The following is a 55,319-nucleotide window of genomic DNA, read 5'->3' as shown; positions in this document are numbered from 1 at the left end:
GCGAGCCTGCTCGCGAAAGCGTTCCTTCAGGCGCTGAAGAGTTGACTGGTCCACCTCATTCGCGAGCAGGCTCGCTCCCACATTGATCGAATAGTGAAGGTTGTTTTTGTATACAATCCGTCACCGCTATTGATCAAAATGGAGCCGCCCCCGTCATGACCGACCCCGCCAGCGCCGATTTCAGCCGCGTCGACCGCACCGCCCGTGCGGACAAACTGCCCTACGCCGCGTTACTGGCGTTCGCCATGACCGGGTTCATTGCCATCCTCACCGAAACCCTGCCCGCCGGGCTGCTGCCGCAGATCGGTGCCGGGCTCAACGTCAGCGAGGTGCTCGCCGGGCAACTGGTGACGCTCTACGCGCTGGGTTCGATTGTCGCGGCGATTCCGCTGACCGTCGCCACGCGTGGCTGGCCTCGGCGCCGGGTGTTATTGATGACGGTTGGCGGGTTTCTGCTATTCAACACGGTCACCACGTTTTCCAGCCATTACGGTTTGACCCTGGCTTCGCGTTTTCTCGCCGGGATGGCGGCGGGGTTGTCGTGGGGGATCATGGCCGGTTATGCGCGCGGCATCGTGCCGGTGCATCAACAAGGGCGGGCGCTGGCGATTGCCATGCTCGGCACGCCGGTGGCGTTGTCACTGGGCACGCCGGCGGGGACGTGGCTGGGCAATCTGATTGGCTGGCGCGCGTCGTTCGGGATCATGTCGGCGCTGGCTCTGGTGCTGGCCGCGTGGATTGTTATCGCGGTGCCGGATCGTACGGGGCAGGCCAGTGACGAGCGTCTGCCGCTGCTCGAATCGCTGCGCCTGCCGGGCGTGCGGCCGGTGCTGTTCGTGGTGCTGACGTGGATGCTCGGGCACAACATTCTCTACACCTACATTGCGCCATTTCTGATGCAGGCCGGGCTGGCTGATCGGGTCGATCTGGTGCTGCTGGTGTTTGGCCTGTGTTCGCTGGTGGGGATCTGGATCATCGGTATGCTGGTCGATCGCTGGTTGCGTTGGCTGACGTTGATCAGCCTCGCGGTGTTTGCGCTGACGGCATTGGTTCTGGCATTGGCAGCGCCGTCGCCTCTGATCATTTATGCCTGCATGGCGGTGTGGGGCTTGTCGTTTGGCGGCTCGGCCACTTTGCTGCTGACCTCGGCGGCGGACTCGGCTGGTGATCACGTCGACGTGGTGCAAGCAATGCTCACCACCTCTTGGAACGTGGCGATCGCCGGGGGCGGGTTGTTTGGCGGGTTGTTGCTGGATCGGGCGGGGGCGATGTCGTTTCCGTGGGCGTTGCTGATTCTGTCGCTGATCGCGCTGGCCACGGTGTGGATCAACAAAAACCACAGCTTCAAACCTGGCCGAAGGGTGCACTGAATCTGCATCCACCACCTGACCCTGTAGGAGTGAGCCTGCTCGCGATAGCGGTCTATCTGTGACGGATTCAGTGACTGACCCTCCGCTATCGCGAGCAGGCTCACTCCTACAGTAAAGCGATGGTGAATTCGATATGGCATAACGATAGACCGCATCGATATATGTGGTTATAAGAAAAATCGCTATGCTGCGGGCCAGATTTTTCCTGTCGTTTTTCTGGACGGTTTAATGGAATTGGCAAATTTCGGCTTGGTGATTGCCGGGCTGGTAGTGGGGTTTATCGTCGGCATGACCGGTGTCGGCGGTGGTTCGTTGATGACGCCGATCCTGCTGTGGTTCGGCATCAACCCGGCAACGGCGGTGGGCACTGACCTGCTGTACGCCGCCATTACCAAATCCAGTGGCGTCCTCGTTCACCGCAAGAACAAGAACATCGACTGGGCCATCACCGGTTGGCTGACCCTCGGCAGCGTGCCGGCGGTAGCGATGACCTTGTGGTTCCTCAGCACCCTGCACACCGCGCCGGACGCGATGAACGCCATCATCAAACAGGCGCTGGGCTTCGTCCTGTTCGCCACGGCGCTGGCGATCTTCTTCAAGAAGCGCTTGCTCGAATTCGCCCACAAACGCGCCGGTGGCAACTACAACCCGAGCGGTTCGCGGTTGAACGTGATGACCGTGATCACTGGTCTGATCCTCGGCACCATGGTTGCCCTGACCTCGATCGGTGCGGGCGCCCTCGGCACCGTTGCGCTGTTTATCCTCTATCCGCTGCTGCCGACCCGCCGTCTGGTCGGCACCGAAATCGCTCACGCCGTACCACTGACGCTGGTTGCAGGCCTGGGCCACGCGAGCATGGGCAATATGGATTGGGGCGTGCTGGGCTTCTTGCTGGTCGGCTCGCTGCCAGGCATCTGGCTCGGCAGCCACCTGACCGGTCGCATTTCCGATGAAGTGCTGCGCCCGTGCCTGGCGACCATGCTGGTGCTGATCGGTTACAAACTGGCGTTCTGATCCGGCCATGAGTGAAACCACTGTCCATTGCGAGGGCCGTCTCGCCATCACCGTCGAACCGCGTGAGATGCGCATGAGCCATTGGCTGTATGCGCCGCAGGTAGTCGATCTGCAGCAGCAAACAGTGCTGCTCGATCTAAGTGAAAGTCTGTGGGATTTGCTCGGTACTGCCAACGAGACGGCCAATGGCATCGAGCTGGTGCTGCGCAAGTACCCGGGTGATCGAGCGTCGGTGAGGTTGAGTGTTGAACTCGACAGCGGTGAGCTCAAGTTCGGTGGACAACCTGTCGATCCTTCGCAATTGCTCTCCGTGCTCGATTCAGCGCTGGAGTGAGGCGGCACAGCCTGCCGCGAGCCGCCTCACCACGGGCTAGCGCTGAATGACGTATTTCATCACCGTCACCGGCAACTCTTCGTAGACCAGCTCTTCAACCACTTCCCAACCCAGTCGCGCATACAGCGATTGCGATGTGTCGGTGTAAAGATACAACTCCCGCACATCCAACGCTTTCGCTTCTGCAACCACTCGAATGACCAGTTGCGAAGCAATCCCGCGACCGCGTTCCTCAGCCTTCACATAAACCCCGGCCAGCCATGGCGTCAGATTCGGGCGCAGCTTCAGATCATTTTCGATCAGCAGCGCACCGCCCAGCAAACGAGGCCCCTCAAGCGCTACCACCACGCTCGGCACCGCTTCTTTGCCACAGGACGCACGCATATGTTCGATGCGATGTTCGACGGTTTGTCCGGGACGAAACTCGCCCCATTCCTCGAAGTTGAGCGTGGCCAGTTCTTCGATCAATTCGGGGTGATCGCACAGGTAATCGATGTGCATGCGGGTGAACTCCATTTCATGGGCAGAACTGCCACCCTAATGCGGTCATAAAAGGTAATCAAATCCGCGTTGCGATCACCTCGGATATGTTGCGCAATGTCGCGCCTGTCCTAAGCTTCTGACTAGGCGGAAGATATTTGCCGGGTTGTCCCGGAACAATCGCCACGATGCGCAATCATTAGAGCGTGGATATCAAAAGGAGATGCGCATGCTCATCAGGTCATTGACCCTGACACTCTTGCTGGCGATTGCCGGCCCCTTGTTCGCCGCTGACAACGATTCGCCCATCGCCGGGGACATGGGCCGCGCCCGACCGCTGATCGTGATCGCACAAAGCACCGTCGACCCCGTGTGGGTCGCCCTGAAAAAGTCGCTGGAGGATCCCGCCAACAAAAAGGGCGTCACCGACCGCAACATTAAGGTCTACACCATCCTCAACATGTCCGGTCAACTCGACGGCAAGGACATGGGCCAGCAAGACACCATGGCGCTGCTGCGCTCGCTGAAACTGGGCGCTGGGGCCTATCCGAAAGTGTTCCTGGTGGGTAAGGACGGCGAGACCAAACTCTCGGCTTCTGGGGATGAGGCGAAAGCGGTGGATTTGAAGAAGATCTTCGACACCATCGATGCCATGCCAATGGCTGAGAAGGAGGCGGCCGCTGCGGCTCAGGCGCCGGTTGCTGCTACGCCGGAACCAGCCAAAGGCGCGAAGAACGCCAAACCGACCAAGCCTGCGAAACCAGCCAAGCCGCCGGAAATGCCGGATGATTGATCGCAGAGTCACTGAATAAAACACGTCCGCTGTAGGAGTGAGCCTGCTCGCGATAGCGGTGTATCAGTCACCATCCGCGTTGACTGATACACCGCTATCGCGAGCAGGCTCACTCCTACAATGTTTATTCCGTTACCTGCAAATTTGCGGGCACTGACGCCCTCACAGCAACTTGTCTATTCATTGCTATCCCCATCATCAAGCAGGTAAACCAGCACATCTTTGGTATCACCAATGACCAGTGGTGAATGCGTGGTCAACACGAACTGGCAATTGGGAAAGGTTGTAGTTAACTGTGCAATCAGATCAAGCTGCCATTGCGGATCCATACGCAATTCCACCTCGTCGATCAGAACAATGCCGTCACCGTGCAGCGTGTTGTCCATCGATGGATTCATCATCGCCAGACGCCTGGCGATGTCACCCACCAACGCAATCATCGACTTTTCGCCAAGCGAGAGCTGAGTGACATTGAATGTCGCGCCATGCTTGTCGATTGCCATATGCAGATGGGGCTTGCGTTGTACGCGCAGGTTAGTGAAATCCGGCATGAACGCGGTGAGGGCCGAACGAACGGCAGTCAATTGGCGATCGCGAGTGGAGGCTTTCACATTGGCCAGGGTTTTCCATACGTCGCTGTCAGTACCGAATTTTTCCGCCATTTCGGCCAGTGCGGTATCGGAAATCCCGCCTTCGTTTTCGCTGTCCTCACGTTCACGAAACCATTCGAAAAAACCGCGAAAGTCGGCGCCACCGTTGAAGCTGGTGTCGTAGCCGTCGAGTTGATCAGAGGCTTGTTTGCTGGTGATTTTAAGCGTGATGTCGAGAACGCAACGTTCGGCTGGGTAATAAGCGATCAGCGGGAGTGAGGCGCTATCGTCGGCGGTGAGTTGAGTGCGGTAGTGGTCTGCAAGCAGTCTGACTTCGTTTAAATATCCACGGTCCGAGACTGCACCTTCCTGGCGACTTCGGGCTGCGCCCCATACGAATAATTCGTTTTCGGAACCCGCATCACTGTCAGTTGCGCGCGGGTGTGAAAGGTCGGTGATGCCAATCGAAAGGACGGCGCCTGAGGCGCCATTGCGAATGTCTTCATCGACAAGGTATTTGCCATTGCCTTTATTGGAGCGAATTTTTGCGATCAGCCAGCTCAGACAAATATTCAGGGATTTCAGAATGGTGGTTTTTCCGCTGCCGTTGTTTCCCACCAGCACCGTGATGTTCGAGCGGTGTGTCAGGGTAGGGGCAAACTGAATATCCATGTCTCCAAAGTGTCCGACATCCGTAAGCTTCAAACTTTTGATTTCCATCACTGCGCCCTTCGAATGACTGTTTCTTTGCTCGACGCCATCCTCGTCCAAAGATTGACTCGATGCAGTGTAGATACAACAAGTTCATTCGCTAACCCAAAGTCGTTGCAGCATGTGCCTGCCGAAATGTCTGACACAAAGCTCCTTCAACCCCCGCGGATTTTTCCTGCAAGTCGCGGCGGCGGTGGTGAACTGGTGGGCTTGGGTGAGGAGGGATAGTCTTCTTTGGCCGCTGCAAAACACAGTGGTCGGGTGTGGAAGTCCGGTGATTCCCGAGAGCGCATTGCGCCTGTAAACACATGTTGGTGGTTTTTATGCCAACATTGTTTGTTTATGGCAGCGATGCGCAGGAGCACTCTCGAGTGCACCGGGTTCCTCGGGTTTCCCCGGACTTCCACCCCTGCGCAAAGCTGCCACCCTCTCGTGGAAGTGAGTTCGGCAGTTTTTTCTTTGAATGTCCCGAGGATTTACTAATGAAAAAACATACTCCAAGTCCCCCCGAATCCCCCATGGATTCAGGATCCTTCGACGCCAACAACCCCCGCTTGCGCAACCCGCATCACCCCGATCCCATCAGCCATCTCTTCACCATCCTCCCCGATATCGATACGCCCACGCTGCTCTGCCACGCTTGCGAAACCCTCGCCTCACTGAACGTCCTGACCACTGACCTCGCCGCAGAACTGCAAGGTTCACCGCGCAGTCTCGCCTTGTCGATTCAGCAGTTGGCCGTACTCGGCGAGTTGCTGGTCAACCGTGCGCTGGACAATCTCGATCCGCCGGCGGCGACGCAACATTGAACAGGGAGGTGCAGCATGACGCGATACATTCCGCTGACCGGGATTGACTGCAAGATTCCCGCTCTGCTGATCGACCGCGAGGCGCCCGTGGATGTGCTGCATGGCACGGCGGCTTACCGTTTGCGTTGTGTGACGCAGTTGATGGAAACCCTGGCGCTGGGTGACGGCAAGGGACATGATGCCTTGCTGCTGCAGGATTTCGCCCGGGTGATGGCGATCCCGTTGCGCGATAGCTGCGACTTGATGGATGTCATCGGCTGGAAGTTGCAGGCTCAGCTTTAAAGACAAAAGATCGCAGCCTGCGGTAGCTCCTACATTGACCGAGTGAAGACCCGATCCTGTAGGAGCTGCCGCAGGCTGCGATCTTTTGATTTTCAGTCAGTGACAGCGCTGAGGATTTTGTGGGCGATCTTCACCCGCTCAGGAATCGGAAAGTTCTTGTTGGCCATGATCACGATGCCAACGTCTTTGCTCGGCACAAACGCCACGTAAGTCCCGAAGCCCCCCGTCGAGCCGGTCTTGTTGATCAGCACGTCATGCAGCTGCGGTTGCGGAGGGTTAAGCCACTGCACCTTGTGCGCCTGCATGGCCATTTCCGTCGAGTTGCCCGCCAGCAAACGCTCGAGGCTGAGCGGGTAGCGATACATTTCCCAACCCAGGCCTTGGGTCATGTCGCCGACGGTGTAGTAACCAGTGTGGGTATTGGCGATGGTTTTTTGCAGTACCGCTTCCAGCGTTTCAGGTTTCAGGTTGGCCTGAACGTAACGCAGCATGTCCACCGCGCTGGTTTTCACGCCATAGGCCTGCGAGTCAAGCGCACCGGGCGTGACGCGCACCGGTTTGCCGTTCTTGTCATAGCCTTGCGCATACAGTTCCATTTGCGCGGCAGGCACGCTGAGGTAGGTGTGCTGCAAACCGAGTTTCGGCAGCAGGGTTTGCGTCATTGCCTGATCAAAAGGCTGGCCGAGGCTTTTCGCCGCCAGATAGCCGAACAGTCCCAGGCTCGGGTTGGAATACTGGCGATGGCTGCCTGCCGGATAAACCGGTTTCCACTGTTGGAAATAGCCGAGCATCTTGTCAGACGAATCCGCGTTGTCCGGGAATTGCAGCGGCAAACCACCGGCGCTGTAGGTGCCCAGTTGCAGCACGCTGATAGTGTCGAAGGCGCTGCCTTTCAATTCGGGCCAGAGCTGACTGGCCTTGGTCGACAGGTCGAGTTTGCCAGTCGCTTGGGCGTAACCGGCGAGGGTGGCGGTGAAGGTTTTGCTCACCGAGCCGATTTCGAACAGGGTGTTTTCGCTGACTTTTTGCCCGGTGTCTTTGCTGGCGTCGCCGTAGTTAAAGTAATGCGCCTTGCCGTTGATGGTCAGCGCTACGGTGAGGCCGGGAATGTTCTGCTGCTGCATCACGGGCGTTACCGCGTCGTTGACCAATGCTTGCAACTGCACAGCATCGGGCGCGGCGGCGAGGCAGGATGTGGCGCCGAATAACAGGCCGAAAGCGGCGCAGGAAATGACTTTGCTCGATTGAATGGATGACATGGGTGAACCACTCTCCATGAGTGTTGATGACGTTATCCCGCTACACTGCGGGCGATTTCTTCGTTGGGCGACCGATCAGCGCCGCCAATTTAGTTAGCGCGACGCCAATCGACAAACGATGAAAACTCGCACGAGCCATTAGAAAAATTTGGGACTGGGCATGATTCGACCGCAATTGCCGCTGAATGCACTGCGCGCCTTTGAAGCCTCCGCGCGTCATTTGAGCTTCACTCGCGCGGCCGTGGAGCTGTGCGTCACCCAGGCTGCCGTCAGCCATCAGGTGAAAAGCCTTGAGGCACAACTCAACGTTACCTTGTTCAAACGCCTGCCCCGTGGGCTGATGCTGACCAGCGAAGGCGAAACTTTGTTGCCGGTGCTGAGCACTTCGTTCGATCACATCGCGCAGATTCTCGAACGCCTGGCCGGTGGACAATATCGCGAAGTGCTGACCGTCGGCGCGGTCGGCACCTTCGCTGTCGGTTGGCTGTTGCCGAGGCTGGCGGACTTCCGGGCGAAACATCCGCTCATAGATTTGCGGCTGTCGACCAACAACAACCGCGTGGATGTCGCGGCAGAAGGGCTGGATTACGCGATCCGTTTTGGCGCCGGGGCGTGGCATGGCATCGAAGCGACGCGTTTGCTTGAGGCGCCGCTGTCGGTGTTGTGCGTGCCGGAGATCGCCCGGCAATTGCATTCGCCGGGGGATTTGTTGCAGCAGACGCTGCTGCGTTCCTATCGCACCGATGAATGGCCGGAGTGGTTTCAGGCGGCAGGGTTGGCGACGCAGGCGGCACCGCCGCAGAGCATTGTGTTTGATTCGTCGTTGGCGATGATGGAAGCGGCTTTGCAGGGTAGCGGGGTGGCGTTGGCGCCGCCGCTGATGTTCGCCCGGCAACTGGCGGCGGAGGCGATTTGTCAGCCGTTTGCGATTGAGATTACGACGGGGAGTTACTGGTTGACGCGGTTGCAGTCGCGGCCGGAAACGGCGGCGATGATGGCTTTCAAAACCTGGCTGCTGCAAATCTCTACATGACTCACATCATCCCCTGTGGGAGCTGGCTTGCCAGCGATAGGGCCGGCACGGCCAACATCGATGTTGGCTGACCCACCGCTATCGCTGGCAAGCCAGCTCCCACAGGTTCATTTGTTGAACCAGCTACTCGGATTCAACCCCTATTCCCAGTAGAAGTGAGCCTGTGGGGATATCGGTTTGGGTTGATGATCAGCGCACCAGACACGGCCGCTTGTTATCGAACTTCCACCCCGGAATCAAAAACTGCATCGCCACGCTGTCATCCCGCGCGCCGAGGCCCATGCCTTTATATAGCTCATGAGCCTTGGCCACTTGGTCCATGTCCAGTTCGACACCCAGCCCCGGTTTCTTCGGCACTTGCACCAGACCGTCGACGATTTGCAGCGGCGCCTTGGTCAGGCGCTGGCCGTCCTGCCAGATCCAGTGGGTGTCGATCGCGGTGATCTCGCCCGGCGCAGCAGCGGCGACATGGGTGAACATCGCCAGCGAAATGTCGAAGTGGTTGTTGGAATGCGAACCCCAGGTCAGGCCCCATTCATGGCACATCTGCGCCACGCGCACCGAACCCTGCATGGTCCAGAAGTGCGGGTCGGCCAGCGGGATGTCCACCGACTGCAACTGGATCGCGTGGCCCATTTCGCGCCAGTCAGTGGCGATCATGTTAGTGGCGGTTTTCAGCCCTGTAGCGCGGCGAAATTCGGCCATCACTTCACGGCCCGAATAACCGTTTTCCGCACCGCACGGGTCTTCGGCGTAGGCGAGCACTTGATGCTGATCGCGGCACAAACGAATAGCTTCTTTGAGTGACCACGCACCGTTCGGATCAAGGGTGATGCGCGCCTCGGGAAAGCGTTCGGCCAGCGCTGTCACCGCTTCGATTTCGGCATCACCGCTGAGCACGCCGCCCTTGAGTTTGAAGTCCTTGAAACCGTACTTGGCATGGGCCGCTTCGGCGAGGCGCACCACGGCCTCGGCAGTCATGGCCTTCTCGTGACGTACGCGGAACCAGTCATTGTCGGCGTCCGGTTCGCTGCGATAGGCGAGATCGGTTTCGCGCTGATCACCAACGTAGAACAGATAACCGAGCATCTTCACTTCATCGCGTTGCTGACCTTCGCCGAGCAATGCCGCCACCGGTACGTCGAGATGCTGACCGAGCAAATCGAGCAGCGCGGCTTCGAGACCGGTGACCGCGTGAATGGTGATGCGCAGGTCAAAAGTCTGCAGGCCACGGCCGCCGGCATCGCGGTCGGCGAAGGTCTGGCGCACTTGATTGAGAATCTTCTGCCAGGTGCCGATCGGGCTGCCGATCACCAGGCTGCGCGCATCTTCCAGGGTCTGGCGAATACGCTCGCCACCGGGCACTTCACCGACGCCGGTGTGGCCGGCGTTGTCTTTGAGAATGACGATATTGCGGGTGAAAAACGGCCCGTGGGCGCCGCTCAGATTGAGCAGCATGCCGTCGTGGCCGGCCACGGGGATGACTTGCATTTCGGTGATGATCGGGGCTTTGGCGGTGTCGTGTGCAGTCATGTTTTTATCCTTTTAATAAAGAATTCAGGCGTGTTTCGGCGCAGCATCGGCCACGGCGATATCAGCAGCAGGTTTCGGCGTGGTGCGTGCGAAGAAGACAATGATCGCGGCAATGATCGAGGTCGCGGCCAGGCCATAGAGGCCGCCCTGAATCGAGCCGGTGTGTTCTTCGAGCAGGCCGAACGTGGTCGGCGCGACGAAGCCGCCAAGGTTGCCCACCGAGTTGATCAACGCGATCACCGCTGCGGCGATGCGTGCATCCAGATAGGCCTGCGGAATCGGCCAGAACAGCGACGACGCGGATTTGAAGCCCAGTGCGGCAAAGCAGATCGCAACGAAGGCGAAGATCGGCCCGCCGGTGGTGGACATGAACATCCCCGCTGCGGCGATCAACAGGGCGGTGGCGACCCACGCCTGCTGGTGTTTCCACTTGGCCGAGAACGAAGCGAAGGCGTACATGCCGATGATCGACAACAACCACGGAATCGAGTTGAACAGGCCAACCTGGAAGTCGCTCATCTCGCCCATTTTCTTGATGATGCTCGGCAGCCAGAAGGTTGCCGCGTAGATGGTCAACTGAATGAAGAAGTAGATCAGGCAGAACAGGATGATCTGGCGGTCCTTGAGCAGCTTGCCCATGGATGGCCGGATCGGTGTCGCAGCTTCGCGGGCCTTCTGTTCAGCGTCGATGGCGTTGACCAGTGCGTCCTGTTCGGCGCGGCTCAGCCATTTCGCGTCGTGGGGTTTGGCGTCGAGCCAGAACCAGACGAAGACGCACAGGCACACCGAGAACATCCCTTCAATGAAGTACATCCATTGCCAGCCGTGCATGCCCAGCCCGTTGATCTGCAGGAGCAGGCCGGATAACGGGCCGGAGATCAGCGAGGCCACGGCCGAGCCGCTGAGGAAGATCGCAATCGCCTTGCCGCGTTCGGCGCCGGGCAGCCAACGGGTGAAGTAGTAGATCACCCCGGGAAAGAACCCGGCCTCGGCCACGCCGAGCAAAAAGCGCAATACGTAGAAGTGGGTTTCGTTCTGGATAAACGCCATGCCGGCGGCAACCAGGCCCCAGGTGAACATGATGCGGGTCAGCCAGATGCGTGCGCCAACTTTCTGCAAAAGCATGTTGGAGGGGACTTCAAACAGCGCGTAACCGATGAAGAACAACCCGGCGCCGAAGCCGTAAGCGGCGGCACCAATACCGAGGTCGTGTTCCATGTGGGTGCGGACGAAACCGATGTTCACCCGATCAATGTAATTGACGATGAACATGATCACGAAGAGCGGCAGGACGTGGCGTTTCACTTTCGAGATGGCCGACGCGAGTGTCGAATCGACGCCCTCGTTCATCCCGGAGACGGAGGTTTTCACTTGGTTTTCTCCCACTGATTATTTTTATGCGGGGTAGGGCAGGTGCTGCGTTGTTGCTAGACATCATACAACTGAGAATTTTTGTCCTACAAGTGGGGAAGGCCGATTAATTTTCTCTGGAAAGCCGGTTTTTTATGCTTTTTTACACGGACGCTCAATGATTGCTGGGTGTTATGGCTTTTGAGAAGTGAAGGCTTCCTACGGTTGTGCGGCTCTGTTCGTCTGGGAAGTATCAAATCATTTCGATTAATTTGAGTGTTGTCATACAAGTTGGTCCGCTAAAATCAATCTTGTAAGCCTCGCGCGCGATGCTACGATCGGCAAGCCCCGATCACCGGAACCAACCATGCAAGAAGACTTCGACGCTCCCGCTCGCAAACGTGCGCACAACCTCGCCCATGATCTGGTGGAGAAACTCACCCAGAGCATCCTGCTCGGCCAGCTGTCACCCGGCGACAAGCTGCCCTCGGAGAACGCCATCGTTCAGGAACATGGCGTCAGCCGCACCGTGGTGCGCGAGGCGATTTCCAAATTGCAGGCTTCGGGGCTGGTCGAGACGCGCCACGGCATCGGCACGTTTGTCATCGAGCGCGCGGCGGAGCAGGGCTTGCGCCTTAACGTCGACACGGCGCTCGGCGTGCGCAGCATTCTTGAATTGCGTCTGGGCCTGGAAACACAAGCGGCGGCGCTCGCGGCGCAACGCCGTACCGAGCAGCAATTGCTGCAAATGCGTCAGGCGCTGGATGACTATCAACGGCTGCTCGACAACAACGACAGCTGCGTCGAGGCCGATCGGCGCTTTCATCTGCTGATCGCGGAGGCCACCGGCAACGTCTGCTTCAGCGAGATCATGCAACACCTGGGCAGTGCGATGATTCCGCGTAACCGGCTCAATGCTGCTGAACGTGGCGCGGCGGATTTGAGCAAACTCGGGCAACTGGCCCATCTGGAGCATGAGGCGATTCTGAATGCGATCAAACGTCAGGATGCGGATGCCGCGCGGGCAGCCATGTGGTTGCACCTGACCAACAGCCGCGACCGTTTTTCCGCGCAAGGTTGAACGCCGTCGGTCTGTTCGATAGCGCGCCGTCCACAGGCCTGATTCCAAGTTGTACGGCCCGGGTATTCCGGACCTCCTTGGTGAGGTGTGTCATGGCTAATGATTTGCTGTTTCAGGGTGGTGTGCTGCCAACCGATCCAACCCGGCCGATGCCGGGTACCGATGAACCGACCCTGGCCGATCACGATTCACCGATGGGCATGCCCCCAGGGCGTGATCCGTTGAGCGATGCTGATCGGCCCGAAGACTGGAAGGATCCGGCGGCGGATGACGATGTACCGCCGGCGGATGAGCCGACGCCGTTGTCGGATGATCGGCGCTGATCGGCGATTGCCTTGATTAATGTGTTGTCTGGGCTGGCCTCATCGCTGGCAAGCCAGCTCCCACAGGTTATGCGGATGTACCTGAAAACTATGTTCACCATAGAACCCTGTGGGAGCTGGCTTGCCAGCGATGTCGGCATTTGCCTCAACAACAATCATTGATCAGATCGCTGCCCGAACACCCCCAACCCGCCGCTCCAGATTCAACGCCAACACACTGATCAACACCACCACCGACCCCACCAGCACCAGCAACGTCGGCCGCTCCGCCAACCCGACCGACGCAATCCCCATCGCCGTTGGCGGAATCAGATACAACGTCATCGTCGCCCGGCTCAAATCCACATGCTGGAGCACAAACCCCCACGCCAGATAGGCCAGCGCACTGGGAAACACGCCCAATGCCAACACCGCCCACTGCACCCGCAGCGGCGCATTCAGCACGGCTTGACCCAGCCCGGGCAGATAAATCAGCAGCATCAACGTCCCCGACCACACCGCGTAACACGCCAGACTGAAGCCGTCGTAACGCCGCGCATGATGCTTTTGCAGGGCGAAGTAAACGCTCCATGAAACGGCCGCCAGCAGGATCAGCAGGGCATGCGCATCGATATCGCCCAGACCCTTATCGCCGCTGACCACAATCACCACACCGACAAAGCCGAGCAACACACAACCCCAGCGCCAGGCGCTGACCTGATCTTTGAACACGAATCGCGCCAGCAACGTGCTGAACAACGGGCTCGATTGCGCCAACACGCTGGAAGCGCCGGCACTGACACTTTGCTGGCCGATGTTCAGTGCGACGTGATGCAGGCTGACGGCGAAAAAACCCAGGGCGAACAACAGCGGCACATCGCGCCAGTGCGGCAGGCGCATGCCTTTGAAAACGGCGATCAACGCCATGAACAACGACGCCAACAGAAAGCGCAGCAATGCCAGATGCCCGGGGTCGTAGGCTTGCAGACCGATGTGAATGCCGGTCGGCGAATACGCCCAGCAGCCAACGACAAAGGCCATCGCCAAGAGGATTTTCCACGGGGAAGGGTGCGGCATGATCGGGCGCTCGGTGGTGTCGATGCGCCGAGTATCCGGGCCGCCAATCATTCGCCACAACTGACTTATACTGCGTCAAATGTTCACTCAGAGTGATGAATATGGAGCTGGCGCAAATCCGTATGTTCAAGACCGTGGCCGAGGTCGGCAGCATCGCGCGGGCAGCGGAAAAGCTGTTTTGCGTGCCCTCGAACATCACCGCGCGGATCAAGGCGCTCGAGGCCGAGTTGGGCGTTGCGTTGTTTCTGCGTGAGGGGCGCGGGTTGCGCATCAGCCCGGCGGGGCAGACGTTTCTCGCCTATGCGGAGAAGATTCTGGCGCTGACCGTTGAAGCCAAACGTGCAGTGGACCCCTCGGCCGAGCCGTCCGGGCCGTTGCGCATCGGTGCGATCGAGTCCTCGGCGACCGGGCGCTTGCCGCGCTTGTTGGCGAAGTTTCACCAGCGCTATCCGCAGGTCGCGCTGGAACTCACCACCGGCACGTGGGGGCAGTTGCTCGATGACACCGTCAGCCATCGTCTCGACGGGGCGATTGTCGCGGTGGATGTCGAACGTTCACAGCTCAGGCGCACGCCGATGTATCGCGAAGAATTGCTGTTGATCGCGTCGACCTCGTTCGGACCAGTGCGCGGCATCGAAGACCTGCAGGACAAAACCGTGTTCATGTGGCCGCAGGGTTGTCCGTATCGAGCGGCGCTGGAGCATTGGTTGTTGCGTCAGGGGTTGTCGCTGCCGATCGTCAGTCTCGCCAGTTATGGCGCGATTGTCGGTTGTGTGAGTGCCGGGGCGGGCGTGGCGCTGGTGCCCAAGGGCGTGTTTGAGCAGTACGCGAAAGGGGCCGGGTGTGTGGGGTATGAGTTTGCTGAGTTGACGGCTGTCGATAACTTGTTTTACTGGCATGAAAACGCCGGGGTGCATCCGGCGCGGGAGGCGTTTGTAGCGATGTTGCGGGAGGAGTTTAGTGTGTAGGAAACGCCGACCCTCACCCCAGCCCTCTCCCAAAGGGAGAGGGGGCCGACCGAGTTGTCATGCGCTATACGCCGACCTGAAACACCGTGTTGAATATAGATTCAACCGAGTCCAGTGTGCTTGATCAGAAAAGTCGATTATGGATTCGGCGCAGCACGTTCAGGTCGATGAACCTCTCCAACATCCCCCAATCAGTCCCCTCTCCCTCTGGGAGAGGGCTAGGGTGAGGGGCCTTTTCAGGCAACACCGATATCCCGCATCAACAACCCAAACCGCAAATCCACCGCCTCCGGAATCGGCACAAAAACCGTGTGCCCATCCCCCGGCGCCACCTCGATCGCCTCACCCTTAACACTCTGCAACTCACGCAGATCAAAATGAAAATTGCCCGTGGGCGTCATCAATTCCAGATGATCACCAAGACCAAAACGGTTCTTCACCTTGACCTCGGCCAGCCCCTCACGCCGCTCCCCTGTCAGCTCACCCACAAACTGCTGACGCTCCGATACCGAGCTGCCATTTTGATAATTCTGGTACTCGTCATGCACATGCCGACGCAGAAAACCCTCGGTGTAGCCACGCTGCGCCAGCGACTCCAAGTCCGTCATCAGGCTGCGATCAAACTCACGCCCGGCCACCGCATCATCAATCGCCCGGCGATACACCTGCGTGGTGCGTGCGCAATAGAAGTGCGATTTGGTCCGGCCTTCAATCTTCAATGAGTGCACGCCCATGCGCGTCAGGCGCTCGACGTGCTGCACCGCGCGCAGGTCCTTGGCGTTCATGATGTAGGTGCCGTGTTCGTCTTCGAATGCCGGCATCAATTCATCGGGGCGGTTGGCTTCCTGTAGCAGGAACACCTGATCGGTAGGAGCGCCGAGGCCCAGGGTCGGCTCGGGCTGGAAGGTCTGGACGATGTCGCCGAGTTGATTTTCCGTGGCCGCTTGCGCCGAGTATTTCCAGCGACAGGCGTTGGTGCAGGTGCCCTGATTGGCATCGCGTTTGTTCATGTAACCCGACAGCAGGCAGCGCCCGGAGTAAGCCATGCACAATGCGCCATGAACGAACACTTCCAGTTCCATGCCCGGCACTTGTTCGCGAATTTCGCCGATTTCTTCCAGCGACAATTCCCGCGACAGGATGATCCGGCTCAAACCCTGTTGTTGCCAAAACTCGACGCTCGCCCAGTTCACCGTATTGGCCTGCACCGACAGGTGGATCGGCATCTGCGGGAAATGCCGGCGCACCAGCATGATCAGGCCCGGGTCAGACATGATCAGCGCATCCGGCGCCATCTCGATCACCGGCGCCAGATCCTTGAGGAAGGTCTTCAACTTGGCGTTGTGCGGCGCGATGTTGACGACGACATAGAAGCGCTTGCCCTGCGCCTGGGCTTCGCGAATGCCCAGTGCCAGATTGGCGTGATCGAATTCATTGTTGCGCACCCGCAGGCTGTAGCGCGGTTGGCCGGCGTAGACCGCATCGGCACCATAGGCGAAGGCGTAGCGCATGTTTTTCAGGGTGCCGGCGGGGGCGAGCAGTTCGGGGGTGGCGAGGGTCGGCGTCATGGCGGTGTCGGTCGTAAAAGCGCGGCAGGGTAGAACGGGTACCAATCGCGAACATTGATCTGGATCTAGGTTTTGGCAGTTTCTGTTTGTGCAGAAACAGCACAAATCATGTGCCGGTTTCACTGTGTTCGACGGTCTGGCGGCTGCTTAAGCTTTGTTCATCACTTAACTGAACAGAGGCACTCGCCATGCAACGTTTTACCCGTCGTTTCCTCAGCGCCTGTGCATTTTCCGGTGTGTTGGCCAGCACCGGTGCACTGGCAGACAACCATCCGACCATTCGCGCAATGTCCGGGGTCACACCGGTCAGCCAGTTACCGGCCGGCAAGTCCGCCTTGTTGGTGATCGATTTTCAAAACGAATACTTCGCCGGCAGGATGCCAATTCCGGACGGTGCCGCTGCGTTGGCGAAAACCCGTGAGTTGATCACGTTTGCCGACAGCCACAAGATCCCCGTGTACCACGTTCAACATATCGCCCCGGCAGGCTCGGCGGTGTTTGCCATCGATGGCGAAACCGTGAAATTTCACCCGGACATGCAGCCACGCGCGAAGGATGCGGTGCTGCAAAAGACCACGGTCAGCGTGTTCGGCAGCACCGATCTGAACGAACGGCTGAAGCAATCCGGCATCAACACGGTCATCGTCGCGGGCCTGATGACCCACGCTTGCGTCGCCGGTGCCGCGCGGGACGCGGCGCCACTCGGTTACAGCGTGATCGTCGCCTCCGACGCCTCGGCGACCCGTGCGATCACCCGCGTCAATGGCACATCCATCGACAAGGATGCCTTGCACAAAGCCGCACTGGCGGAAGTCGAGGACACCTTCGGCGATGTGCTGAGCACGGCTGAAATCGTCAAGTTGCCGGTTCGTTAATCGGCTTGCGCTGATCCGCAACTATGCTCCATGAATAAAGATGGCACTCGTGCAGGCCCCGGTTGACTAAGCATCGGGGCGTGCATGACGCCTGACTGACATGGATCGGACATGAACGAAAAAAGCCTTCAATTCAAATCCCTCACCGTGCTGCTGTTGCTGGTCACGGTGGCGTTTATCTGGATCCTCCTGCCGTTCTACGGCGCGGTGTTCTGGGCGGTGATTCTCGGCATTGTGTTTGCGCCGATGCAGCGCCGGCTGCAGGCGAAATTCGGCTGGCAGCGCAACCTGACGTCCCTGTGTACCTTGGCGGTCTGCCTGGTGATCGCGATTCTGCCGGTGATCATCCTCAGTGTGCTGCTGGTGCAGGAAGGCGCAGCGGTCTACAAGAGCATCGAAAGCGGCGAGCTGGACATTGCCGCGTATCTGGCGCAATTCAAGCACAGTCTGCCGCCGTACTTTCAGCACTTGCTCGACCGCTTCGGCATGGGCGAACTCAATGGCCTGCGCGAGAAAATCGTCAAATCGGCGATGCAGGGCAGCCAGGTGCTGGCCACTCAAGCGTTCAGTTTTGGCCAAGGTACGTTCGAGTTCGTGGTGAGTTTCTTCATCATGCTGTATCTGCTGTTTTTCTTTCTGCGTGACGGCGCCGAACTGGCGCGCAAGGTGCGCACTGCCGTGCCACTGGAGGAAGGCCACAAGCGGCGCTTGCAGTTGAAGTTCAACCGCGTGGTACGCGCGACGGTGAAGGGCAATCTCGTAGTCGCGGTGACTCAGGGCGCGCTGGGCGGAGCGATTTTCTGGTTTCTCGACATCCCCAGCGCCTTGCTGTGGGCGGTCTTGATGGGGTTTTTGTCGTTGCTGCCAGCAGTGGGCGCGGGGATTGTCTGGGCGCCGGTCGCGGTGTATTTCCTGCTCAGCGGGATGATCTGGCAGGGCGTGGTGCTGGGCTTGTTTGGGGTGTTTGTGATCGGGTTGGTGGACAACGTGATGCGACCGATTCTGGTGGGCAAGGACACCAAAATGCCCGATTACATGATTCTGATCTCGACTCTGGGTGGCCTTGCGGTATTCGGCCTGAATGGTTTTGTGATCGGCCCGCTGATCGCGGCGTTGTTCATGTCGAGCTGGGCGCTGTTCGCCGAAACCAAGCCCAAGGTGCAACTGCCTTAAGCGTGAAACGGCTCGCTGACGATCTTCTGCGACAGTGCCTGCGCAGCGGGCAGCGAAGTGAGCGGGCCGCTGATCGCCTCACCGTCGCGCATCAGATACCAGCAGGCAAGCAGGCCCGAGGCTCTGAGCGAGGCGGGAACGGCGCTGCCGATAACGGACATGATTTGAACCTGAGCCATGACGGGTACCTCCATCTATCAATGGAGCTACCTTAATGAGTCGCCGCTTCTACGGACAATCAACGCTTTCGATAGTGGTCATTGATGCCGTTGAGGGCGGGCTCAGTCGACCACTTGATCGAGCATGTGCATGACTTCGCGTTCGTTGAGCAAACCTTTGTGCACGAGGTTTTCCGCCAGCAGCGAAAGGAACTTGGCGCAGCGATGGCCTTCCAGGTGCTTGAGTTCTGTCAGCGCGCCGTACACCTTGCTTGAGGTGCACAGGCCGACGATGCGGTGCGGGTTTTGTGTTGGCATACAGTCGTCCTTGTTGTTATCAACTTGTTGTTTACGGACGGATTCAGATTGCGGTTCCGTCATGACAAACGAGTGACCGTTTTGCGTAAATGTACATAACGGTCACTCAATCATGCCGACTTTAGCCGGTGAAACTGTCCTCACAGCGACCTTGGCGAGATTTTTTCAGACGCTGGCCGACCAACGGTCATAAAAAAGCCCCGCTATAAAAGCGGGGCTCAGTGTTGCGATTACCAGCGTGGGCCACCGTAGTAGCCATGTGGCCGGCCGTAATAACCGCGAGGCGGGCCGTAGTAGACGGGGGCCTGTTGGATGTACACCGGTTGTTGCACATACACCGGTGCCGGCTGGTAGTAGACCGGTGGTGGCGGCTGCTGCACGTAGACCGGTTGTGGCTGAACATAAACCGGCTGTTGTTGCACGTATACCGGCCGATCCTGGTTGATCAGTGCCGAGCCGATGATGGCCGAGCCGACGATCGCGCCAAACACCGCAGGGCCTTGCCAGCCGTGGCCACCACCGGCTTCTGCCTGACCTGTGACAGCGAGTGCGCCAATCAGCAAGGCCAGAATGGGGAGTTTACGAATCATGATAAGTCCTCGGTTCTTCGACCCGGCGGCAGGGCCTGCACCAGGCCCACAGTTGTCGCGGGGATACTTCTAAGACAGCGAAATTCTGAAAATCAGCACAGCCGCTGGGTAAATTTTGTGTAAGGTCTGTACCGGCTTCTTTACCGGGCCGCGTAATGGCCGCGCAGCACCTTTTAAAACAGGCCTCAATGATCGTTCAGAAGCCGATGGGCTGGCTAATCCCGTTTATCCGAAAGTGCGTTTGAAGGAGAAGTTTCATGCAGATGAACCCGAACAAAGACACCCAGCTGTGCATGTCCCTGTCCGGACGCCCAGGCAATTTCGGTCTGCGTTTTCATAACCATTTGTATGAGCAGTTGGGCCTGAATTTCTATTACAAGGCGTTCAGCAGCCAGGATTTGACGGGTGCCGTGGGCGGCATTCGCGCTTTGGGCATTCGCGGTTGCGGCGTGTCGATGCCGTTCAAGGAAGCGTGCATTGCGCTGGTCGATGAGTTGGATGCGTCGGCGGCAGCGATCCAGTCGATCAACACCATCGTCAATACCGACGGCCATCTGAAGGCTTACAACACCGATTACATTGCTGTCGCGCAGTTGCTGGAAACCCACGCGGTACCCAAGGATTCGACCTTCGCCCTGCGAGGCAGCGGCGGCATGGCCAAAGCGGTGGCCAGCGCCTTGCGTGATGGCGGTTATAAAAACGGTTTGATCGTCGCCCGCAACGAGCGCGCCGGGCGTGCCTTGGCGGATTCGCTGGGTTATCGCTGGCAGGCGGAACTGGGCGATGAACGTCCGCAGATGCTGATCAATGTGACGCCGGTGGGCATGGATGGCGGGCCGGAGGCGGGGCAACTGGCGTTTGAGCCTGAGGCGATCAAGGCTGCGGATACGGTGTTTGATGTGGTGGCGATCCCGTCGGAGACACCGTTGATCGTACGTGGTCGGGCTGAGGGCAAGCGGGTAATTACCGGGCTTGAGGTGATTGCGATTCAGGCGCTGGAGCAGTTTGTGCTGTACACCGGCGTGCGCCCGACTGAAGAGCAATTTGCGGCGGCGGTGGCGTTTGCCCGGAGCTGATTCTCATAATTATGCAGTGAGTTAATTGGCCTCATCGCTGGCAAGCCAGCTCCCACAAGGTATGGGAGCTGCTCACAGATTTGTGTTCCAACCCGAAACCTGTGGGAGCTGGCTTGCCAGCGATGAATTCACCTCGGTTTATCCTGCTGCCTATACTGCCTCCCCAGCAAGCCCAGACTTGCCCACCACAAAAACCGTGACCGAGGCTCCCATGCATCCGCCCATCCTCAACCTGCATCAGGTCGAACTCGAACCCCTGCCCGAAGCCCTGGCCCCGGAAGGCGAAACCGCCGGCCGCTATCAGCAGCGCATGGCGCGGATTGGCCAGCAACTGGGTTCGCAGAAACTCGGTTATCGCCTGTACGCCTTGCCTCCGGGCATGCGCGGCAGTCCGTTTCACAGTCATCGGGTCAACGAAGAGATGTTCTACGTGGTGGCCGGGGAGGGCGAGGTGCGTCTTGGTACGGAGCGTTTTCCGATCCGCGAAGGCGATGTGATCGCTTGCCCGCCGGGCGGCCCGGAGAAGGCGCATCAGATCATCAATACCAGTCAGGCTGAACTGCGTTATCTGGCGGTGAGTACCCAGCAACAGCCGGAAATCTGCGAGTACCCGGATTCGAACAAGTATGCGGTGATGGATAACTTCAACATCGATGCCGAGGGCAATGCCTCAGGTTTTGTGGCTGTGGCACGGCAGGCGGACGGTGTGGATTACTGGGATGGCGAGTAATGCGCAGATCCCTGTAGGAGTGAGCCTGCTCGCGATAGCGGTGTGTCATTAACGGTAATTTGACTGACACACCGCTATCGCGGGCAGGCTCACTCCTACATTGGTTTTGTTTGGCTATTCGAGGCGGGCCAGACGCTCTTCCAGCGCGGCAATCCGCGCTTCCAGCTCTTCAATACGCTCAACCGAAACGCCACTGCTGGTACTGCGATCCGACGGGTTCTGCCGTGCCGCCATGATCGCCTCGCTATCCGCCGGATCACCCAGAGCATGGGTGTAGCGATCTTCGCGCTGCCCGGCCTGACGTGGAATCAGTACCGCCAGCCCCCGCGCAATCAAACGCTCAAGTTGATGCACCACCTGCTCGGTGTCTTCAAATTCATGCATGCGCCCACTGCGGGTCAGCAGTTCATTGACGGTTTGCGGGCCGCGCAGAAACATCAAACCGCTCAGAATTACTTGCGCCGGCACCAACTCCAGCGCCTTGTCGACCTTGTGCTCCCAGCGGTCGGCACGACTGCCCATTACCAGTTTGGCGAAACCACGACCTTCCAGTGCGCGCAGGCTCTGGCCGACCTGGCCCGGAGTCAGGTTCATCACCGGTTCGCGGCTGGTTTTCTGATTACACGCCGTGACCAGTGCATTCAGGGTCAGCGGATAGGTTTCCGGACTGGTGGCCTGTTTCTCGATCAACGAGCCGAGGATGCGAATTTCCGTGGCATTGAGCCGTGGCTCGTCGAAGGTGGATTCTGGTTCTGTGGTCATCGCGCGTTCCCTCTGCAGTCGAAGGCGCCTAGCCTAATCCTTGCCAAACAAAAGGCAAGCCGTGTGGTCATCAAGCATGGCTATAATCGCCTCCTTGTTCCACCCAGCCACCACACGAGACTGCCATGACCATTTCCCTGTACGCCGCATCTGTCCCGGTTTTTCAACAAATGCTCAACGCTTTGAGCGATGTGCTGAAAAAGGCTGAAGCCCACGCCACCGAGAAAAACATCGACCCGAACGCGTTCCTGCAGGCCCGTCTGTTCCCGGATATGTTCCCGTTGACCCGCCAGGTACAGATCGCCGTGGACTTCGCCAAAGGCGTTTCCTCGCGTCTGGCTGAAGTTGAAGTGCCGAAGTACGACGATACCGAAACCACCTTCGCCGAGCTGCAAGCTCTGATTGCCAAGGTGCTGGCCTACATCGGCGAGATCAAGCCAGAGCAGATTGATGGCAAGGAAGGCATTGAAATCGTCACCCGTCCGGGCACGCCGAAAGAAAAGCGCTTCAGCGGTCAGGCTTATCTGCTGACTTACGGTCTGCCGCAATTCTTCTTCCACGTCACCACCACTTATGCGCTGCTGCGTCATAACGGCGTTGAAGTGGGCAAGCGTGATTACATGGGCGCGTTCTAAAAAGTCAAAAGCCCCTCATCGGAACGCCGCCCGCCTAGCCCTCTCCCAGAGGGAGAGGGGACTGACGGTGTTGTTTGTTCGAGTTACACCGACCTGAACTATCAAGTCGAACTCAGATCTTGAACAACAATCGGTCTGCCCCCTTTCCCCCTCGCCCCCTTGGGGGGAGAGGGTTGGGGTGAGGGGGAAAAGATCTCAGCCACAAAAAAGCCCGCCAAGGTTCACACCATGGCGGGCTTTTCATTACAGCGAATATCAAGCCGTACGTTGGGCTTTCGCTTCTTCACCCAGGCACGCCGCTGCGGTAAACAGCACGTCAGTCGACGAGTTCAGCGCCGTCTCCGCCGAGTCCTGCAACACGCCAATAATGAAACCGACCGCCACCACCTGCATGGCAATCTCACTCGGAATGCCAAACAGGCTGCACGCCAACGGAATCAACAGCAACGAACCACCCGCCACACCCGACGCGCCACACGCGCAAATCGCGGCGACAACGCTGAGCAGAATCGCCGTCGGAATGTCCACGGCAATACCCAATGTGTGCACGGCCGCCAGCGTCAACACGGTAATGGTAATCGCCGCACCGGCCATATTGATGGTCGCGCCCAGCGGGATCGACACCGAATAGGTGTCTTCATGCAGGCCCAGACGCTTGCTCAACTCCAGATTGACCGGAATATTGGCCGCCGAACTGCGGGTGAAGAATGCGGTGATACCGCTTTCACGCAGGCACTTGAGGGTCAGCGGATACGGGTTGCGACGTAGTTTCCAGAACACGATCAGCGGGTTCATCACCAGCGCCACGAACAGCATGCAGCCGAGCAGCACGGCCAGCAGGTGCGCGTAACCGATCAATGCGCCGAAGCCGGACGTGGCCAGCGTCGAAGCGACCAGACCGAAAATGCCCAGCGGTGCAAAGCGAATCACCACACGCACGATCAAGGTCACGCCGTTGGACAGATCCCCCAGCACTTCGCGGGTGGTGTCGCCGGCATGGCGAATCGCGATGCCCATGCCGATCGCCCAGGCCAGAATGCCGATGAAGTTGGCGTTCATCAGTGCGCTGACCGGGTTGTCGACCACGCTCAACAGCAGGCTTTGCAGCACTTCGCCGATACCGCCCGGCGCCGTCACCGAAACGTTGTCGGTCGACAGTACCAGATGCGACGGGAACGCCATGCTCGCGACCACTGCCACGACTGCTGCCGCGAAGGTGCCCAGCAAATAGAGGAACAGGATCGGGCGGATATGGGTTTCCTGGCCGTGCTTGTGGTTGGCAATCGAGGCCATTACCAGCACGAACACCAGAATCGGTGCGACGGCTTTCAACGCCGATACGAATACTTTACCGATGAACGCCGTGCCTTTCGCCGCTTCCGGGGCGAACAGCGCCAGGGCGATACCGGCGATCAGGCCAATGAGGATCTGCGTGACCAGGCTGAGGTTCTTGAGGCGTTGCAATAGAGAAGGGGATGAAGCGGTCATAGCGGCATCTCTGATTTTTTATAGGGTGCAAGGTTGCGTAAAGCGATGGCAAAACAGGGGCAGACCACCGCCACGAACCGAAAGTGTTGACGCGACATCAACGCCAATAAGCCGGTCGTTGAACAGGCCGTACGTTTTTCAGGGCGCGGACTTTATCACAGCGTAGGCCTTATCCTTCAGGCATGTGACGATCTGCCACCGGATCAGGCAACAAAGTCGGCAGGTTTGTGCAAGTCAGCCCGGACACACTCTGTTAAGATTGCGCATCCTTATTTTCAAACTCTGCCAGCGGGCCTCCGGGTCAACGCTGGTGTCGTCGTTTTGCTGGAGTTGCGCATGCTGTTGCCCATTCTTCTGTTGTCCGCTGCCGGATTCACGGTGCTGACCACGGAATTTGTTATCGTCGGCCTGTTGCCGGCGATTGCCCGAGACCTCGCAGTCACCATCCCGCAGGCCGGGTTGCTGGTGACTTTGTTCGCCTTCACGGTGGCGATGTTCGGGCCTTTCCTGACCGCGTATTTCGCCCGCTTCGAGCGGCGCAAGCTGTTTATCAGCATCCTGATCATGTTTGGTCTGGCCAATACCGTGGCGGCGCTGGCGCCGAATATCTGGGTGATGGCGATTGCCCGGTTGATCCCGGCGCTCGGTCTGCCGGTGTTCTGGGCCTTGGCCAGTGAGACTGCCGTGGACATCGTCGGTCCGGATTTCGCCGGTCGCGCGATTGCCAAGATCGGTTTTGGCATTGTCTGCGCCACGGTGTTCGGCATTCCAGTCGGCACGCTGATTTCCGATGCGTTCGGCTGGCGCAGTGCCTTTGGGATTTTGGCGGTGATCGCTTTTGCCAAAGCCTTGTTGCTGTTTGTTTATCTGCCGAAAACCAGTCTGCACCAGCACCAGGTCAGCTTCCGCTCGCAATTCAAAATCCTGCGCAGTCCGCTGATGATCGGCCATATCCTGCTGTCGATTCTGGTGTTCAGCGGCATGTTTACCGCTTACACGTATCTGGCCGACATTCTTGAGCGCCTCGCCGGGTTCAACGGCACTGTGGTCGGTTGGTGCCTGATGGCCTTCGGTGCAGTCGGGTTGATTGGTAACTCGCTGGGCGGTCGTGCGGTCGATAAGCATCCGCTGGGGGCGTCGGTGTTGTTCTGTGCGTTCATGATTGCCGGCATGGTCTCGCTGGTGCCGAACATTCATTCGCCGCTGGGCTTGGCGGTGGCGATGGGGATCTGGGGCGTAACCCAGGCTGCGTTGTTCCTGGTCAGCCACGTGCGCCTGATGAAAGCGGCGCCGGAAGCGCCGGCCTTTGCCGCCTCGTTGAACATCGCCGGGGCCAATCTGGGGATCGGCCTGGGCGCCATCGTCGGTGGTCGGGTCATCGACAGCGCGGGTCTGGGCTTCCTTGGCTTTGCCGCCGCCGGGTTCATTTTGCTGTCGGTGTTCCTCGCCATGGTGCTGATGACGCTCAAGCCGCGCGAAATGTGCGCCGAGGCCTCATAGCGCGGTAAACAGCTCGCGTCGGGCACCTTCGGTAATCGCAACGATGCCGGGGTGCTTGACCTTGCGTTCCACCGAAATGGCGTAGAACGACTCGGTCACCGCGTCAGTCTGGCCAATCAGCTCGACGCCATACTGGCGCTTCACCTCATCGGCAATCACGCTCGGGCCGATAAAAATCCCGCTGCCGGATTGGCCGAAGGCCTGCATCAAGGCACTGTCATCGAATTCGCCGACAATTTGCGGCTGGATCTGCTGCTCGGCAAACCAGCGCTGCAAGCGGCTGCGCACCACGGTTTCCGGCCCGGGAATCAACAGTGGTGCACCGTGCAGGCTGCGTGGGAAATCCTGGCCGTATTTGGCTGCCAGTTCCGGGGTGGCGAAAAAACTGATCCCGCACTCACCGAGCTTTTGGCTGTAGCCCTTGATGTCGAGGTGCGAGGGCATCGGGCTGTCGGAAATCACCAGGTCCAAACGCTGGATGGCCAGATCGGCGAGCAAACGTTCGAGCTTGTCTTCGCGGCAGGTGATGCGCAGTGGTTCGTTCAGCTCCATGGTCGGTGCGATCAGGCGATAGACGATGGACTTGGGCACCACGTCTGCCACGCCGACGCGGAACAGGATCTGTTGTTCGTTGGGTTGCGCGCGCAGCATCAGTTCCAGCTCGCCACCCAGCTGAAACATTTGCTCGGCGTAGGGCAGGGCTTGGCGTCCGGCTTCGGTCAATTCGAGTTGCCGGCCGACCCGTCTGAATAACTCGATGCCATACGTCTGTTCGAGCAGTGAAATTTGCCCGCTGATGGTTTGTGGCGTCAGGTTCAGTTGCTCGCAGGCGCGCACGATGCTGCCGGTCTTGGCTACGACCCAGAAGTAATGCAGTTGTCGATAATTGAGCATGACGTTCTACAGTTCGTGAAAACCGAAGTATAGCCGCTAAAAATACGAATTTTCCTGAAGTGTTCATCTCCCTAGAATGCCCAGCCATCGACGGCTGGTCTGTGACCCTGTCTGTTCATTCGAAGGAAGCCTCATGAAATACACCATCCCAGCATTGATGTTTACGTCTTTACTGCTTCTGGCCGGTTGCGATCAGGCCGAGAAAAGCGCTCAGCAACTGATGGGCAAGGCTGCCGAAAGCGCCAAGCAAGCGATTGACGACACCCACAAAGCCGCCGAGCAAGCACTCAGCGATGCCACCGGCGGGCTGATCGAGAAGAAAGAAACACCGGAAAAAGATGCGGAAAAATCCGAATCTTCCTCCAAGACCATCTAATTCGTCTTACACAGAGTCAGGACTGACCCATGGAATATCTGTTACAGCTCGCCGCCAGCCCCACCGCCTGGGTTGCTTTGGCCACCTTGGTGGTGATGGAAATCGTGCTCGGCATCGATAACCTGATCTTTATCTCGATCCTGACCAACAAGCTGCCCAAGCAGTATCAGCAGAAAGCGCGCCGCATCGGTATCGGTATGGCGTTGATTCTGCGTCTGGCACTGTTGAGCACCATCGCCTTCATCGTGCAGCTGACTGCGCCGGTGATCGAGATTCTGGGCCAGGCGTTCTCCTGGAAGGACATGATCCTGATTGCCGGTGGTCTGTTCCTGGTCTGGAAGGCCACGACTGAAATCCATCACAGCATGGACCCGGCGCCGGAAGATCCGAAGTCGGCGACCTCGACGGTTACCCTGGGTTTTGCCGCCGCTATCGGTCAGATCCTGATGCTCGACATGGTGTTCTCGATCGACAGCATCATTACTGCGGTCGGCATGACTGAACACTTGCCGATCATGATCATCGCGGTGGTGGTGTCGGTACTGGTGATGCTGTTTGCTGCTGAGCCGCTGGCCAAGTTCATCAACGACAACCCGACGGTGGTGATGCTGGCTCTGGGCTTCCTGATCATGATCGGTATGACCTTGATCGCTGAAGGCTTCGGTGCCCACGTACCGAAAGGTTATGTGTATGCGGCGATGGCGTTCTCGGCAGCGATTGAAGTGCTGAACATGATGTCGCGTCGGGCGAGGCAGAAGAAACTGGCTGAGCAGGCGTAACTGCTGAAAGTACAAAAAACCGCCTGAACTCTTAGAGATCAGGCGGTTTTTTTTGATTCAAGATTTGCAGTGTGGAATAGATCCAGCCCCTCACCCCAGCCCTCTCCCAAGGGAGAGGGAGCCGATCTGCGTGGTTTTTAAACCTGAGTTCGGCTCGATATTTCACGTCGATGTATTTCTCAATAGCGACTCGATCAGTCCCCTCTCCCTCCGGGAGAGGGCTAGGGTGAGGGGCTTTTGCTTTTAAAGTTTGGCCTCAGTGCGCAGTTGCGTGACGCGGGCTGTGCTTCTCGGTTTTCTCAACCGCAGCAGGCTGAACCGGATGATGGTGGCGCCGCGAAATCCGCAGCACCCCCCACAACATGGCAGCCGCCACGGCCAGCCAGCCGGCAATCAACATCACAATGGTCATGGTCAGGCTCATCAGTGCCTCCTCTTCGCCCTGCATCGGGCGCACGCTTTTTCAATTCGCTCTGTGTCAGTGACAGTCTAGACAATGGGGTGTTTCAGACTATTGACCAAAGGTCGATTGCGACCAATCAGTTTGCTCTATGCAATCGATGGGTCTGCCGCTTAAGGCTATACCGCAGCCTGGCGCGGCCCTATGATCGCAGGCGTTGCCGGAACACGATGACCGGCGTCTGAACAGAGAGTGATGATGGTGCAGGTATTTTCTCGAATTCGTGCGGCGCTGCTGGTGGCGGGTTGCGCGGCCGTGTTGACCGGATGTGCAGGCAGTGTCGCGCCCGAGGTCAAGCGTCTGCCGGAGCGGGTCGAACTCAGCGGCACGTTCTATCGCGGTGAAGCCAATCAAAGCGGGCCGCAAGTGCTGGCTAGCCTGTTGTCGCAGCAGGGCATCGTGATTACCCCGGGGCTGCTCGAGAAACCATTGCACCTGCCGGGTGCCGAAGACCAATTGCAGCAGAATCTACAAAACCTTGCCCGTGAGTACGGCATGGTGGTGTACCCGCTGGACAGCAAGCTGCCAGCGCTGTTGAAGCAAGTGGCAGCGGGTTATCCGGTGATGGTGCGTTTCAGCGAGGGTTCGGCATTCTGGGCCGAACCGCGTTACGCGATCCTGTCCGGCTACGACCGCAATAAGCAGAAAGTGTTGCTGCGCGCCGGCATGAACCGTCGCGAGCTGATGAGTTTCAGTTCCTTTGAGTCGGCACTGGAAAAGTCCGGTGGCTGGGCCGTGCTGATTCAGAAACCGTCGCAGATCCCCGCAGCCGTCGACCGACAGCGCTGGCTCAAAGCGGCGGATGATCTGGCTCAGGCCGGTCAGGAAAACGAAGCGGCGCAGGCGCGCAAGGCGCTGGCAGCCCACTGAGTCTCCGTTCGTCATTTGCCGGGCACGACTGCGCCCGGCAAGCCTCCTACGAATAGAACCCGCTTTCCGCGGGTGAATCAGGAGGCGATATGACAGATTCCCAAGCACCGAAAGGCCCGCATTCGTCCGAGCATTCTTCGGGAGATGATCTGGGGTTTGATCCGGACTCGCCCGACCTCGATGATCCGCAAGTCGATCCTGTCGGCCCCGCCAAGGCGCCTCTCGACGTTGAGCCAGGCGAAGACCCCAGGAAACCAGCCAAACCCTACGATCCCCTGGCTGATCTGAAACCTTGATGCGAGGTGCGTATGAGTACTGATTCAAGCTTCGACGACCATAAACCCGACAGTGTGCCCACCACGCCAGAGCCGGAGATTGATCCGGTGCTGGACCCGGACAGCCCGCTGCGCGACCCGATGGCCCGGCCCAACGTGTTGACGCCGGAACCTGCGCGGGATCCGAGCGCGGGCGATGGCATCCCCGATGACGACAAGATGCCGCTGCCCAATGACTGATTCGCAGATGAAAAAAAGCCCCGAGGATTCGGGGCTTTTTCTTGTGCGGCAGGTTACTTGGACGCTTCGACCACGCCGCTCTGGCGCGACTTGAGATTTTTCACGGCTTTGTATTGTTGAGCCACGGCTGGGACGTTGGCGCTCCTGCCGGTTTCCACCCAGCTGCGGATGCGGCTGGCATCGGCAAAGTGGGTGTACTTGCCGAATGCGTCGAGAATCACCAAAGCGACCGGGCGATTGCCCATTTTCGTCACCAGCACCAGGCAATGCCCGGCGGGGTTGGTAAAGCCGGTTTTAGTGATCTTGATGTCCCAGTCGGCTTTATTGACCAAGTGATCGGTATTACGGAAACCCAGGGTGTAATTGGGTTTACGGAACGACACGGTTTTTTCCTTGGTGGTGGTCAGTTCGCTGAGGAGCGGATACTTATGCGCGGCCACCAGCAACTTGCTCAGGTCGCGGGCGGTGGAAACGTTACGCTCCGACAGGCCTGTCGGTTCGACGAAATGCGTGCTGGTCATGCCCAGTGCCTTGGCTTTGGCGTTCATCGCCGCGATAAAGGCGGCGTAGCCTCCCGGGTAGTGGTGCGCGAGGCTGGCGGCCGCGCGGTTCTCCGAAGACATCAAGGCGATCAGCAGCATCTCGCGGCGCGGCAGTTCACTCTTGAGTTTGACTCGGGAAAACACACCGCGCATTTCCGGTGTGTTGCTGATATCGACATTGATCCATTCGTCCATGTTCTGCCGGGCTTCAACCACTACCAAACCGGTCATCAACTTACTGACGGAGGCAATCGGTACGATCACGTCAGGGTTGCTGGAGTAGATGACTTTGTTGGTCTGCATATCCATGAGCAGGGCGCTGCCGGAGGCGATCTTCAGGGTCGAAGCGTCACGGGGGGCAGCGGTGGTTTCCGCAGCGTTGATCGTTGGCGTGATGAATGTGCCTGTAAAAGCAAAAAACAGGCTCAGAATCGAAAGACGAATTTTCACGCGGGCGAACTCATAAAGGTTGGATATTCCGTTAGTTTGTAACGGGTTATTTCTTCAAAGCGTCGCATTCTAGGAGTATGGCTGAAGATCTGTCGATGGTTGTTTGAACGACCTGAAAAACTCGTGAAAAGGCCTGTAAAAAGAGGGGTTTCCGGCGAACGGTTACAGTTTTTTCTCAGGCATGAAAAAACCCGCACAAGGCGGGTTTTTCTTATTGCTGAAAGTACCGATCAGGCGTGCAGGGTTTCTGCCGCATAAAGGGTGTTTTCCAGCAGGCAGGCGCGGGTCATCGGACCGACGCCACCCGGCACCGGAGTGATCCAGCCAGCGCGGGGCAGGGCGGTTTCGTAGACTACGTCGCCGACCAGTTTGCCGTCGTCCTGACGGTTGATGCCGACGTCGATCACGATCGCGCCTTCCTTGATCCACTCGCCTTTGACCAGGCCCGGCTTGCCGGCGGCCACCACCACCAGATCAGCACGGCCAACGTGGCCGGCCAGATCCTTGGTGAAGCGGTGAGTCACGGTCACGGTGCAACCGGCCAGCAACAGTTCCATCGCCATCGGGCGCCCGACGATGTTGGAGGCGCCGACGACCACTGCGTCCATGCCATAAAGGTCAGCGCCAGTGCTTTCCAGCAGCGTCATGATGCCTTTAGGCGTGCATGGACGCAGCAGCGGAATGCGCTGGGCCAGACGACCGACGTTATAAGGATGGAAACCGTCGACGTCTTTGTCCGGGCGGATACGCTCCAGAAGTCTGGAGGCATCCAGGTGCTCGGGCAGCGGCAACTGAAGCAGGATGCCGTCGATTGCAGGGTCGTCGTTGAGGCGATCGATCAGATCGGTCAACGCGTCTTGCGTGGTGTCAGAGGGCAGGTCGTAGGCTTGAGAGAGGAAGCCAACCTCTTCACAGTCTTTACGCTTGTGCGAGACATAAACCTGAGAGGCAGGATCGCTGCCGACCAGGATCACCGCGAGGCCGGGAGTGCGCAGGCCTTGCTGGCGACGCTCGGCAACTCGTTGGGCGATCTGCTGGCGCAGGCTGGCGGCGATCGATTTGCCGTCGATTAGTTGTGCAGTCATTGCGCGTGATTAACCATCGAGAGGGGAAAAAATGAGAACGCATTCTCGCATGTCGAGCGGTGAGGGCAAAGGCGCTTGGTCAGCAAATTCCTCTAACTCCTTTAATTAAATGAATTTTTTTCAAAAAGGATTTGACGACCTTCGGAGCGCTCTATACTATTCGTCGCACTTGTCGGGCACAGCCTAGCACTGGTTAAGAAGGTGAAGCGGAATCAAGGTTCTGCGACACTGGAAAGCACTTAGTTTGTAGTCCTTTAAGAGTACAGATTAATAAGGCGCCCGTAGCTCAGCTGGATAGAGCATCCGCCTTCTAAGCGGATGGTCGCAGGTTCGAGTCCTGCCGGGTGCGCCATTAGGCAGCTTTGGCACAAGTAACGCGATATGGTGGGCGTAGCTCAGTTGGTAGAGCACGGGATTGTGACTCCCGTTGTCGTGGGTTCGATCCCCATCGTCCACCCCATATTTCGAAAGGCGCCAGATGTAACAGTCTGGCGCCTTTGCTTTAAAAGCTTCATCCGCGGATGTGGTGGAATTGGTAGACACACTGGATTTAGGTTCCAGCGCCGCGAGGCGTAAGAGTTCGAGTCTCTTCATCCGCACCAATTAAAGCTTCATTCATGTCTTCGGGCTGGTGAGGTTTCAACAAAGAAGTTGTTTGGCTTTTTTGTTACGCAATATGGTGGGCGTAGCTCAGTTGGTAGAGCACGGGATTGTGACTCCCGTTGTCGTGGGTTCGATCCCCATCGTCCACCCCATATTTCGAAAGGCGCCAGATTTAACAGTCTGGCGCCTTTTTTGTTTTAGCGCTTCTGAAAACCGGTGATTGCCGGTTTCGGGGTGCAGGGGCAGGGCGCTTCGTCGTATTTATGTTGTTCGATGATGCTGCGCTGTTCGCCGGGCTTGCTTGCAAGAGCGGCCGTCAGGGAGTGATTGGCAGTCTCTTCTATATATAGAAGCGGTTGGCGCAGAGCCCTGGCGTGATTGGTTGTATTCGCCTGTGGGACGCGCTGCATTGGTGTGGCGGTCCCGATAATATGCCTGCTGTTTTTTTACCCGTTTTCAGTAGGGTGACTTCTTGAGTTTGACCCACTAGAATGCATGCCCTTGATTCTGGGGTCGGAAACGGCCGGCTAACGTCTGTGCAACGAGGAATATCCATGCAAGTTTCTGTTGAAAATACTACTGCTCTCGAGCGCCGCATGAGCGTCACCGTGCCGGCAGAGCGCATCGAGACTCAGGTCAACAAGCGTCTGCAGCAGACTGCCCAAAAGGCCAAGATTGCTGGCTTCCGTCCAGGCAAAGTGCCAATGAGCGAAATCAAGCGCCGTTTCGGTGCTGATGCTCGTCAGGAAGCGGTAGGCGACGTGATCCAGTCCTCCTTCTACGAAGCTGTGGTCGAGCAGAAGCTGAACCCGGCAGGTTCGCCATCGATCGAGCCTAAGTCGCTCGAAGCTGGCAAAGACCTGGAATACGTTGCTGTATTCGAAGTGTTCCCTGAGTTCACCGTTGCCGGTTTCGACGGCATCACCGTTGAGCGCCTGAGCGCTGACGTGGCTGACGCTGACCTGGACAAAATGCTCGACATCCTGCGCAAGCAGAACACTCGTTTTGAAGTGGCCGATCGCGCTGCCCAGAACGAAGACCAACTGAACATCGATTTCGTTGGCAAGGTTGACGGCGAAGTATTCGCTGGCGGCTCCGCCAAGGGCACTCAACTGGTGCTGGGTTCCGGTCGCATGATCCCGGGCTTCGAAGAAGGCCTGGTTGGTGCTAAAGCCGGCGAAGAGCGCGTTCTGAACCTGACCTTCCCTGAGGACTATCAGAACCTGGACCTGGCCGGCAAAACCGCCGAGTTCACCGTGACCGTCAACACTGTGTCCGAGCCTAAGCTGCCAGAGCTGAACGAAGAGTTCTTCGCTCAATTCGGCATCAAGGAAAGCGGCATCGATGGTTTCCGCACCGAAGTTCGCAAGAACATGGAGCGCGAACTGCGTCAGGCGATCAAATCCAAGGTCAAGAATCAGGTAATGGACGGTCTGCTGGCCACCAACCCGATCGAAGTGCCTAAGGCTCTGCTGTCCAACGAAGTTGACCGTCTGCGCGTGCAGGCTGTTCAGCAGTTCGGCGGTAACATCAAGCCTGATCAACTGCCGGCCGAGCTGTTCGAAGAGCAAGCCAAGCGCCGCGTCGTGCTGGGTCTGATCGTTGCTGAAGTGGTCAAGCAGTTCGACCTGAAGCCTGACGAAGCTCGCGTTCGCGAAATGATTCAGGAAATGGCTTCGGCTTACCAGGAGCCTGAGCAGGTCGTGTCGTGGTACTACAAAAACGAGCAGCAACTGAACGAAGTGCGTTCGGTTGTGCTTGAAGAACAAGTTGTGGATACTGTTCTGCAGAAAGCTAGTGTGACCGACAAAGCGGTCTCTTACGAAGAAGCAGTCAAGCCGGTAGAAGCTCCAGCAGCCGACTGATTGAATTTGCGTTAAGAAGTACACACCATAAGCCAGCTCTCGAGCTGGCTTATGCGTATTCAAGACATAACTATTTGGGAGCGACTGCAGAGCATGTTCCGTAATTCTTATATTCAGCAGAACTCTGATATCCAGGCCGCCGGCGGCCTGGTCCCGATGGTTGTCGAGCAATCTGCTCGTGGCGAACGCGCCTATGACATCTATTCGCGCCTGCTCAAGGAGCGAGTGATCTTTCTGGTTGGTCCGGTAGAGGACTACATGGCCAACCTGATCTGCGCGCAACTGCTGTTCCTTGAAGCGGAAAACCCGGACAAGGACATCCATCTTTACATCAACTCCCCGGGCGGTTCGGTGACTGCAGGCATGTCGATCTACGACACCATGCAGTTCATCAAGCCGAACGTGTCGACCACCTGCATCGGCCAGGCCTGCAGCATGGGTGCTTTCCTGCTGACCGCAGGTGCCCCGGGCAAGCGTTTCTGCCTGCCGAACTCGCGCGTGATGATTCACCAGCCACTGGGCGGTTTCCAGGGCCAGGCGTCGGACATCGAAATCCACGCCAAGGAAATTCTCTTCATTCGCGAGCGCCTGAACACGCTGATGGCCAAGCACAGCGGGCGTACTCTGGAAGAAATCGAGCGCGATACCAATCGCGACAACTTCATGAGTGCAGAAGCTGCGAAGGAATATGGCCTGATCGACGAAGTGATCAACCAGCGCCCAGCTTAAAATAAGCAGCTCAAAATAGGCTTGGTCGGCTGGTCTGATCAGCGGCGGGCTTGAAAAAGCCCGCAATAGCCTTCATCTTGTGTTGCAAGCCTATCGGATTTGGATCGAACGAATGACTGACACCCGCAACGGCGAGGACAACGGCAAGCTGCTCTATTGCTCCTTCTGTGGCAAAAGCCAGCATGAAGTGCGCAAATTGATTGCCGGCCCCTCGGTCTTTATCTGCGACGAGTGCGTCGACCTGTGCAATGACATCATCCGTGAGGAGGTGCAGGAAGCCCAGGCCGAAAGCAGCGCGCATAAATTGCCTTCGCCTAAAGAAATCAGCGGCATCCTTGACCAGTACGTCATTGGTCAGGAGCGTGCGAAAAAGGTTTTGGCCGTAGCGGTGTACAACCACTACAAGCGCCTGAATCAGCGTGACAAAAAGGCTGACGACGTCGAACTCGGCAAGAGCAACATCCTGCTGATCGGCCCGACAGGCTCCGGTAAAACCCTGCTGGCCGAAACACTGGCCCGCTTGCTGAACGTTCCGTTCACCATCGCCGACGCAACCACCCTCACCGAGGCGGGTTATGTAGGTGAAGATGTCGAGAACATCATTCAGAAGCTGCTGCAGAAGTGCGATTACGACGTAGAGAAGGCCCAGATGGGTATTGTCTACATCGACGAAATCGACAAGATTTCCCGCAAGTCCGACAACCCGTCGATCACCCGGGACGTTTCCGGTGAAGGCGTGCAACAGGCCTTGCTGAAGTTGATCGAAGGCACGGTCGCTTCCGTACCGCCGCAAGGTGGTCGCAAGCACCCGCAGCAGGAATTCCTGCAGGTCGACACCCGTAATATCCTGTTCATCTGTGGTGGTGCGTTCTCTGGTCTGGAAAAGGTTATTCAAAACCGTTCCACCAAAGGCGGCATCGGTTTCAACGCAGAAGTGCGCAGCAAGGAAGAAGGCAAGAAAGTCGGTGAGTCCCTGCGTGAAGTCGAGCCTGACGATCTGGTCAAGTTCGGTCTGATCCCGGAGTTCGTCGGTCGTCTGCCGGTCCTCGCGACGCTGGACGAGCTGGATGAGGCTGCGCTGATGCAGATCCTCACCGAGCCGAAAAATGCTCTGACCAAACAGTATGCCAAGCTGTTCGAGATGGAAGGCGTGGATCTGGAATTCCGGACCGACGCGCTGAAATCGGTCGCCAAGCGTGCCCTGGAACGTAAAACCGGTGCCCGTGGCCTGCGCTCGATTCTCGAAGGTGTGCTGCTCGACACGATGTATGAGATCCCCTCGCAGTCCGAGGTGAGCAAAGTCGTGATCGATGAAAGCGTGATCGAAGGCAAGTCCAAGCCACTGTATATCTACGAAAACAGTGAGCCGACCGCCAAGGCAGCACCGGACGCGTAAGCGTCCACTGCGCCGCAACAAAGAAGGGGCCTTCGGGCCTCTTTTTTTTTATGTCATTTTTTACATCCGCTTAGCGCTTGTTTTTTTTCAAGGCAGCCCCCATCTTGGTTTCAAGCTCAATTCCATCTGATTACGGCCATATGGCCGCCGTAGAGGCGAAATCATGAAGACAACCATCGAATTGCCTCTCCTGCCATTGCGTGATGTCGTGGTTTATCCGCACATGGTTATCCCGCTGTTCGTGGGGCGCGAGAAATCCATCGAAGCCCTCGAGGCCGCGATGACGGGTGACAAGCAGATCCTGCTGCTGGCCCAGAGAAACCCGGCTGACGACGATCCCGGTGAAGACGCTCTCTATCGCGTAGGTACCATCGCCACTGTTCTACAGCTTCTGAAGCTGCCTGACGGCACCGTAAAGGTTCTCGTCGAGGGTGAGCAGCGTGGCACCGTCGAACGCTTCAGCGAAGTCGACGGCCACTGCCGTGCCGAAGTGTCGCTGATCGAAGAAGTCGACGCCGCCGAGCGCGAATCCGAAGTGTTCGTGCGCACACTGCTGTCGCAGTTCGAACAATATGTACAGTTGGGCAAGAAAGTCCCGGCTGAAGTCCTGTCGTCGCTCAACAGCATCGATGAGCCAGGTCGCCTGGTCGACACCATGGCGGCGCACATGGCGCTGAAAATCGAGCAGAAGCAGGAAATTCTCGAAATCATCGATTTGTCGGCCCGGGTCGAGCACGTTCTGGCGTTGCTGGATGCCGAGATCGATCTGCTGCAAGTCGAAAAACGCATTCGTGGTCGCGTCAAAAAGCAAATGGAGCGCAGTCAGCGCGAGTACTACCTGAATGAGCAGATGAAGGCCATTCAGAAAGAACTCGGCGACAGCGACGAAGGCCACAACGAAATCGAAGACCTGAAAAAGCGTATCGACGCTGCTGGTCTGCCGAAAGACGCATTGGCCAAGGCCACGGCCGAGCTGAACAAGCTTAAGCAAATGTCGCCGATGTCCGCTGAGGCCACCGTGGTGCGCTCGTACATCGACTGGCTGGTGCAAGTGCCGTGGAAGGCGCAGAGCAAGGTACGCCTGGACCTGGCGCGCGCAGAAGACATTCTCGATGCCGATCACTACGGCCTCGAAGAGGTCAAGGAACGTATTCTTGAATACCTCGCCGTGCAAAAACGCGTGAAGAAAATCCGTGGCCCGGTGTTGTGCCTGGTCGGTCCTCCGGGCGTGGGTAAAACCTCGCTGGCAGAGTCGATCGCTCACGCCACCAACCGCAAATTCGTGCGCATGGCCCTCGGTGGCGTGCGTGATGAAGCGGAAATTCGCGGTCACCGTCGGACTTACATCGGTTCGATGCCGGGAAGATTGATTCAAAAGATGACAAAAGTGGGTGTGCGCAACCCGCTGTTCCTGCTCGATGAAATCGACAAAATGGGCAGTGACATGCGTGGTGACCCGGCATCGGCATTGCTGGAAGTGCTCGATCCAGAGCAGAACCACAACTTCAACGACCACTATCTGGAAGTCGATTACGACCTTTCCGATGTGATGTTCCTGTGCACCTCGAACTCGATGAACATCCCGCCGGCGCTGCTCGACCGGATGGAAGTGATCCGTCTGCCGGGCTACACCGAAGACGAGAAGATCAACATCGCGGTCAAATACCTCTCGCCTAAACAGATCGCCGCTAACGGTCTGAAGAAGGGCGAGCTGGAATTCGACGCAGAAGCGATTCGCGACATCATTCGTTACTACACCCGTGAAGCCGGTGTGCGTGGCCTCGAACGTCAGATCGCCAAGGTCTGCCGCAAGGCTGTTAAAGAGCACGCACTGGAAAAACGCTTCTCGGTGAAAGTGACAGCTGATCTGCTGGAACACTTCCTGGGTGTGCGCAAATTCCGCTACGGTCTGGCCGAACAGCAGGATCAGATCGGTCAGGTGACCGGCCTTGCCTGGACACAGGTGGGCGGCGAATTGCTGACCATCGAAGCCGCGGTTGTGCCGGGTAAAGGTCAGTTGATCAAAACCGGTTCGCTGGGCGATGTAATGGTCGAATCGATCACTGCTGCGCTCACTGTAGTGCGCAGCCGCGCCAAGAGCCTGGGCATTCCTCTGGACTTCCACGAGAAGCGCGACACGCACATCCATATGCCCGAAGGGGCAACCCCGAAGGACGGCCCTAGCGCTGGTGTAGGCATGTGCACGGCGCTGGTGTCGGCATTGACCGGCATTCCGGTGCGCGCCGATGTCGCCATGACCGGTGAAATTACCCTGCGTGGTCAGGTGCTGGCGATTGGTGGTCTGAAGGAAAAATTGCTGGCGGCTCACCGCGGCGGAATCAAGATTGTGATTATTCCGGAAGAGAACGTGCGTGATCTGAAGGAGATTCCTGACAATATCAAGCAGGATCTGCAGATTAAACCGGTTAAATGGATTGACGAGGTCCTGCAAATTGCGCTGCAATACGCGCCGGAGCCCTTGCCGGATGTGGCTCCGGAGATAGTTGCCAAGGACGAAAAACGTGAGTCTGACTCTAAGGAAAGAATTAGCACGCATTAATACGCTTTTGACTGGGGGGCTTCCTTGACAGTTTTTTAGAGCCCTTGTTATAAAGCGGCTCTTAAGTGTCTGTAGGCCATTCAGCACTCGTTTTTGCTTTCACCAAAAAACTTAGAATCATCTCAAAATAGATATAAGGGGACTTAGAGTGAACAAGTCGGAACTGATTGATGCTATCGCTGCATCCGCTGATATCCCGAAAGCTGCTGCTGGCCGTGCGCTGGACGCTGTAATCGAATCCGTCACTGGCGCTCTGAAGGCTGGCGACTCCGTTGTTCTGGTTGGTTTCGGTACTTTCTCCGTGACGGACCGTCCGGCTCGTACCGGTCGTAACCCTCAGACCGGCAAGACTCTGGAAATCCCGGCTGCCAAGAAGCCAGGTTTCAAAGCCGGTAAAGCACTGAAAGAAGCTGTTAACTAAGTTTTCAGGTTTTTACCCATCCGGGTCGGGGTCATGCCTGACTTGGCAGCGGAGCGGTAGAGCAGGTCGCTGAAACAGTGGCCTGTAACGCCGGGATCGAGGGTTCGAGCCCTGTCCGCTCCGCCAGTTACGAGAAGGCGCATCCTCGGATGCGCCTTTCTTCTATCCGGATTCTACCCACGCTCCACGGTTGCCTAATTTTGAAGTTCAACCGTTTCTGGGGGACGCATGCTGCAGAATATCAGGGACAATTCACAAGGCTGGATTGCCAAGACCATTATCGGGGTCATCGTTGCACTGATGGCTCTGACCGGTTTCGACGCCATTTTCCAGGCCACGACTCACAAGAATGAGGCGGCCAAGGTCAACGGTGAAGAAATCAGCCAGAACGAACTGAGTCAGGCCGTTGATATGCAACGCCGTCAGTTGATGCAACAGTTGGGCAAAGACTTCGATGCTTCCTTGCTTGATGAGAAAATGCTGCGCGAATCGGCCCTCAAGGGTCTGATCGATCGCAAGCTGCTGCTGCAAGGCGCCGAACAAGCGAAATTCGCTTTCTCCGAAGGCGCACTGGACCAAGTGATCCTGCAAACACCTGAATTCCAGGTGGACGGCAAGTTCAGCTCCGAGCGCTTTGACCAGGTGATCCGTCAACTGGGTTACAGCCGTATGCAATTCCGCCAGATGCTGGCTCAGGAAATGCTGATCGGCCAACTGCGTGCCGGTGTGGCTGGCAGCGGTTTCGTCACCGACGCTGAAGTGTTGGCATTTGCCCGTCTGGAAAAACAGACCCGCGATTTCGCCACCCTGAACGTCAAGGCTGACCCGGCAGCGGTCAAACTGACCGACGACGAAGTCAAGGCGTACTACGACGAGCACGCCAAGGAGTTCATGACTCCGGATCAAGTGATCATCGATTACGTAGAACTGAAGAAGTCTTCGTTCTTCGATCAGGTTGCGGTCAAGGACGAAGACCTGCAGGCGGCGTATCAGAAAGAGATCGCCAACCTGTCGGAACAGCGTCGTGCCGCGCACATTCTGATCGAAGTGAACGACAAGACCACCGAAGCTCAGGCCAAGGCGAAGATCGACGAAGTCCAGGCGCGTCTGGCCAAGGGCGAGAAGTTCGAAACGCTGGCCAAGGAGTTCTCGCAGGACCCGGGTTCGGCCAACAACGGTGGTGACCTCGGTTATGCAGGTCCGGGTGTTTACGACCCGGCGTTCGAAAAAGCCTTGTACTCCTTGTCGAAAGACCAGGTGTCCGAGCCGATTCGTACTGACTTCGGTTACCACTTGATCAAGCTGCTGGGTGTGGAAGCGCCTGAAGTGCCGACTCTGGCCAGCCTGAAAGACAAGCTGACCCGCGAGCTGAAAGCCGCACAGGTCGAGCAGCGTTTTGTCGAGGCGACCAAGCAACTGGAAGACTCGGCGTTCGAAGCGTCTGACCTGGCTCAGCCAGCGGCGGATCTGAAGCTGACCGTGCACACCTCCAAGCCGTTCGGTCGTGAGGGTGGCGAAGGTGTTGCGGCCAACCGTGCCGTGGTCACCGCAGCGTTCAGCACTGAAGTGATCGACGAAGGTGCCAACAGCACCGCCATTGAGCTGGATCCGGAAACCGTGATCGTGCTGCGTTCCAAGGAGCACCTGAAGCCTGCGCAACTGCCGCTGGAAAGCGTGAATGTGGCTATCCGCACTCAGTTGACCAAAGAGCACGCCAGTGCGGCTGCCAAGACCAAGGCCGAGAAGCTGATTGCTGATCTGCGTGATGGCAAGGCGCCGTTGGACAAGGCAGTTGAGGGTCAGAACTGGAAAGCCACCGAAGCGGCCACTCGTGGTCAGGAAGGTGTTGATCCGGCGGTGCTGCAGGCGTTGTTCCGTATGCCGAAGCCGGCTGCCAAGGACAAGCCGACGTTCACCAGCGTGACGTTGCCCGATGGCAGTCTGATGATCGTGCGTCTGAATGGCGTTAACGAAGCGGCTGCGCCGACGGATGAAGAGAAGGTTCAGTACCGTCGTTTCCTTGCTTCGCGTGAGGGGCAGCAGGACTTTGCGGCGTATCGCAAGCAGTTGGAAGCTCAGGCTGAGATCAAGCGGTTTTGATGTCTGATTGAGCTGTGATGTGATGTGAAAGCCCCGGCCTTATGGTCGGGGCTTTTTTTTGGGCGTTGGGTGGTGGCGGCCTTTGGGCCGACCATGTTCTTGGGGTTTTTGGGGTATATCCGTTTCTGCGGGTGTTGCCGCTGGCGGTTCCGCCCTTACGGCGGGTCACTTTGGCAAACGCCCCAAAGTAACCAAAGGTCTGTGCCCTGACGTTCGGCCCGCTCGCTGGGGCTCGGGGTTCCTTCGCTCCGGGATTCATCCGGGGGCATCGCCTACGGTTTGCTTCGCTGCACCTCCTCTCGATGTGTTCGACTTCGTCGAACGGTCGCTGCGCTCCCACCCCCGGATAAATCCCTCCACTCAGCCTGCCGACGGGCCTTCAGATCAAGATCAAAAGCTGCAGCCGAGCTAACGCTCATCCTGTTGAGTGGGGCGGCTTTGCCGCGTGGGCGGTATACAAATTAACTGTGGGAGCGAGCTTGCTCGCGAAGGCGGCCTGACAGCCGACCCATCTTCTGTCTGATGTACTCAGTTCCATTGTAGGAGTGAGCCTGCTCGCGATGGCGGCCTGTCAATCGGCCGATTTCCAGCGGTCAGGTCTTAATCCAACAGCTCATTCGATCTCATTCGGCTCTTGGAAAACCATGTTTCCGAGCTTTGATAGTTGCTGACAGGGTCAACACCAATAACCCTGCAACGATCCACGGAAACGCCCCAACCCCGGGATTACCCAGCAACAAACCACCCACCAACCCCCCACCAGCAATCCCGACATTCCACAACGTCACCAGCATCGATTGCGCTGTGTCAGCAGCCTCTTTCGCGGTTTTCGCTGAGGCGGTCTGCAGCAGCGATGGCATTGCGCCAAACGCCAGTCCCCACACAGCGGTGGCGATGTACACCACATTCGGCGAGTCGCGCCACAGACCCAGTGCTATCGCCGAGAGCATGAACAATCCGGCGCTGATCAATACCAGTTCGCGTAGCCAACGGTCGATCAGGCTGCCGACGATCCACAGGCTCAGCACCGAGGCGAGGCCGAATACCAGCAACACGCGGTCGACATTGGTATCCAGCCCGGAAAGCTGCAGAAAGGGCGCGATGTAGGTGTAGAGCAAGTTGTGCGCGACGACGTAGGTGAGGGTGACAAACAATACGGCTCGCACGCCCGGCAAGTTAAACACCTGACGCAGCGGCATGCGCTTTCCCACGCGTTCGCCGGCGAAGTCCGGTACTTGCCAGCGTACCCAGACCACCAACACTACGGTCAGCGCGGTCATGATCGCGAAGCTCAGACGCCAACCGATCAGGCTGCCGAGCAGGGTGCCGACGGGTATTCCCAGCGATAGCGCGAGCGGCGCACCGAGCATGGCCACGGTGATGGCGCGGCCTTGCAGGTGCGGGGCGACCATACGGCTCGCATATCCGGCCAGCAGTGCCCAAAGTAATCCGGCAAATACGCCGGCAATGAAACGTGCAATCAACGTTAGCCAGTACAGCTCCGACAGCGCGGTGATGCTGTTGGCGATGGCAAAGCCGCCGATGGCGGACAGCAGCAGCGGTCTGCGCCGCCAGCCGCGGGTGGCGATCGTCAGTGGAATCGCTGCCAGAATCGAGCCGATTGCGTACAGCGTGACCAATTGCCCGATCAGCGCCTGGGAGACATTCAGGCCGCTGCTCATCTGCGGCAACAGGCCGGCGGGCATGGCTTCGGTCATGACCGTAATGAATCCGGCGGTGGCCAGTGCCAGCAGCGCAGCAAGGGGTAATCGCTCGCGGCGTTCGGCAGGTTGTTCAAGTGCGGGGCAATCGAGTTGTGCGTCGTTCATGAGCCGGCATCCGTGTGCAGAGTTGACGAGGAGCACAGGGTAGAGCGCTGCACATCGGTGAAAAACGGGTTAAGGTTCCGAACATATCGGACACGGATGTCAGCAATGGGAGAGTGGTATGGATAGCCTGGGCAGTATTTCGGTGTTTGTTCAGGTCGCCGAAACGCGCAGTTTCACTGAGGCTGGCCGCTTGCAAGGGGTGTCATCGTCGGCGGTGGGCAAAAGTATCGCGCGGCTGGAGGCGCGACTCGGCGTGCGCCTGTTCCAACGCACCACGCGCAGCGTCACGCTGACCAGTGAGGGCGCGCTGTTTCTGGAGCGCTGTCGCAAGATCCTCGCTGAAGTCGAGGCGGCGGAATTCGAGTTGTGTGATGCCGCCGCCAAACCCCATGGCAAGTTACGCATCAGCCTGCCGCAGGTGCATGGCCTGGTGATGCCGGTCATGACCGAGTTCATGGGGTTGTACCCGCAGATTGAACTGGATCTGGATTTGACCGATCGCATGGTCGATGTGGTTGAGGAAGGTTTCGACGCGGTGATCCGTACCGGCAAACCGCGAGATTCGCGACTGATGGCGCGACCGTTGGGCGATTTTCACATGGTGCTGGTGGCCAGCCCGGCTTATCTGGCGCAACGCGGTGTGCCACAAACGCCGGGCGATCTGGCAGCGCACGCGTGCCTTCGGCATACGTTTCATGCTACCGGCAAACTGGAAACATGGCCGCTGATCCGCGCGCAAGGTGCCGCCGAGCCGACGTTGCCGACGCGGCTGGTCAGTACGTCCATCGAGGCCGTGAGCCACGCGGTGCTGGCCGGTATGGGCATTGCCTGTCTGCCTGATTTCATGACCCGTGAGGCCGAGGCCCAAGGGCGCTTGCAGCGGGTGCTGGATGCGCATCTGGAACACACCGGGCAGTTCTGGGTCCTATGGCCATCGAGTCGCCACGCCACGGCGAAACTGCGCGTGTTCATCGATCATCTGGCGTTGCGACTTTTTCCCGCAACGCGCGGTCGATAGAGTTGTAACTGCTTTAAGACACTAATCCATGCGCCGCAGGGTCGTGATCTGTTGCACAATACGCCCCGGACTGTTTTCTCTCAGGATGTTCAATGTTGATTTCCACTCCCATGCGTGTTGTCGGGTTGGCGCTGTTGTTGACCGCTGTTGCCGGCTGTTCGAAAGACAAGCCGATGTATGAGCATGAGAACTTCGATGACTCTGGTACGTTTTCGCGCAATTACCCGGTGACCGATTCGGTCAGTTGCGAAGCGGCCCGTCGTGCGTTGCTCAGCCAGGGCTACATCATCACCAGCAGTGACCCGAAACTGGTCAGTGGCCACAAGAGTTTCCAGCAAACCGGCGACACCCACATGGAGATCAGCTTCAACGTGGTCTGCGCCGATGACGGCAGTGTCGGGCACCATGCGACGATGTTTGCCAACGCCTTGCAGGATCGTTATGCGCTGAAGAAGACCAACAACTCCGCCAGCCTCGGCGTGGGTGTGTTGGGTTCGGTGTCGATGCCGATCGGCTCGTCCGACGATTCGATGGTCAAGGTTGCCAGCGAGACGGTGACGTCGCAGAAGTTCTATGAGCGCTTCTTCACGCTGGTGGAGTTGTTCCTGCCGGCGGAAGCAAAGAAAGCTGCGCACATTGAAGAGAAGCCGAAGGCTGACCTCGGCGTGCCTGAGGCGAAGGCGGCTCCGGCAGCGCTGGCGCCAACGCCGACTCCAACGCCTGCGCCCGCCGCAACCCCTGCGCCTGCAGCGGAGCCCGCTCCCGCACCCGCCGAGGCCGCGCCAGTGACGTCTGAACCGGTTGCGCCACCGGCAGAGGCCGCGCCGATCACTCCGGCGCCGAGCGCAGAACCTGCACCGGCGCCGACGACCGAAACCATCACGCCACCGGCCAACCCGGACATCCCGCCGCCATCCGAGCCGATTCCGGCGATGCCAGCGTCCGGCCAATAAACCAGCCTCACCGCAAATCCCTGTGGGAGCGAGCCTGCTCGCGAAAGCGTCGGAACATTCAGCACGCATGTGACTGACTGGCCGCCTTCGCGAGCAGGCTCGCTCCCACAGTGGTTTTTGCGGTGGCTTAAAATCTAGTTACATTCCCCTGACAAAATTCCAGCGATAAATTCCTGACCACCTGCTACGTTTTAATCATGAAGGCCGGGTTTCACTTTTCCTTCACACGAGCACGTTAAGCTCGAGGCACTGGGCATTTGCTCAGGCCCATTCAAGAGAGCAGCAGGGGGATTACACGATGGATGAATATCAAGAAGAGCTGCTCGAGTATCAGGCCTTTGAACTGGATCAACCCGAGCCCGCCGAAGACGCCACCGAGCTTTGACTTGCAGCTTGAAGCTGGTAACGCGCAGCCGCTTTTATGCCGTTTTGCGGTGACTGCGGCGGAATTCGCCGGGCGTCTGACCGCTCCAGCGTTTAAAGGCTCGCTGGAACGCTTCGGCTGAAGCGAAACCCAGCAGGTAGGCGATTTCGCCAAAGGCCAGTTCGGTGTCGCGGATGTAGGTCATCGCCAGATCCCGACGCGTGTCGTTGAGGATCGCGCGAAACTGCGTGCCTTCCTCGGCCAGTTTGCGCCGTAACGTCCAGGTCGGCAGCTTCAGGCGTGCCGCCACTTCTTCCAGGTCGGGTTCCCGGCCGCCATTGAGCAACGGCCCCAATAGCTGAGTGATGCGTTCGCGCAGGCTGCGGGTTCGGGTCAATTGCTCAAGTTCCCGCTCACACAACTGCAGCAGATGCCGCCAGGTACTCGGGCAATGCTCGGGATTGCGCTGTGCGAGGCTGTTGAGGTTCAGGCGCAGTTGATTACGCTCGGCACCGAACTGGATCGGGCAATCCCCCAGCACGCTGTAAGCCTCGCGGTAATCGGGCTCATCGAATTCGATTTCAATGCGTTCGGCGCGCAGCGGTTCACCGCTGACACTGGAGAGCTGATGCAACCACCCGGCGATGATTGAGTCCACGACAAAACGGTTATAGGCGTTGTACGGGCTGATCGAATAGAAACGCAGCCACGCGCCATGGGCGTCTTCGTGGAAACTCGACTGGCCGCGATAATTGGAGCCGTACAACGCTTCGAAACGGATCAGGCAGCGCGCGGCCTCACGCACGGTCGGCGCTTGTGCGGCGGTGACACCGGCCAGCCCGGCCTGGCTCAGGCGACTGAGCTGGCCCATGCGCAATCCCAACGCCGAATTGCCGGTCAGTTGAATCGCCGCGTGGCCCAAGCGCATATAGCGCGGAATCGACAAACGCGCCCCGGCCTCGGCCAGCCGTGCGGCGTCGAGGCCATATTGCTCGAGAAGCGGCTGCGGATCGAGCGCGTGACTGCGCACGGCATCGGCGAGGCTGTGCACGAAGCCCACCGACAGATCCCCCAAACGCATCGGCAGCGGTTTCATGGCTTACAACCAGATGTTCAACAAACGCGCGCCACGGGCCTCGCCATCGGCGAACTGCTGACCGTTGCTGCTGAGGAAACTCTGACCGGCACTGGCCTTGTCCCAGAACTGCCCGCGCAGGAACACACTGATGCCGGCGATCGCTCGGCTGCTCGGTGGCTGCGCGGTCAGCGTCAACCGATGCCAAGCCTGTCCTTCTGTAAGCTCACCGGGTTTGAGACTGACCGAGCCCGGGGTACTTGAACCTTTGTAACCGCGCCATGGCTGATTCCACGCACCTTGGCCGAACACCTGCGCCGGCACCGCGATCAATTGTGCGTTTTGCTCATCGAGTTTGCGGTAATTGTCCGGATACCAACTGTCGCTGCCAATCAGCACACCGAGGCGTCCGGCCGGGGTGTCGACCACGTTGAGCGCATGTTTGTCTGCACCTTCGATCACTTCACGTTGATCGAACACCGGGTGCATCTGCCGTTGCGGCTGACCCAGCGGCACGCCGTCACGGCCGAACACCACGCTGCTGTTGAACAGCGCACCGCTGCCGGGTTTGAGCTGGCCATCACGGATGCTCGGTTCCGGCAGCACGATCGAACCCGCCACCAGCGTCACATGAAACTCTTTGGCCAGACCACCGAACAGTGCCTGGTAATCCTTGGCCATCGCCTTGGATTTCATGCGCAGGTACGCGTCATTGAGGCGGTCGCTGCCGTTGGCACTGAACCAGGCGCGGGTGAACAACAACGGATTGCTCGCCGCCAGCCAGTTCATCGCCTCGGCGAGGGTCGGGGCCTGATACAGCTCGTCTTTTTCACCGCTGAGCAGCAACCAGGTGCCGACGTTTTCCGGCAATACCACGACGGTTTTGTCATTCAGCAGGCCTTGATCCTGGGCTTGCTGCAGATAAGCCGCGAGTTTGCGGTGCAAGCGTTCGGCGCTTTGATAATCGGTGGGAAACAGTTCGGGCTGGATGCCCAGCAGATTGCCGCGATCGGCGGGGGTGCCCTGATCGACCGCGACTTTAATGCGTAAGTCCGACAGGTAATGCCCCGCCGGCCGGTCCGCCGCCCACATGGCGTAGGTGGTCAGGGCGGCAACGAGGGCCATGGAAAAAAACAGGTACAAAAGTTTGCGCATGAAAACCAACAACTACCGGGTGCAGGGTATGGCGACTAGGGTAGGGCCCATGGCTCCGGTTGCCAAGGGGCGCTGCGCATTTGGATCAATAAGTTGTCAGTTACGGTCATTGAGTGACAGCGATGCGACTCTTAGTCTGTCGAACATGACTGACGGGGGCCGCAGAGCTCCCGCAACTTTTCCGTGATTGCTCGTTGTGGAGTTACCGATGACCGCCGCTCATTACCCGCACCTGTTGGCCCCGCTGGACCTGGGATTCACCACGCTGCGCAACCGCACCCTGATGGGCTCGATGCACACGGGCCTTGAAGAAAAACCGGGTGGTTTCGAGCGCATGGCGGCGTACTTCGCTGAGCGTGCCCGAGGCGGCGTTGGCCTGATGGTCACTGGCGGTATCGGTCCGAACGACGAGGGCGGCGTCTATTCTGGTGCGGCCAAGCTGACCACCGAGGAGGAAGCGCTCAAGCACCGCATCGTCACCCGCGCGGTGCACGACGCGGGCGGCAAGATCTGCATGCAGATCCTTCACGCTGGGCGTTATGCCTACAGCCCGAAGCAGGTCGCGCCGAGTGCGATCCAGGCCCCGATCAACCCGTTCAAGCCCAAAGAGCTGGACGAAGAAGGCATCGAGAAGCAGATCAACGATTTCGTCACCTGCTCGGTACTGGCGCAGACCGCCGAGTATGACGGCGTCGAGATCATGGGCTCGGAAGGGTATTTCATTAACCAGTTCCTCGCCGCGCACACCAATCACCGCACCGACCGTTGGGGTGGCAGCTACGAAAACCGTATGCGCCTGCCGGTGGAAATCGTTCGCCGTGTCCGCGAAGCGGTAGGCCCGAACTTCATCATCATTTTCCGTCTGTCGATGCTCGATCTGGTCGAGGGCGGCAGCACCTGGGACGAGATCGTCACCCTGGCCAAAGCCATCGAGCAGGCCGGCGCGACCATCATCAACACCGGCATCGGCTGGCACGAAGCGCGGATTCCGACCATCGCCACCAAAGTGCCGCGTGCGGCGTTCAGCAAGGTCACGGCCAAACTGCGCGGCTCGGTGAAGATCCCGCTGATCACCACCAACCGCATCAACACCCCGGAAATCGCCGAGCAGATTCTCGCTGAAGGCGATGCCGACATGGTCTCGATGGCGCGGCCGTTCCTCGCCGACCCGGACTTCGTCAACAAGGCCGCTGAAGGTCGTGCGGACGAAATCAACACCTGCATCGGTTGCAACCAGGCGTGCCTCGATCACACCTTCGGCGGCAAGCTGACCAGCTGTCTGGTCAACCCGCGTGCGTGCCACGAAACCGAGCTCAACTACCTGCCGGTGCAGCAGATCAAGAAAATCGCCGTGGTCGGCGCCGGCCCTGCCGGTTTGTCCGCCGCCACTGTAGCTGCCGAGCGCGGCCACCAGGTGACGTTGTTCGATTCGGCCAGTGAAATCGGCGGCCAGTTCAACATCGCCAAGCGCGTGCCGGGCAAGGAAGAGTTTTTCGAAACCCTGCGTTACTTCAAGCGCAAGCTGCAGACCACTAACGTTGAGGTGTGCCTGAACACCCGCGTCGACGTGGCGAAACTGGTTGAAGGCGGGTACGACGAAATCATCCTCGCCACCGGCATTGCGCCGCGTGTGCCGGCGATTCCGGGCGTCGACAACGCCAAGGTGCTGAGCTACCTGGATGTGATCCTTGAGCGTAAACCGGTCGGCAAGCGTGTCGCTGTGATCGGCGCCGGCGGTATCGGTTTCGATGTGTCGGAATTCCTTGTCCACGAAGGCGTGGCCACCAGTCAGGATCGCGCCGCGTTCTGGAAAGAGTGGGGCATCGATACCAAACTGGAGGCTCGCGGTGGCGTCGCCGGGATCAAAGCCGCACCGCATGCCCCGGCTCGTGAAGTGTTTCTGTTGCAGCGCAAGAAAACCAAGGTCGGTGATGGTCTGGGTAAAACCACCGGCTGGATTCACCGTACCGGTTTGAAGAACAAACAGGTGCAGATGCTCAACAGCGTTGAATACCTGAGCATCGATGACCAAGGCCTGCACATTCGAATCGGTGAAACTGGCGAGCCCCAACTGCTGGCGGTGGACAACATTGTGATTTGCGCGGGGCAGGATCCGCTGCGTGAACTGCACGACGGTCTGGTTGAGGCGGGGCAGAACGTGCACCTGATCGGCGGTGCGGATGTCGCGGCGGAGCTGGATGCCAAGCGTGCGATCAACCAGGGTTCGCGCCTCGCCGCTGAACTTTAAGCCCTGCGCTGAACCTGTGGGAGCGAGCCTGCTCGCGAAGGCGTGGTGTCAGTCGACATATGTATTGGCTGACACTCCGCTTTCGCGAGCAGGCTCGCTCCCACAGGATTTGTGTTGTTCACAGATGCAGTGAGCACCACCAAACCAATGTAGGAGTGAGCCTGCTCGCGATGGCGGCTTGTGAGCGACTAGAATGCCGGCTCTGTCCAGATCGAATCGCCGCCCATGCTTTTGCCTCCCTCCGATTGGCTCCCCCAAGCCCCGCTACAACCGCTTCAACTCGACTGGCTCGCAACCGCCGGCATTGAAGTCGCCATCCTGCGCCTCGACCAGATCGACCCGCTGATCAGCGGCAACAAATGGTTCAAACTCGTCGAACACCTCAAGGCCGCCGACCGTGCGGGTGCCGAAGGCATCATCAGTCTCGGTGGGGCTCACTCCAATCATCTGCATGCGTTGGCGGCGGCGGGGAAACGGCTGGGCTTCCAAACCGTGGGGCTGCTGCGCGGGCATGCGCAGGAAACGCCGACCGTGCAGGATCTGCAAGCCTTCGGCATGCAACTGCATTGGTTGGGTTATGGCGGCTATCGCGCACGCAATGAACCGGGATTCTGGGCGCCTTGGCGCGCGCAGTATCCGCAGTTGTATGCGGTGCCCGAGGGCGGTGGCAGCTTAACGGGGGCGCTCGGTTGTGCGGCCATCAAACAGCAGGTGCAAGCGCAATTGCACACGCTGGGCTGGAGTGATTTTCACGCTTGGTGGCTGGCTTGCGGCACCGGCACGACATTGGCGGGATTGGTGCTCGCCGAAGCAGGGGCCCACCCGGTCTGTGGCGCGCTGGCTGTGCCAGATGATCACGGCGTGGCGCCGCAAGTCGAGTCGATCCTGCAAGCCGCAGGGCAGGGCAACGGGCGCTATGAACTGATCGACGCCAGCCGCGGCGGTTTCGCCAAGGTTGATCCGGCGTTGCTTGAGTTCATCGAACAAACCGAACAGGCCAGCGGCGTTCCTCTGGAGCCGCTGTACACCGGCAAGGCGTTGCTGGCGCTCAAACTGCAAGTCGAGGCGGGCAGGTTCGCAGCCGGCACACGGCTGATCTTCATTCATACCGGAGGTTTGCAGGGGCGGCGCGGGTTTATCGCCAGCCCCTGACGCTCAACCGCGCTTGGGCATCATCCGCAGCAGGGTGTTATCGCGCACCACATAATGGTGATAGATCCCCGCCAGCGCGTGCAGGCCGATCAGCCAGTAGCCGATCGTGGCAATGAGCACATGCCAGTACTCGACCTGTTTGGCGAAATCCTTGTTCTCCGCGACCAGCAGCGGCAGATCAAAACCATAGAACATCACCTGATGCCCTTCGGCGCTGGTGATCAGCCAGCCGAGAATCGGCATGCTGATCATGAACAGGTACAACGCCCAGTGCATCAGCCGCGCCAGCACGGTTTGCCATTGCGGCGAGGCGGGGAAGATTTTCGGCGCCGGGCCAATGCTGCGCGCGAGCAGGCGAAACCACACCAGCACAAACACGGTCAGGCCGAGCATGTAGTGCACTTCGCGGATCAGCGTGCGCCCGCCACTGCCTTTGGGAAACAGGCCGCGCAACTCCATGCTGGCGTACACCAGCACCAACAGGACCAGCATCAGCCAGTGCAACAGGACCGAGACGGTGCTGTAGCGCGATTCGGAACTTGTCCACGGCATACGGTGTTTCCTCACAGATCAGGGTCAAAACGGCCGTTCTTGGGCGACGGCATGCTTTAACTGTAATCCGCTTTGGCGGATTTGCCTGAGGCTGATCGGACTTTCAATGCTCTGAATGGGGGCTTTGCCAATAAAAAACGCCAGCGTCTTGCAGACGCTGGCGTTTTTGTTTGCAGCCAGCGCCAGGAATCAGCTCGATTGCGGCATCTCGCCGTTGGCCAGGCGCTTGTTGATGTCAGCAATCACTTCCGGCAAATCGGTGATGGTGTCGATCATGTAGTGCGGGCGCGAGCCTTCGAACAGCGCGTGAATGCGCTTGCGTTCGCTGGCCAGTTCATCGCTGCCCAAGGCGCGGAAACCGGCGTAATCCAGACCCAGCGCGTTGCCCGAGCAGATCAGTGCCACGGTCCACATCCCGGCGCGGCGGCCTTCGAGAATGCCCGGCACGGTGTCATCGATCTTCACGCACGCCGCGACATCGTCGATGCCCAGCGCGATCACGTTGGCCAGGGCCTGTGCCGGCCATGGGCGACCATTCGGCACTTCGTCGGTGGCAACCACGTGGTCGGCGACGTAGCCGTTGGTGGCAGCCAGTTCGACGACCTTGTCCATCACTTGCTTCGGGTAGCCGGAGCAGGAACCGATCTTGATCCCTTGCTGACGCAGATTGGCGATGGTTTCCAGTGCGCCGGGAATCAGCGCCGAGTGCTCGGCGATCTTCTCGATCTGCAGCGGCATGAAACGCTTGTAGATCGCAGTGACGTCGTCATCGGTCGGCGTGCGGCCGAATGCCTTGCGATAACGCTCGGCCACTTGCGGCTGATCGCAGAGGGTGCGGATGTGATCCCACTTGCCCATGCCCATCGGGCCACGGGCTTCTTCGATGGAGACCTGCACGTCGAACTCGGCGAAGGCTTCGACGAAAATCTGCGTGGGTGCGAAGGAGCCGAAATCGACCACGGTGCCGGCCCAGTCGAGGATCGCGGCTTGCAGTTTGTTTGGATTGACGTAGTTCATGTTGATCAAATTCCTGAGTTGGCAATGCAATTCAAACTGTAGGAGTGAGCCTGCTCGCGATAGCGGTTGATTATTCAACATCTTCGTCGACTGACACGGCCTCATCGCGAGCAGGCTCACTCCTACAAGGGATTGGTGGTGTGGCTTAGATTTCGAGGACTTCCATCTCGCGCAGCACTTCGCCGACCGCCGCCACGGCCTGGCGCATTTCGTCCGGGCTGACATGGCCGATGCAACCGACGCGGAAGGTCTCGACCTGGGTCAATTTGCCCGGATAGAGGATGTAACCCTTGGCCTTGACCCGCTCGTAGAAATCCTTGAACTGATAACGCGGATCTTGCGGCGCATGGAACGTGGCAATGATCGGCGCCTGAATCGCCGCCGGCAGGAAGCTGCGCAAACCGAGTTTGCCCATCTCATCCATCAATGCCTGACAGTTGGCGGCATAGCGCGCATGCCGCGCCGGCAGGCCACCTTCTTCGTTGTATTGCAGCAGCGCTTCGTGCAGCGCCGCGACCACGTGGGTCGGCGGGGTGAAGCGCCATTGCCCGGTTTTCATCATGTAAGCGTGCTGGTCGTACAGGTCCATTGCCAGCGAATGCGAGTTACCGGCGGCAGCGGCCAGTGACTCTTTGCGAGCAAACACGAAGCCCATTCCCGGCACGCCTTCCAGGCATTTGCCGGACGCGGCGATCAGTGCGTCGAACGGCACTTGTTGCGCGTCCACCGGCAGTGCGCCGAAGGAACTCATGGCATCGATAATCAGGCGTTTGCCGTGTTGCTCGACGACCTGAGCGATCTCCGCCAGCGGGTTGAGAATCCCGGTGCTGGTTTCGCAATGGATCAGCGCGACGTGGGTGATGTCGCTGTCGGCGCGCAACAAACGATCGACGTCGGCAGCGGTGGTCGGTTCGTCTTCAGCGGTTTCAAAGGTGCTGAACGAGCGGCCGAGCACTTCGCAAATCTTCGCCAGACGCTTGCCGTAGGCACCGTTGATCAGCACCAGCACTTTGCCGTCACGCGGCACCAGCGTGCCGATGGCCGCTTCAACAGCAAAGGTGCCACTGCCCTGCAAAGGCACGCAGTGGTGGCTGGCGGCGCCGTTAAGGATCGCCAGCAATTGTTCGCAGAGGCTGGCAGTCAGTTGGTTGAAGCGGTCATCCCATGACCCCCAGTCGACCATCATCGCCTGGCGGGTGCGGGCCGAAGTGGTCAACGGGCCGGGAGTGAGCAGGATGGGTTCGGCGATACTCATTCGTATGTCCTCGGATTGCGCTGTGGGATGAAGCTACGGGGCATACGTTGCAATTCGCCGTTGCATCAATCAAATTGTTTGTTGTTATGCCAGCCATCAGCGAGAGTTATTCATGAACCTGTTCCAGCTCCGCGCCTTCGACGCCGTGGCCCGTGAAGGCAGCTTCACCCGCGCCGCCGCACGGTTGTTCATCAGTCAGCCGGCGGTTACCGGGCACATCAAGTCGTTGGAGGAGCACTACCAGATCACTCTGTTGCGGCGCACCGCGCGTCGGGTGGAACTGACCGAGGAGGGCACCAAACTCGCGGCGATTACCCGCGCAATGTTTGGCCTCGCGGAAGAGGCGCAGACAATGCTCGAGGCCAACCGGCAATTACTCACCGGACGGCTGGAAGTGGCGGCGGACGGGCCGCACATGGTCATGCCGATGCTCGCCAGCCTGCGTGCGCGGTATCCGGGGATCACCGTGAATCTGCGTTTGGGCAATGCTCAGGAAACCCTCGCGGCGTTGTTGTCGGAACACGCCGATGTGGCGGTGTTGACCGAAGTGGAGCCGCGCAAAGGCTTGCATCTGCAAGCGTTGAGCGAATCACGGATCTGCGCCTTGGTACCGGCAGGGCATGCGTGGGCGATGCGCACCGGGGAAGTGAAGCTCAAGGAGCTGGATCAAGTGATCATGGTGTTGCGCGAGCCGAGTTCGATCACCCGGCGCACGTTTGATGAGGCCTGTGCGCAGGCGTCGATCCATCCGCGCGTGTTGCTGGAGCTCGATAGCCGTGAGGCGGTGACCGAAGCCGTTGCCGCTGAGTTGGGCGTTGGCGTGGTGTCCTCGGTGGAGGTCAGTCATGACCCGAGGGTGGTGGCGATTCCAATTGTCGGCGAAGGGCTGGTCAATCGGCACATGATCGGTTGCATGGAGCGGCGCCGGGATTTGCGCTTGATTCAGGCGTTCTTTGGCTTGGCGCCGGCCTGATACACCGAGTCGCCCCAATCGCTGGCAAGCCAGCTCCCACAGTGATCTCGGTCGTTCAAAGGTGCTGGGTACAGCCAAGAAACCTGTGGGAGCTGGCTTGCCAGCGATGGGGCCGGTATTCCTTACACAAGACTGTCGCGAACCATATCGAGGAAGGTCGCCACCACCCGTCGATTGCTTTGCTCGCGCAAACACACCAGCGTCTCCGTCAGTCGTCGTGTGCA

The 55,319-nt window shown here is 58.8% G+C and carries 55 protein-coding genes and 4 tRNA genes (1 of these 59 cut by a window edge); 36 read left to right on the top strand and 23 right to left on the bottom strand.

Annotated features, from left to right (window positions below):
• The first annotated feature begins 155 nt into the window (after positions 1-155).
• The 3 genes from AC3IUF_RS19630 (at position 156) to AC3IUF_RS19620 (ending at position 2,718) form a co-directional block, all read left to right on the top strand.
• Entirely contained in the window at positions 156-1,370 is a 1,215-nt protein-coding gene (locus tag AC3IUF_RS19630; RefSeq protein WP_489279041.1) for an MFS transporter, read from the top strand.
• 228 nt (positions 1,371-1,598) lie between these two features.
• Positions 1,599-2,384 carry a sulfite exporter TauE/SafE family protein gene (locus AC3IUF_RS19625; protein ID WP_007918673.1) on the top strand — a complete coding sequence of 262 codons (786 nt, stop codon included), beginning with the start codon at positions 1,599-1,601 and terminating at the stop codon, positions 2,382-2,384.
• Between the two features lie 7 nt (positions 2,385-2,391).
• Positions 2,392-2,718: a hypothetical protein gene (locus AC3IUF_RS19620; protein WP_489279040.1), complete on the top strand. Its 327-nt coding sequence runs from the start codon at positions 2,392-2,394 to the stop codon at positions 2,716-2,718.
• Positions 2,719-2,754: 36 nt separating this feature from the next.
• Here AC3IUF_RS19620 and AC3IUF_RS19615 read toward each other — a convergent pair whose 3' ends face one another.
• Complete coding sequence (locus tag AC3IUF_RS19615; RefSeq protein ID WP_489279039.1) at positions 2,755-3,219, bottom strand: GNAT family N-acetyltransferase; 465 nt, start codon at positions 3,217-3,219, stop codon at positions 2,755-2,757.
• Between the two features lie 208 nt (positions 3,220-3,427).
• Between AC3IUF_RS19615 and AC3IUF_RS19610 the strand changes: the two genes are divergently transcribed.
• The gene (locus AC3IUF_RS19610) at positions 3,428-3,991 is read left to right on the top strand and encodes a DUF4174 domain-containing protein (RefSeq protein ID WP_095114544.1); all 564 of its coding nucleotides are present in this window, start codon (positions 3,428-3,430) and stop codon (positions 3,989-3,991) included.
• Positions 3,992-4,167: 176 nt separating this feature from the next.
• On the opposite strand, the gene AC3IUF_RS19605 is transcribed toward AC3IUF_RS19610, so the two are convergent.
• Complete coding sequence (locus tag AC3IUF_RS19605) at positions 4,168-5,352, bottom strand: AAA family ATPase (protein ID WP_489279038.1); 1,185 nt, start codon at positions 5,350-5,352, stop codon at positions 4,168-4,170.
• Positions 5,353-5,810: 458 nt separating this feature from the next.
• Here AC3IUF_RS19605 and AC3IUF_RS19600 point away from each other — a divergent pair, with 458 nt between their 5' ends.
• Both AC3IUF_RS19600 and AC3IUF_RS19595 read left to right on the top strand, forming a co-directional pair.
• The gene (locus AC3IUF_RS19600; protein WP_371929249.1) at positions 5,811-6,101 is read left to right on the top strand and encodes a DUF6124 family protein; all 291 of its coding nucleotides are present in this window, start codon (positions 5,811-5,813) and stop codon (positions 6,099-6,101) included.
• 15 nt (positions 6,102-6,116) lie between these two features.
• Positions 6,117-6,383 (top strand): hypothetical protein, encoded by a 267-nt coding sequence (locus AC3IUF_RS19595; RefSeq protein ID WP_007918666.1) that lies wholly within the window; start codon positions 6,117-6,119, stop codon positions 6,381-6,383.
• Between the two features lie 92 nt (positions 6,384-6,475).
• On the opposite strand, the gene ampC is transcribed toward AC3IUF_RS19595, so the two are convergent.
• Entirely contained in the window at positions 6,476-7,642 is a 1,167-nt protein-coding gene (ampC, locus tag AC3IUF_RS19590) for a class C beta-lactamase (RefSeq protein WP_489279035.1), read from the bottom strand.
• A 160-nt stretch (positions 7,643-7,802) separates the two neighbouring features.
• Here ampC and AC3IUF_RS19585 point away from each other — a divergent pair, with 160 nt between their 5' ends.
• Entirely contained in the window at positions 7,803-8,675 is an 873-nt protein-coding gene (locus AC3IUF_RS19585) for a LysR family transcriptional regulator (protein ID WP_447786248.1), read from the top strand.
• Positions 8,676-8,864: 189 nt separating this feature from the next.
• Here the strand turns inward: AC3IUF_RS19585 and gudD are convergent, their stop codons facing one another.
• Both gudD and AC3IUF_RS19575 read right to left on the bottom strand, forming a co-directional pair.
• A complete protein-coding gene (gene gudD / locus AC3IUF_RS19580) occupies positions 8,865-10,208 on the bottom strand; it encodes a glucarate dehydratase (RefSeq protein WP_150693845.1) in 1,344 nt (447 codons plus the stop codon).
• Positions 10,209-10,232: 24 nt separating this feature from the next.
• Positions 10,233-11,579 (bottom strand): MFS transporter, encoded by a 1,347-nt coding sequence (locus tag AC3IUF_RS19575; protein ID WP_116030207.1) that lies wholly within the window; start codon positions 11,577-11,579, stop codon positions 10,233-10,235.
• Positions 11,580-11,925: 346 nt separating this feature from the next.
• Here AC3IUF_RS19575 and AC3IUF_RS19570 point away from each other — a divergent pair, with 346 nt between their 5' ends.
• Together AC3IUF_RS19570 and AC3IUF_RS19565 are read left to right on the top strand one after the other, a co-directional pair.
• The gene (locus tag AC3IUF_RS19570) at positions 11,926-12,639 is read left to right on the top strand and encodes a FadR/GntR family transcriptional regulator (protein WP_489279034.1); all 714 of its coding nucleotides are present in this window, start codon (positions 11,926-11,928) and stop codon (positions 12,637-12,639) included.
• A 92-nt stretch (positions 12,640-12,731) separates the two neighbouring features.
• A complete protein-coding gene (locus AC3IUF_RS19565; protein WP_123376943.1) occupies positions 12,732-12,962 on the top strand; it encodes a hypothetical protein in 231 nt (76 codons plus the stop codon).
• A gap of 162 nt (positions 12,963-13,124) precedes the next feature.
• Here AC3IUF_RS19565 and AC3IUF_RS19560 read toward each other — a convergent pair whose 3' ends face one another.
• Positions 13,125-14,018: a DMT family transporter gene (locus tag AC3IUF_RS19560; RefSeq protein ID WP_489279033.1), complete on the bottom strand. Its 894-nt coding sequence runs from the start codon at positions 14,016-14,018 to the stop codon at positions 13,125-13,127.
• A 101-nt stretch (positions 14,019-14,119) separates the two neighbouring features.
• On the opposite strand from AC3IUF_RS19560, the gene AC3IUF_RS19555 reads away from it, so the two are divergent.
• The gene (locus tag AC3IUF_RS19555; RefSeq protein ID WP_007917367.1) at positions 14,120-14,986 is read left to right on the top strand and encodes a LysR family transcriptional regulator; all 867 of its coding nucleotides are present in this window, start codon (positions 14,120-14,122) and stop codon (positions 14,984-14,986) included.
• 236 nt (positions 14,987-15,222) lie between these two features.
• Here the strand turns inward: AC3IUF_RS19555 and trhP are convergent, their stop codons facing one another.
• Positions 15,223-16,554: a prephenate-dependent tRNA uridine(34) hydroxylase TrhP gene (trhP, locus tag AC3IUF_RS19550; protein WP_489279032.1), complete on the bottom strand. Its 1,332-nt coding sequence runs from the start codon at positions 16,552-16,554 to the stop codon at positions 15,223-15,225.
• Between the two features lie 188 nt (positions 16,555-16,742).
• Here trhP and AC3IUF_RS19545 point away from each other — a divergent pair, with 188 nt between their 5' ends.
• Together AC3IUF_RS19545 and AC3IUF_RS19540 are read left to right on the top strand one after the other, a co-directional pair.
• On the top strand, positions 16,743-17,429 hold the full coding sequence (locus AC3IUF_RS19545; protein WP_489279031.1) for a cysteine hydrolase family protein: 687 nt from the start codon (positions 16,743-16,745) through the stop codon (positions 17,427-17,429).
• 111 nt (positions 17,430-17,540) lie between these two features.
• A complete protein-coding gene (locus AC3IUF_RS19540) occupies positions 17,541-18,602 on the top strand; it encodes an AI-2E family transporter (RefSeq protein ID WP_007917361.1) in 1,062 nt (353 codons plus the stop codon).
• On the opposite strand, the gene AC3IUF_RS19535 is transcribed toward AC3IUF_RS19540, so the two are convergent.
• From AC3IUF_RS19535 to AC3IUF_RS19525, 3 genes are all read right to left on the bottom strand, one after another.
• A complete protein-coding gene (locus AC3IUF_RS19535) occupies positions 18,599-18,781 on the bottom strand; it encodes a hypothetical protein (protein ID WP_007917359.1) in 183 nt (60 codons plus the stop codon). The genes AC3IUF_RS19540 and AC3IUF_RS19535 overlap by 4 nt on opposite strands.
• Before the next feature lie 102 nt (positions 18,782-18,883).
• Positions 18,884-19,078 (bottom strand): hypothetical protein, encoded by a 195-nt coding sequence (locus AC3IUF_RS19530; protein ID WP_007917358.1) that lies wholly within the window; start codon positions 19,076-19,078, stop codon positions 18,884-18,886.
• A gap of 230 nt (positions 19,079-19,308) precedes the next feature.
• On the bottom strand, positions 19,309-19,668 hold the full coding sequence (locus AC3IUF_RS19525; protein WP_007917357.1) for a hypothetical protein: 360 nt from the start codon (positions 19,666-19,668) through the stop codon (positions 19,309-19,311).
• A gap of 257 nt (positions 19,669-19,925) precedes the next feature.
• Here AC3IUF_RS19525 and AC3IUF_RS19520 point away from each other — a divergent pair, with 257 nt between their 5' ends.
• Positions 19,926-20,744, top strand: coding sequence for a shikimate 5-dehydrogenase (locus AC3IUF_RS19520; protein WP_463543400.1), 819 nt, complete (start codon positions 19,926-19,928; stop codon positions 20,742-20,744).
• Between the two features lie 211 nt (positions 20,745-20,955).
• Positions 20,956-21,474, top strand: coding sequence for a cupin domain-containing protein (locus tag AC3IUF_RS19515; protein ID WP_123376247.1), 519 nt, complete (start codon positions 20,956-20,958; stop codon positions 21,472-21,474).
• Between the two features lie 114 nt (positions 21,475-21,588).
• On the opposite strand, the gene AC3IUF_RS19510 is transcribed toward AC3IUF_RS19515, so the two are convergent.
• Positions 21,589-22,236 carry a YceH family protein gene (locus AC3IUF_RS19510; protein ID WP_123376246.1) on the bottom strand — a complete coding sequence of 216 codons (648 nt, stop codon included), beginning with the start codon at positions 22,234-22,236 and terminating at the stop codon, positions 21,589-21,591.
• Between the two features lie 125 nt (positions 22,237-22,361).
• Here AC3IUF_RS19510 and AC3IUF_RS19505 point away from each other — a divergent pair, with 125 nt between their 5' ends.
• Positions 22,362-22,871 carry a DUF1993 domain-containing protein gene (locus AC3IUF_RS19505; RefSeq protein ID WP_007917351.1) on the top strand — a complete coding sequence of 170 codons (510 nt, stop codon included), beginning with the start codon at positions 22,362-22,364 and terminating at the stop codon, positions 22,869-22,871.
• A gap of 255 nt (positions 22,872-23,126) precedes the next feature.
• Here the strand turns inward: AC3IUF_RS19505 and sstT are convergent, their stop codons facing one another.
• A complete protein-coding gene (gene sstT, locus AC3IUF_RS19500) occupies positions 23,127-24,359 on the bottom strand; it encodes a serine/threonine transporter SstT (protein WP_038362813.1) in 1,233 nt (410 codons plus the stop codon).
• A gap of 336 nt (positions 24,360-24,695) precedes the next feature.
• Here sstT and AC3IUF_RS19495 point away from each other — a divergent pair, with 336 nt between their 5' ends.
• A complete protein-coding gene (locus AC3IUF_RS19495) occupies positions 24,696-25,859 on the top strand; it encodes an MFS transporter (protein WP_007917347.1) in 1,164 nt (387 codons plus the stop codon).
• Here the strand turns inward: AC3IUF_RS19495 and nhaR are convergent.
• The gene (nhaR, locus tag AC3IUF_RS19490) at positions 25,854-26,753 is read right to left on the bottom strand and encodes a transcriptional activator NhaR (RefSeq protein WP_007917345.1); all 900 of its coding nucleotides are present in this window, start codon (positions 26,751-26,753) and stop codon (positions 25,854-25,856) included. The genes AC3IUF_RS19495 and nhaR overlap by 6 nt on opposite strands.
• A gap of 133 nt (positions 26,754-26,886) precedes the next feature.
• Between nhaR and AC3IUF_RS19485 the strand changes: the two genes are divergently transcribed.
• Both AC3IUF_RS19485 and AC3IUF_RS19480 read left to right on the top strand, forming a co-directional pair.
• The gene (locus AC3IUF_RS19485; protein WP_007917343.1) at positions 26,887-27,129 is read left to right on the top strand and encodes a hypothetical protein; all 243 of its coding nucleotides are present in this window, start codon (positions 26,887-26,889) and stop codon (positions 27,127-27,129) included.
• A 29-nt stretch (positions 27,130-27,158) separates the two neighbouring features.
• Positions 27,159-27,908: a TerC family protein gene (locus AC3IUF_RS19480; RefSeq protein WP_007917342.1), complete on the top strand. Its 750-nt coding sequence runs from the start codon at positions 27,159-27,161 to the stop codon at positions 27,906-27,908.
• A gap of 256 nt (positions 27,909-28,164) precedes the next feature.
• Here AC3IUF_RS19480 and AC3IUF_RS19475 read toward each other — a convergent pair whose 3' ends face one another.
• A complete protein-coding gene (locus AC3IUF_RS19475) occupies positions 28,165-28,332 on the bottom strand; it encodes a hypothetical protein (protein WP_176472385.1) in 168 nt (55 codons plus the stop codon).
• A 234-nt stretch (positions 28,333-28,566) separates the two neighbouring features.
• On the opposite strand from AC3IUF_RS19475, the gene AC3IUF_RS19470 reads away from it, so the two are divergent.
• The 3 genes from AC3IUF_RS19470 (at position 28,567) to AC3IUF_RS19460 (ending at position 29,753) form a co-directional block, all read left to right on the top strand.
• On the top strand, positions 28,567-29,238 hold the full coding sequence (locus AC3IUF_RS19470) for a peptidase C39 family protein (RefSeq protein WP_007917339.1): 672 nt from the start codon (positions 28,567-28,569) through the stop codon (positions 29,236-29,238).
• An 89-nt stretch (positions 29,239-29,327) separates the two neighbouring features.
• On the top strand, positions 29,328-29,534 hold the full coding sequence (locus AC3IUF_RS19465) for a DUF6021 family protein (RefSeq protein ID WP_007917337.1): 207 nt from the start codon (positions 29,328-29,330) through the stop codon (positions 29,532-29,534).
• Between the two features lie 12 nt (positions 29,535-29,546).
• A complete protein-coding gene (locus tag AC3IUF_RS19460; protein WP_007917335.1) occupies positions 29,547-29,753 on the top strand; it encodes a hypothetical protein in 207 nt (68 codons plus the stop codon).
• Positions 29,754-29,806: 53 nt separating this feature from the next.
• Here AC3IUF_RS19460 and pbpG read toward each other — a convergent pair whose 3' ends face one another.
• A complete protein-coding gene (gene pbpG, locus AC3IUF_RS19455) occupies positions 29,807-30,745 on the bottom strand; it encodes a D-alanyl-D-alanine endopeptidase (protein WP_007917333.1) in 939 nt (312 codons plus the stop codon).
• A 230-nt stretch (positions 30,746-30,975) separates the two neighbouring features.
• Entirely contained in the window at positions 30,976-31,830 is an 855-nt protein-coding gene (gene folD / locus AC3IUF_RS19450; RefSeq protein ID WP_007917331.1) for a bifunctional methylenetetrahydrofolate dehydrogenase/methenyltetrahydrofolate cyclohydrolase FolD, read from the bottom strand.
• A 275-nt stretch (positions 31,831-32,105) separates the two neighbouring features.
• Between folD and AC3IUF_RS19445 the strand changes: the two genes are divergently transcribed.
• From AC3IUF_RS19445 to AC3IUF_RS19400, 10 genes are all read left to right on the top strand, one after another.
• Positions 32,106-32,182: transfer RNA gene (locus tag AC3IUF_RS19445), tRNA-Arg, on the top strand.
• Between the two features lie 32 nt (positions 32,183-32,214).
• A tRNA-His gene (locus AC3IUF_RS19440) sits at positions 32,215-32,290 on the top strand.
• Between the two features lie 57 nt (positions 32,291-32,347).
• Positions 32,348-32,432 (top strand) — tRNA-Leu (locus AC3IUF_RS19435).
• 77 nt (positions 32,433-32,509) lie between these two features.
• Positions 32,510-32,585 (top strand) — tRNA-His (locus tag AC3IUF_RS19430).
• Positions 32,586-32,987: 402 nt separating this feature from the next.
• Positions 32,988-34,298, top strand: coding sequence for a trigger factor (tig, locus tag AC3IUF_RS19425; protein ID WP_038362792.1), 1,311 nt, complete (start codon positions 32,988-32,990; stop codon positions 34,296-34,298).
• Between the two features lie 93 nt (positions 34,299-34,391).
• Entirely contained in the window at positions 34,392-35,027 is a 636-nt protein-coding gene (gene clpP / locus AC3IUF_RS19420; protein WP_007951559.1) for an ATP-dependent Clp endopeptidase proteolytic subunit ClpP, read from the top strand.
• A gap of 112 nt (positions 35,028-35,139) precedes the next feature.
• Positions 35,140-36,423: an ATP-dependent Clp protease ATP-binding subunit ClpX gene (clpX, locus tag AC3IUF_RS19415; protein WP_003223632.1), complete on the top strand. Its 1,284-nt coding sequence runs from the start codon at positions 35,140-35,142 to the stop codon at positions 36,421-36,423.
• Positions 36,424-36,586: 163 nt separating this feature from the next.
• The gene (gene lon, locus AC3IUF_RS19410; RefSeq protein WP_007917325.1) at positions 36,587-38,983 is read left to right on the top strand and encodes an endopeptidase La; all 2,397 of its coding nucleotides are present in this window, start codon (positions 36,587-36,589) and stop codon (positions 38,981-38,983) included.
• Positions 38,984-39,131: 148 nt separating this feature from the next.
• Complete coding sequence (locus AC3IUF_RS19405; RefSeq protein ID WP_003183171.1) at positions 39,132-39,404, top strand: HU family DNA-binding protein; 273 nt, start codon at positions 39,132-39,134, stop codon at positions 39,402-39,404.
• 228 nt (positions 39,405-39,632) lie between these two features.
• Complete coding sequence (locus AC3IUF_RS19400) at positions 39,633-41,504, top strand: SurA N-terminal domain-containing protein (protein WP_123376242.1); 1,872 nt, start codon at positions 39,633-39,635, stop codon at positions 41,502-41,504.
• A 623-nt stretch (positions 41,505-42,127) separates the two neighbouring features.
• On the opposite strand, the gene AC3IUF_RS19395 is transcribed toward AC3IUF_RS19400, so the two are convergent.
• The gene (locus AC3IUF_RS19395; RefSeq protein ID WP_489279025.1) at positions 42,128-43,333 is read right to left on the bottom strand and encodes an MFS transporter; all 1,206 of its coding nucleotides are present in this window, start codon (positions 43,331-43,333) and stop codon (positions 42,128-42,130) included.
• A gap of 118 nt (positions 43,334-43,451) precedes the next feature.
• On the opposite strand from AC3IUF_RS19395, the gene AC3IUF_RS19390 reads away from it, so the two are divergent.
• Together AC3IUF_RS19390 and AC3IUF_RS19385 are read left to right on the top strand one after the other, a co-directional pair.
• Entirely contained in the window at positions 43,452-44,351 is a 900-nt protein-coding gene (locus AC3IUF_RS19390; RefSeq protein ID WP_007917313.1) for a LysR family transcriptional regulator, read from the top strand.
• A 92-nt stretch (positions 44,352-44,443) separates the two neighbouring features.
• Positions 44,444-45,304, top strand: coding sequence for a DUF2242 domain-containing protein (locus AC3IUF_RS19385; protein ID WP_414893856.1), 861 nt, complete (start codon positions 44,444-44,446; stop codon positions 45,302-45,304).
• 419 nt (positions 45,305-45,723) lie between these two features.
• Here the strand turns inward: AC3IUF_RS19385 and AC3IUF_RS19380 are convergent, their stop codons facing one another.
• Positions 45,724-46,764, bottom strand: a complete 1,041-nt coding sequence (locus AC3IUF_RS19380) for an AraC family transcriptional regulator (protein ID WP_414915797.1) — start codon at positions 46,762-46,764, stop codon at positions 45,724-45,726.
• A gap of 3 nt (positions 46,765-46,767) precedes the next feature.
• Entirely contained in the window at positions 46,768-47,898 is a 1,131-nt protein-coding gene (locus AC3IUF_RS19375; protein WP_489279023.1) for a nitrilase-related carbon-nitrogen hydrolase, read from the bottom strand.
• 208 nt (positions 47,899-48,106) lie between these two features.
• On the opposite strand from AC3IUF_RS19375, the gene AC3IUF_RS19370 reads away from it, so the two are divergent.
• Positions 48,107-50,146 (top strand): 2,4-dienoyl-CoA reductase FMN-binding domain-containing protein, encoded by a 2,040-nt coding sequence (locus tag AC3IUF_RS19370; protein WP_489279021.1) that lies wholly within the window; start codon positions 48,107-48,109, stop codon positions 50,144-50,146.
• 225 nt (positions 50,147-50,371) lie between these two features.
• Positions 50,372-51,298 carry a 1-aminocyclopropane-1-carboxylate deaminase/D-cysteine desulfhydrase gene (locus AC3IUF_RS19365; RefSeq protein WP_489279019.1) on the top strand — a complete coding sequence of 309 codons (927 nt, stop codon included), beginning with the start codon at positions 50,372-50,374 and terminating at the stop codon, positions 51,296-51,298.
• A 3-nt stretch (positions 51,299-51,301) separates the two neighbouring features.
• Here the strand turns inward: AC3IUF_RS19365 and AC3IUF_RS19360 are convergent, their stop codons facing one another.
• The 3 genes from AC3IUF_RS19360 to AC3IUF_RS19350 form a co-directional block, all read right to left on the bottom strand.
• Positions 51,302-51,850 (bottom strand): cytochrome b, encoded by a 549-nt coding sequence (locus AC3IUF_RS19360; RefSeq protein WP_007917296.1) that lies wholly within the window; start codon positions 51,848-51,850, stop codon positions 51,302-51,304.
• A 189-nt stretch (positions 51,851-52,039) separates the two neighbouring features.
• Positions 52,040-52,867: a phosphonoacetaldehyde hydrolase gene (phnX, locus tag AC3IUF_RS19355; RefSeq protein WP_007917294.1), complete on the bottom strand. Its 828-nt coding sequence runs from the start codon at positions 52,865-52,867 to the stop codon at positions 52,040-52,042.
• A gap of 145 nt (positions 52,868-53,012) precedes the next feature.
• Entirely contained in the window at positions 53,013-54,122 is a 1,110-nt protein-coding gene (locus tag AC3IUF_RS19350) for a 2-aminoethylphosphonate--pyruvate transaminase (protein WP_489279017.1), read from the bottom strand.
• A gap of 112 nt (positions 54,123-54,234) precedes the next feature.
• Between AC3IUF_RS19350 and AC3IUF_RS19345 the strand changes: the two genes are divergently transcribed.
• Positions 54,235-55,095 carry a LysR substrate-binding domain-containing protein gene (locus tag AC3IUF_RS19345; protein ID WP_414893850.1) on the top strand — a complete coding sequence of 287 codons (861 nt, stop codon included), beginning with the start codon at positions 54,235-54,237 and terminating at the stop codon, positions 55,093-55,095.
• A 122-nt stretch (positions 55,096-55,217) separates the two neighbouring features.
• On the opposite strand, the gene AC3IUF_RS19340 is transcribed toward AC3IUF_RS19345, so the two are convergent.
• Positions 55,218-55,319, bottom strand: the 3' end of a protein-coding gene (locus AC3IUF_RS19340; RefSeq protein ID WP_007917288.1) for a LysR family transcriptional regulator. Its footprint extends 771 nt past the window's final position; the window shows 102 of its 873 coding nt (coding positions 772-873); its start codon lies beyond the right edge, outside the window — the gene reads right to left on this strand; it ends in the stop codon at positions 55,218-55,220.

Source organism: Pseudomonas sp. KH_040, assembly GCF_057839305.1.
Note: the sequence above shows the minus strand (reverse complement) of the source record. Positions and strands in the feature narration are given on the sequence as shown.

Coding starts and splice junctions, on each gene's coding strand:
- AC3IUF_RS19465 (WP_007917337.1), top strand. CDS start 29,328: ATGACAGATTCCCAAGCACCGAAAGGCCCGCATTCGTCCGAGCATTCT.
- AC3IUF_RS19625 (WP_007918673.1), top strand. CDS start 1,599: ATGGAATTGGCAAATTTCGGCTTGGTGATTGCCGGGCTGGTAGTGGGG.
- AC3IUF_RS19610 (WP_095114544.1), top strand. CDS start 3,428: ATGCTCATCAGGTCATTGACCCTGACACTCTTGCTGGCGATTGCCGGC.
- AC3IUF_RS19510 (WP_123376246.1), bottom strand. CDS start 22,236: ATGACCACAGAACCAGAATCCACCTTCGACGAGCCACGGCTCAATGCC.
- AC3IUF_RS19375 (WP_489279023.1), bottom strand. CDS start 47,898: ATGCGCAAACTTTTGTACCTGTTTTTTTCCATGGCCCTCGTTGCCGCC.
- AC3IUF_RS19460 (WP_007917335.1), top strand. CDS start 29,547: ATGAGTACTGATTCAAGCTTCGACGACCATAAACCCGACAGTGTGCCC.
- AC3IUF_RS19370 (WP_489279021.1), top strand. CDS start 48,107: ATGACCGCCGCTCATTACCCGCACCTGTTGGCCCCGCTGGACCTGGGA.
- AC3IUF_RS19585 (WP_447786248.1), top strand. CDS start 7,803: ATGATTCGACCGCAATTGCCGCTGAATGCACTGCGCGCCTTTGAAGCC.
- AC3IUF_RS19385 (WP_414893856.1), top strand. CDS start 44,444: ATGTTGATTTCCACTCCCATGCGTGTTGTCGGGTTGGCGCTGTTGTTG.
- gudD (WP_150693845.1), bottom strand. CDS start 10,208: ATGACTGCACACGACACCGCCAAAGCCCCGATCATCACCGAAATGCAA.
- AC3IUF_RS19620 (WP_489279040.1), top strand. CDS start 2,392: ATGAGTGAAACCACTGTCCATTGCGAGGGCCGTCTCGCCATCACCGTC.
- AC3IUF_RS19395 (WP_489279025.1), bottom strand. CDS start 43,333: ATGAACGACGCACAACTCGATTGCCCCGCACTTGAACAACCTGCCGAA.
- tig (WP_038362792.1), top strand. CDS start 32,988: ATGCAAGTTTCTGTTGAAAATACTACTGCTCTCGAGCGCCGCATGAGC.
- AC3IUF_RS19595 (WP_007918666.1), top strand. CDS start 6,117: ATGACGCGATACATTCCGCTGACCGGGATTGACTGCAAGATTCCCGCT.
- AC3IUF_RS19475 (WP_176472385.1), bottom strand. CDS start 28,332: ATGAGCCTGACCATGACCATTGTGATGTTGATTGCCGGCTGGCTGGCC.
- trhP (WP_489279032.1), bottom strand. CDS start 16,554: ATGACGCCGACCCTCGCCACCCCCGAACTGCTCGCCCCCGCCGGCACC.
- AC3IUF_RS19535 (WP_007917359.1), bottom strand. CDS start 18,781: ATGGCTCAGGTTCAAATCATGTCCGTTATCGGCAGCGCCGTTCCCGCC.
- AC3IUF_RS19365 (WP_489279019.1), top strand. CDS start 50,372: ATGCTTTTGCCTCCCTCCGATTGGCTCCCCCAAGCCCCGCTACAACCG.
- folD (WP_007917331.1), bottom strand. CDS start 31,830: ATGACTGCACAACTAATCGACGGCAAATCGATCGCCGCCAGCCTGCGC.
- AC3IUF_RS19390 (WP_007917313.1), top strand. CDS start 43,452: ATGGATAGCCTGGGCAGTATTTCGGTGTTTGTTCAGGTCGCCGAAACG.
- ampC (WP_489279035.1), bottom strand. CDS start 7,642: ATGTCATCCATTCAATCGAGCAAAGTCATTTCCTGCGCCGCTTTCGGC.
- AC3IUF_RS19540 (WP_007917361.1), top strand. CDS start 17,541: ATGAACGAAAAAAGCCTTCAATTCAAATCCCTCACCGTGCTGCTGTTG.
- AC3IUF_RS19615 (WP_489279039.1), bottom strand. CDS start 3,219: ATGCACATCGATTACCTGTGCGATCACCCCGAATTGATCGAAGAACTG.
- AC3IUF_RS19400 (WP_123376242.1), top strand. CDS start 39,633: ATGCTGCAGAATATCAGGGACAATTCACAAGGCTGGATTGCCAAGACC.
- AC3IUF_RS19350 (WP_489279017.1), bottom strand. CDS start 54,122: ATGAGTATCGCCGAACCCATCCTGCTCACTCCCGGCCCGTTGACCACT.
- AC3IUF_RS19630 (WP_489279041.1), top strand. CDS start 156: ATGACCGACCCCGCCAGCGCCGATTTCAGCCGCGTCGACCGCACCGCC.
- AC3IUF_RS19495 (WP_007917347.1), top strand. CDS start 24,696: ATGCTGTTGCCCATTCTTCTGTTGTCCGCTGCCGGATTCACGGTGCTG.
- sstT (WP_038362813.1), bottom strand. CDS start 24,359: ATGACCGCTTCATCCCCTTCTCTATTGCAACGCCTCAAGAACCTCAGC.
- nhaR (WP_007917345.1), bottom strand. CDS start 26,753: ATGCTCAATTATCGACAACTGCATTACTTCTGGGTCGTAGCCAAGACC.
- AC3IUF_RS19565 (WP_123376943.1), top strand. CDS start 12,732: ATGGCTAATGATTTGCTGTTTCAGGGTGGTGTGCTGCCAACCGATCCA.
- lon (WP_007917325.1), top strand. CDS start 36,587: ATGAAGACAACCATCGAATTGCCTCTCCTGCCATTGCGTGATGTCGTG.
- phnX (WP_007917294.1), bottom strand. CDS start 52,867: ATGAACTACGTCAATCCAAACAAACTGCAAGCCGCGATCCTCGACTGG.
- AC3IUF_RS19560 (WP_489279033.1), bottom strand. CDS start 14,018: ATGCCGCACCCTTCCCCGTGGAAAATCCTCTTGGCGATGGCCTTTGTC.
- clpP (WP_007951559.1), top strand. CDS start 34,392: ATGTTCCGTAATTCTTATATTCAGCAGAACTCTGATATCCAGGCCGCC.
- AC3IUF_RS19360 (WP_007917296.1), bottom strand. CDS start 51,850: ATGCCGTGGACAAGTTCCGAATCGCGCTACAGCACCGTCTCGGTCCTG.
- AC3IUF_RS19345 (WP_414893850.1), top strand. CDS start 54,235: ATGAACCTGTTCCAGCTCCGCGCCTTCGACGCCGTGGCCCGTGAAGGC.
- AC3IUF_RS19470 (WP_007917339.1), top strand. CDS start 28,567: ATGGTGCAGGTATTTTCTCGAATTCGTGCGGCGCTGCTGGTGGCGGGT.
- AC3IUF_RS19600 (WP_371929249.1), top strand. CDS start 5,811: ATGGATTCAGGATCCTTCGACGCCAACAACCCCCGCTTGCGCAACCCG.
- AC3IUF_RS19555 (WP_007917367.1), top strand. CDS start 14,120: ATGGAGCTGGCGCAAATCCGTATGTTCAAGACCGTGGCCGAGGTCGGC.
- clpX (WP_003223632.1), top strand. CDS start 35,140: ATGACTGACACCCGCAACGGCGAGGACAACGGCAAGCTGCTCTATTGC.
- AC3IUF_RS19530 (WP_007917358.1), bottom strand. CDS start 19,078: ATGCCAACACAAAACCCGCACCGCATCGTCGGCCTGTGCACCTCAAGC.
- AC3IUF_RS19545 (WP_489279031.1), top strand. CDS start 16,743: ATGCAACGTTTTACCCGTCGTTTCCTCAGCGCCTGTGCATTTTCCGGT.
- AC3IUF_RS19520 (WP_463543400.1), top strand. CDS start 19,926: ATGCAGATGAACCCGAACAAAGACACCCAGCTGTGCATGTCCCTGTCC.
- AC3IUF_RS19570 (WP_489279034.1), top strand. CDS start 11,926: ATGCAAGAAGACTTCGACGCTCCCGCTCGCAAACGTGCGCACAACCTC.
- AC3IUF_RS19515 (WP_123376247.1), top strand. CDS start 20,956: ATGCATCCGCCCATCCTCAACCTGCATCAGGTCGAACTCGAACCCCTG.
- AC3IUF_RS19505 (WP_007917351.1), top strand. CDS start 22,362: ATGACCATTTCCCTGTACGCCGCATCTGTCCCGGTTTTTCAACAAATG.
- AC3IUF_RS19485 (WP_007917343.1), top strand. CDS start 26,887: ATGAAATACACCATCCCAGCATTGATGTTTACGTCTTTACTGCTTCTG.
- AC3IUF_RS19525 (WP_007917357.1), bottom strand. CDS start 19,668: ATGATTCGTAAACTCCCCATTCTGGCCTTGCTGATTGGCGCACTCGCT.
- AC3IUF_RS19480 (WP_007917342.1), top strand. CDS start 27,159: ATGGAATATCTGTTACAGCTCGCCGCCAGCCCCACCGCCTGGGTTGCT.
- AC3IUF_RS19380 (WP_414915797.1), bottom strand. CDS start 46,764: ATGAAACCGCTGCCGATGCGTTTGGGGGATCTGTCGGTGGGCTTCGTG.